49 protein-coding genes and 1 pseudogene (2 of these 50 cut by a window edge) are annotated in these 56,586 nt (G+C 69.1%); 23 read left to right on the top strand and 27 right to left on the bottom strand.

What is annotated here, in order from left to right:
- A protein-coding gene (locus tag IPJ61_RS10145; RefSeq protein WP_459251296.1) for an ATP-dependent DNA helicase crosses the window boundary here: on the top strand, positions 1-1,807 show its 3' portion. The gene continues 110 nt to the left of window position 1, outside the view; the window shows 1,807 of its 1,917 coding nt (coding positions 111-1,917); its start codon lies off the left edge, out of view; it ends in the stop codon at positions 1,805-1,807.
- A 51-nt stretch (positions 1,808-1,858) separates the two neighbouring features.
- Here IPJ61_RS10145 and lexA read toward each other — a convergent pair whose 3' ends face one another.
- Complete coding sequence (gene lexA, locus IPJ61_RS10140; protein WP_297106536.1) at positions 1,859-2,602, bottom strand: transcriptional repressor LexA; 744 nt, start codon at positions 2,600-2,602, stop codon at positions 1,859-1,861.
- A 235-nt stretch (positions 2,603-2,837) separates the two neighbouring features.
- Here lexA and IPJ61_RS10135 point away from each other — a divergent pair, with 235 nt between their 5' ends.
- The 3 genes from IPJ61_RS10135 to IPJ61_RS10125 all read left to right on the top strand — a co-directional run bounded on the left by IPJ61_RS10135 (position 2,838) and on the right by IPJ61_RS10125 (position 6,766).
- Positions 2,838-3,167, top strand: coding sequence for a hypothetical protein (locus IPJ61_RS10135; RefSeq protein WP_297106533.1), 330 nt, complete (start codon positions 2,838-2,840; stop codon positions 3,165-3,167).
- Positions 3,168-3,373: 206 nt separating this feature from the next.
- Complete coding sequence (gene nrdR, locus IPJ61_RS10130; protein ID WP_297106528.1) at positions 3,374-3,886, top strand: transcriptional regulator NrdR; 513 nt, start codon at positions 3,374-3,376, stop codon at positions 3,884-3,886.
- A gap of 42 nt (positions 3,887-3,928) precedes the next feature.
- Positions 3,929-6,766 carry a vitamin B12-dependent ribonucleotide reductase gene (locus tag IPJ61_RS10125; protein WP_297106526.1) on the top strand — a complete coding sequence of 946 codons (2,838 nt, stop codon included), beginning with the start codon at positions 3,929-3,931 and terminating at the stop codon, positions 6,764-6,766.
- A 220-nt stretch (positions 6,767-6,986) separates the two neighbouring features.
- Here IPJ61_RS10125 and IPJ61_RS10120 read toward each other — a convergent pair whose 3' ends face one another.
- Entirely contained in the window at positions 6,987-8,342 is a 1,356-nt protein-coding gene (locus IPJ61_RS10120; protein ID WP_297106523.1) for an acetamidase/formamidase family protein, read from the bottom strand.
- Positions 8,343-8,481: 139 nt separating this feature from the next.
- Here IPJ61_RS10120 and IPJ61_RS10115 point away from each other — a divergent pair, with 139 nt between their 5' ends.
- Both IPJ61_RS10115 and IPJ61_RS10110 read left to right on the top strand, forming a co-directional pair.
- Entirely contained in the window at positions 8,482-9,282 is an 801-nt protein-coding gene (locus IPJ61_RS10115) for a sulfurtransferase (protein WP_297106521.1), read from the top strand.
- A gap of 5 nt (positions 9,283-9,287) precedes the next feature.
- Positions 9,288-9,926, top strand: a complete 639-nt coding sequence (locus IPJ61_RS10110) for an NUDIX hydrolase (RefSeq protein ID WP_297106518.1) — start codon at positions 9,288-9,290, stop codon at positions 9,924-9,926.
- 55 nt (positions 9,927-9,981) lie between these two features.
- On the opposite strand, the gene IPJ61_RS10105 is transcribed toward IPJ61_RS10110, so the two are convergent.
- Genes IPJ61_RS10105 through IPJ61_RS10095 form a run of 3 tightly spaced genes read right to left on the bottom strand, consistent with a single transcriptional unit; the run spans position 9,982 to position 10,914 of the window.
- Positions 9,982-10,659, bottom strand: a complete 678-nt coding sequence (locus IPJ61_RS10105) for an ABC transporter permease (protein ID WP_297106515.1) — start codon at positions 10,657-10,659, stop codon at positions 9,982-9,984.
- Complete coding sequence (locus IPJ61_RS10100; protein ID WP_297106513.1) at positions 10,613-10,786, bottom strand: hypothetical protein; 174 nt, start codon at positions 10,784-10,786, stop codon at positions 10,613-10,615. The genes IPJ61_RS10105 and IPJ61_RS10100 overlap by 47 nt, the downstream gene beginning before the upstream one ends.
- Positions 10,777-10,914: a hypothetical protein gene (locus IPJ61_RS10095; RefSeq protein WP_297106512.1), complete on the bottom strand. Its 138-nt coding sequence runs from the start codon at positions 10,912-10,914 to the stop codon at positions 10,777-10,779. The genes IPJ61_RS10100 and IPJ61_RS10095 overlap by 10 nt, the downstream gene beginning before the upstream one ends.
- Before the next feature lie 22 nt (positions 10,915-10,936).
- On the opposite strand from IPJ61_RS10095, the gene IPJ61_RS10090 reads away from it, so the two are divergent.
- Both IPJ61_RS10090 and ilvD read left to right on the top strand, forming a co-directional pair.
- Positions 10,937-11,155 carry a hypothetical protein gene (locus IPJ61_RS10090; protein ID WP_297106510.1) on the top strand — a complete coding sequence of 73 codons (219 nt, stop codon included), beginning with the start codon at positions 10,937-10,939 and terminating at the stop codon, positions 11,153-11,155.
- 93 nt (positions 11,156-11,248) lie between these two features.
- Positions 11,249-13,090, top strand: a complete 1,842-nt coding sequence (gene ilvD, locus IPJ61_RS10085) for a dihydroxy-acid dehydratase (RefSeq protein WP_297106508.1) — start codon at positions 11,249-11,251, stop codon at positions 13,088-13,090.
- A gap of 10 nt (positions 13,091-13,100) precedes the next feature.
- Here the strand turns inward: ilvD and IPJ61_RS10080 are convergent, their stop codons facing one another.
- A complete protein-coding gene (locus tag IPJ61_RS10080; protein WP_297106504.1) occupies positions 13,101-13,589 on the bottom strand; it encodes a DedA family protein in 489 nt (162 codons plus the stop codon).
- A 66-nt stretch (positions 13,590-13,655) separates the two neighbouring features.
- Positions 13,656-14,525 (bottom strand): ATP-binding protein, encoded by an 870-nt coding sequence (locus tag IPJ61_RS10075; protein WP_297106502.1) that lies wholly within the window; start codon positions 14,523-14,525, stop codon positions 13,656-13,658.
- 259 nt (positions 14,526-14,784) lie between these two features.
- Between IPJ61_RS10075 and IPJ61_RS10070 the strand changes: the two genes are divergently transcribed.
- From IPJ61_RS10070 to hrpA, 4 genes are all read left to right on the top strand, one after another.
- Positions 14,785-15,678 carry a T3SS (YopN, CesT) and YbjN peptide-binding chaperone 1 gene (locus IPJ61_RS10070; RefSeq protein ID WP_297106499.1) on the top strand — a complete coding sequence of 298 codons (894 nt, stop codon included), beginning with the start codon at positions 14,785-14,787 and terminating at the stop codon, positions 15,676-15,678.
- A gap of 72 nt (positions 15,679-15,750) precedes the next feature.
- Positions 15,751-16,164, top strand: coding sequence for a pyridoxamine 5'-phosphate oxidase family protein (locus IPJ61_RS10065; protein ID WP_297106495.1), 414 nt, complete (start codon positions 15,751-15,753; stop codon positions 16,162-16,164).
- Positions 16,157-17,032, top strand: coding sequence for a universal stress protein (locus tag IPJ61_RS10060; protein ID WP_297106493.1), 876 nt, complete (start codon positions 16,157-16,159; stop codon positions 17,030-17,032). Before IPJ61_RS10065 ends, IPJ61_RS10060 begins: the two co-directional genes overlap by 8 nt.
- The gene (hrpA, locus tag IPJ61_RS10055; RefSeq protein ID WP_297106490.1) at positions 17,029-20,847 is read left to right on the top strand and encodes an ATP-dependent RNA helicase HrpA; all 3,819 of its coding nucleotides are present in this window, start codon (positions 17,029-17,031) and stop codon (positions 20,845-20,847) included. The genes IPJ61_RS10060 and hrpA overlap by 4 nt, the downstream gene beginning before the upstream one ends.
- A 7-nt stretch (positions 20,848-20,854) precedes the next feature.
- On the opposite strand, the gene IPJ61_RS10050 is transcribed toward hrpA, so the two are convergent.
- Entirely contained in the window at positions 20,855-21,454 is a 600-nt protein-coding gene (locus IPJ61_RS10050) for a hypothetical protein (RefSeq protein ID WP_297106487.1), read from the bottom strand.
- 304 nt (positions 21,455-21,758) lie between these two features.
- Between IPJ61_RS10050 and IPJ61_RS10045 the strand changes: the two genes are divergently transcribed.
- Entirely contained in the window at positions 21,759-23,336 is a 1,578-nt protein-coding gene (locus tag IPJ61_RS10045) for a leucine-rich repeat domain-containing protein (protein WP_297106484.1), read from the top strand.
- A gap of 27 nt (positions 23,337-23,363) precedes the next feature.
- Here IPJ61_RS10045 and IPJ61_RS10040 read toward each other — a convergent pair whose 3' ends face one another.
- Entirely contained in the window at positions 23,364-24,347 is a 984-nt protein-coding gene (locus IPJ61_RS10040; RefSeq protein WP_297106481.1) for a magnesium transporter CorA family protein, read from the bottom strand.
- 47 nt (positions 24,348-24,394) lie between these two features.
- On the opposite strand from IPJ61_RS10040, the gene IPJ61_RS10035 reads away from it, so the two are divergent.
- On the top strand, positions 24,395-25,240 hold the full coding sequence (locus tag IPJ61_RS10035) for an acyl-CoA thioesterase (protein ID WP_297106478.1): 846 nt from the start codon (positions 24,395-24,397) through the stop codon (positions 25,238-25,240).
- A gap of 37 nt (positions 25,241-25,277) precedes the next feature.
- Here the strand turns inward: IPJ61_RS10035 and IPJ61_RS10030 are convergent, their stop codons facing one another.
- Positions 25,278-26,210: a sigma-70 family RNA polymerase sigma factor gene (locus IPJ61_RS10030; RefSeq protein ID WP_297106475.1), complete on the bottom strand. Its 933-nt coding sequence runs from the start codon at positions 26,208-26,210 to the stop codon at positions 25,278-25,280.
- 241 nt (positions 26,211-26,451) lie between these two features.
- Between IPJ61_RS10030 and IPJ61_RS10025 the strand changes: the two genes are divergently transcribed.
- Complete coding sequence (locus IPJ61_RS10025; RefSeq protein ID WP_459251295.1) at positions 26,452-27,843, top strand: RNA polymerase sigma factor; 1,392 nt, start codon at positions 26,452-26,454, stop codon at positions 27,841-27,843.
- On the opposite strand, the gene IPJ61_RS10020 is transcribed toward IPJ61_RS10025, so the two are convergent.
- Together IPJ61_RS10020 and IPJ61_RS10015 are read right to left on the bottom strand one after the other, a co-directional pair.
- Positions 27,831-28,568 (bottom strand): glutamine amidotransferase, encoded by a 738-nt coding sequence (locus IPJ61_RS10020; protein ID WP_297106469.1) that lies wholly within the window; start codon positions 28,566-28,568, stop codon positions 27,831-27,833. The two genes, IPJ61_RS10025 and IPJ61_RS10020, sit on opposite strands and share 13 nt — an antisense overlap.
- A complete protein-coding gene (locus IPJ61_RS10015) occupies positions 28,565-29,707 on the bottom strand; it encodes a carboxylate-amine ligase (RefSeq protein WP_297106465.1) in 1,143 nt (380 codons plus the stop codon). The genes IPJ61_RS10020 and IPJ61_RS10015 overlap by 4 nt, the downstream gene beginning before the upstream one ends.
- Before the next feature lie 97 nt (positions 29,708-29,804).
- Here IPJ61_RS10015 and IPJ61_RS10010 point away from each other — a divergent pair, with 97 nt between their 5' ends.
- Together IPJ61_RS10010 and IPJ61_RS10005 are read left to right on the top strand one after the other, a co-directional pair.
- Positions 29,805-29,963, top strand: a complete 159-nt coding sequence (locus IPJ61_RS10010; RefSeq protein ID WP_297106462.1) for a hypothetical protein — start codon at positions 29,805-29,807, stop codon at positions 29,961-29,963.
- Positions 29,947-31,002 (top strand): amino acid aminotransferase, encoded by a 1,056-nt coding sequence (locus IPJ61_RS10005; protein ID WP_297106459.1) that lies wholly within the window; start codon positions 29,947-29,949, stop codon positions 31,000-31,002. The genes IPJ61_RS10010 and IPJ61_RS10005 overlap by 17 nt, the downstream gene beginning before the upstream one ends.
- Before the next feature lie 78 nt (positions 31,003-31,080).
- Here IPJ61_RS10005 and IPJ61_RS10000 read toward each other — a convergent pair whose 3' ends face one another.
- Genes IPJ61_RS10000 through IPJ61_RS09990 form a run of 3 tightly spaced genes read right to left on the bottom strand, consistent with a single transcriptional unit; the run spans position 31,081 to position 35,497 of the window.
- The gene (locus IPJ61_RS10000; protein WP_297108125.1) at positions 31,081-32,553 is read right to left on the bottom strand and encodes a glycoside hydrolase family 3 protein; all 1,473 of its coding nucleotides are present in this window, start codon (positions 32,551-32,553) and stop codon (positions 31,081-31,083) included.
- Positions 32,544-34,295: a glycoside hydrolase family 3 C-terminal domain-containing protein gene (locus tag IPJ61_RS09995; RefSeq protein ID WP_297106456.1), complete on the bottom strand. Its 1,752-nt coding sequence runs from the start codon at positions 34,293-34,295 to the stop codon at positions 32,544-32,546. Before IPJ61_RS09995 ends, IPJ61_RS10000 begins: the two co-directional genes overlap by 10 nt.
- Positions 34,292-35,497, bottom strand: coding sequence for a glycoside hydrolase family 3 protein (locus tag IPJ61_RS09990; RefSeq protein WP_297106451.1), 1,206 nt, complete (start codon positions 35,495-35,497; stop codon positions 34,292-34,294). Before IPJ61_RS09990 ends, IPJ61_RS09995 begins: the two co-directional genes overlap by 4 nt.
- A gap of 173 nt (positions 35,498-35,670) precedes the next feature.
- On the opposite strand from IPJ61_RS09990, the gene IPJ61_RS09985 reads away from it, so the two are divergent.
- The 4 genes and pseudogenes from IPJ61_RS09985 (at position 35,671) to IPJ61_RS09970 (ending at position 37,946) form a co-directional block, all read left to right on the top strand.
- The gene (locus IPJ61_RS09985; protein WP_297106448.1) at positions 35,671-36,657 is read left to right on the top strand and encodes a glycoside hydrolase family 3 protein; all 987 of its coding nucleotides are present in this window, start codon (positions 35,671-35,673) and stop codon (positions 36,655-36,657) included.
- The gene (locus IPJ61_RS09980; RefSeq protein WP_297106444.1) at positions 36,654-36,977 is read left to right on the top strand and encodes a glycoside hydrolase family 3 protein; all 324 of its coding nucleotides are present in this window, start codon (positions 36,654-36,656) and stop codon (positions 36,975-36,977) included. Before IPJ61_RS09985 ends, IPJ61_RS09980 begins: the two co-directional genes overlap by 4 nt.
- Positions 36,872-37,662, top strand: a pseudogene (locus IPJ61_RS09975) (glycoside hydrolase family 3 protein). Before IPJ61_RS09980 ends, IPJ61_RS09975 begins: the two are co-directional and overlap by 106 nt.
- Positions 37,608-37,946 (top strand): fibronectin type III-like domain-contianing protein, encoded by a 339-nt coding sequence (locus IPJ61_RS09970; protein ID WP_297106442.1) that lies wholly within the window; start codon positions 37,608-37,610, stop codon positions 37,944-37,946. Before IPJ61_RS09975 ends, IPJ61_RS09970 begins: the two are co-directional and overlap by 55 nt.
- A 3-nt stretch (positions 37,947-37,949) precedes the next feature.
- Here IPJ61_RS09970 and IPJ61_RS09965 read toward each other — a convergent pair whose 3' ends face one another.
- The 3 genes from IPJ61_RS09965 to IPJ61_RS09955 all read right to left on the bottom strand — a co-directional run bounded on the left by IPJ61_RS09965 (position 37,950) and on the right by IPJ61_RS09955 (position 39,806).
- Positions 37,950-38,531 (bottom strand): TetR/AcrR family transcriptional regulator, encoded by a 582-nt coding sequence (locus IPJ61_RS09965; RefSeq protein WP_297106439.1) that lies wholly within the window; start codon positions 38,529-38,531, stop codon positions 37,950-37,952.
- A 96-nt stretch (positions 38,532-38,627) separates the two neighbouring features.
- The gene (locus IPJ61_RS09960; protein ID WP_297108122.1) at positions 38,628-39,521 is read right to left on the bottom strand and encodes an MFS transporter; all 894 of its coding nucleotides are present in this window, start codon (positions 39,519-39,521) and stop codon (positions 38,628-38,630) included.
- Positions 39,522-39,584: 63 nt separating this feature from the next.
- Complete coding sequence (locus IPJ61_RS09955; RefSeq protein ID WP_297106436.1) at positions 39,585-39,806, bottom strand: hypothetical protein; 222 nt, start codon at positions 39,804-39,806, stop codon at positions 39,585-39,587.
- A 205-nt stretch (positions 39,807-40,011) separates the two neighbouring features.
- Here IPJ61_RS09955 and IPJ61_RS09950 point away from each other — a divergent pair, with 205 nt between their 5' ends.
- A complete protein-coding gene (locus IPJ61_RS09950) occupies positions 40,012-42,240 on the top strand; it encodes a beta-glucosidase (protein ID WP_297106433.1) in 2,229 nt (742 codons plus the stop codon).
- Here IPJ61_RS09950 and IPJ61_RS09945 read toward each other — a convergent pair.
- Genes IPJ61_RS09945 through IPJ61_RS09930 form a run of 4 tightly spaced genes read right to left on the bottom strand, consistent with a single transcriptional unit; the run spans position 42,218 to position 50,101 of the window.
- Positions 42,218-42,439 carry an ATP-binding domain-containing protein gene (locus tag IPJ61_RS09945; protein WP_297106429.1) on the bottom strand — a complete coding sequence of 74 codons (222 nt, stop codon included), beginning with the start codon at positions 42,437-42,439 and terminating at the stop codon, positions 42,218-42,220. The genes IPJ61_RS09950 and IPJ61_RS09945 overlap by 23 nt on opposite strands.
- Positions 42,440-42,458: 19 nt before the next feature.
- Positions 42,459-43,931 (bottom strand): AAA family ATPase, encoded by a 1,473-nt coding sequence (locus tag IPJ61_RS09940; RefSeq protein ID WP_297106426.1) that lies wholly within the window; start codon positions 43,929-43,931, stop codon positions 42,459-42,461.
- Positions 43,924-47,118 (bottom strand): UvrD-helicase domain-containing protein, encoded by a 3,195-nt coding sequence (locus IPJ61_RS09935; protein ID WP_297106423.1) that lies wholly within the window; start codon positions 47,116-47,118, stop codon positions 43,924-43,926. Before IPJ61_RS09935 ends, IPJ61_RS09940 begins: the two co-directional genes overlap by 8 nt.
- Positions 47,111-50,101 carry an exodeoxyribonuclease V subunit gamma gene (locus IPJ61_RS09930; protein WP_297106422.1) on the bottom strand — a complete coding sequence of 997 codons (2,991 nt, stop codon included), beginning with the start codon at positions 50,099-50,101 and terminating at the stop codon, positions 47,111-47,113. Before IPJ61_RS09930 ends, IPJ61_RS09935 begins: the two co-directional genes overlap by 8 nt.
- Positions 50,102-50,198: 97 nt before the next feature.
- Between IPJ61_RS09930 and IPJ61_RS09925 the strand changes: the two genes are divergently transcribed.
- A complete protein-coding gene (locus tag IPJ61_RS09925; RefSeq protein ID WP_297108119.1) occupies positions 50,199-52,223 on the top strand; it encodes an ATP-dependent DNA helicase UvrD2 in 2,025 nt (674 codons plus the stop codon).
- Positions 52,224-52,785: 562 nt separating this feature from the next.
- Here IPJ61_RS09925 and IPJ61_RS09920 read toward each other — a convergent pair.
- The 5 genes from IPJ61_RS09920 to IPJ61_RS09900 form a co-directional block, all read right to left on the bottom strand.
- Entirely contained in the window at positions 52,786-53,436 is a 651-nt protein-coding gene (locus tag IPJ61_RS09920) for a hypothetical protein (RefSeq protein ID WP_297106419.1), read from the bottom strand.
- 382 nt (positions 53,437-53,818) lie between these two features.
- Entirely contained in the window at positions 53,819-54,682 is an 864-nt protein-coding gene (locus IPJ61_RS09915; protein ID WP_297106415.1) for a DUF222 domain-containing protein, read from the bottom strand.
- A 329-nt stretch (positions 54,683-55,011) separates the two neighbouring features.
- Complete coding sequence (locus tag IPJ61_RS09910) at positions 55,012-55,512, bottom strand: hypothetical protein (RefSeq protein WP_297106412.1); 501 nt, start codon at positions 55,510-55,512, stop codon at positions 55,012-55,014.
- A gap of 281 nt (positions 55,513-55,793) precedes the next feature.
- A complete protein-coding gene (locus tag IPJ61_RS09905) occupies positions 55,794-55,955 on the bottom strand; it encodes a DUF5679 domain-containing protein (protein WP_297106409.1) in 162 nt (53 codons plus the stop codon).
- A gap of 194 nt (positions 55,956-56,149) precedes the next feature.
- A protein-coding gene (locus tag IPJ61_RS09900) for a zinc-dependent metalloprotease (RefSeq protein WP_297106407.1) crosses the window boundary here: on the bottom strand, positions 56,150-56,586 show its 3' end. 892 nt of this gene lie beyond the right edge of the window; 437 of the gene's 1,329 nt are visible here — the last part of the coding sequence; its start codon lies beyond the right edge, outside the window; it ends in the stop codon at positions 56,150-56,152.

Below are 56,586 nucleotides of genomic sequence, written 5' to 3'. Positions count from 1 at the left end.
CGTCGAGACGGACTCCCGGGTGATCGTGGCGACGGCGACCCTCGCGCTGCAGGCCCAGCTCGCGACGAAGGACATCCCGACGGCGCTCGACGCCGTCGAGGCGGTCACCGGGACCCGCCCCAAGGCGGCCATCCTGAAGGGGCGCACCAACTACGCCTGCCTCTACCGCGCCCGCCAGGGCGAGCGCGCCGACCAGGACTCCCTGATCGGCAGCGCCGCCCTCGCCGGCGCGGCCGCCACGGCGAAGGGCGACGACGTCAGCAAGCTGGGCGCCGAGGTCCTCGCGCTGCGCGAATGGGTCGAGGAGGAGGCCGAACGCCGGGGCCTTGCAGATCGCGATGACGCGCCGTCGCACACGGCCAGAGGATGGGCCCAGGTGTCGATCCCGACGCGCGAATGCCTCGGTGTCACGAGGTGTCCGTTCGGCACCGAGTGCTTCGTCGAGGAGTCGCGCGAACGCGCCAGGGGCGCCCAACTGGTCGTCACCAACCACGCGTTGCTCGCCATCAATACGATGCATGGCGGTACTGCGCTCCCGGAGCATGAGGCGCTGATCGTCGACGAGGCGCACGAGTTGGTCAGCCGGATCACCACGGCCGCCACCGACGAGCTGACCCCAGGGATGGTCGAGCGCACGGCGCGCCGCGTCCTCGACTGGCTCGACGACGACCTCGGCACCGACTTCCTCGGCCAGGCCGACGTGCTCCGCGCGGCGCTGGACGAGTCGGATCTGGCGCGGATCACCCAAGCCTCGGCGCCGCTGCCGTACGCCGCCGCGCAACTGCGCGACGTTGCCCGCCGCGTCGTCAGCGCGCTGGGCACGTCCGCGGATGAACCCGACCGCCAGCAGGCCGCGTCGGCGGTCAAGGAGGTGTTCGACGTGGCTGAGCGGATCGCCAAGCTCGCCGAGGTCGACGTCGTGTGGGTGACCCACTCCGACATCACGGGGCGCGCCGCGTATGTGGCCCCGTTGAACGTGTCCGGGCTGCTGCGCTCCGAGGTTTTCGCGGAGACGCCGACGGTGTTGACCTCGGCGACGCTCACGCTCGGTGGGGAGTTCGAGCCGGCCGCCGCGACCGTCGGACTTGGGCGTGCGGACAAGGTTGAGGGCGAGGACGAGCCGCGCGACGAGTTCTCCTGGCGCGGGCTCGACGTCGGCTCGCCGTTCGACTACCGCAGGCAGGGCATCCTCTACGTGGCGCGTCGACTTCCGCCGCCCGGCAGGGACGGGCTAACCGAGGCGACGCTCGCGGAGATCGCTCAGCTGATGTGGGCCGCCGACGGCCGCACGCTCGGGCTGTTCGCGTCGCGTCGCGCCGCGGAGCAGGCGGCGGAGCACTGCCGCCGCGAGTTGCCGCACCTGACCATCCTGTGCCAGGGCGACGCGCAGCTGAGCGAGCTCACGGCACGGTTCACGGCCAACCCCTCAGCCTCTCTTTTCGGCACCCTCTCGCTGTGGCAGGGCGTCGACGTACCCGGCGAGACCTGCCAGCTCGTGATCGTTGACAAGATTCCCTTTCCGCGGCCCGACGACCCGCTCATGCAGGCGCGCAAGAAGGCCGTCGACGATGCCGGCGGCAACGGGTTCATGACCGTGGCCGCGACGCACGCTGCGCTGCTCCTCGCTCAGGGCGCGGGGCGGCTGATTCGCCGCGCCGAGGACAAGGGCGTCGTCGCGATGCTCGACCCGCGGTTGGCGACCGCCCGCTACGGTTCCTACCTTCGCGCGTCGCTGCCGGATTTCTGGATGACAACCGACGGAGATGTCGCCGTCCAGGCCCTCCGCCGCCTCCGCGGCGCCGAATAGCGTTCCTTGAGCCGCGCTCCCGCCCGAAGGGCCGGGCGCGAGTCGAAAGGGCTACAGCTTGCGCAGCACAGCGACGACCTTGCCCATGATGGAGGCGTAGGTGCCGTCTATGGGCGTGTAGCGCTCGTTGTGGGGGAGCAGCCAGACCTTTCCGTCGTTGCGGCTGAACGTCTTGACCGTTGCCTCGTCATCGAGCAGCGCGGCGACGATGTCGCCGTTGACCGCGTCCGGCTGGCGGCGCACGACCACCCAGTCGCCGTCGCAGATGGCTGCCTCGATCATCGAGTCGCCGCGGACCTCCAGCATGAAGATCTCACCGTCTCCCACGAGCTGGCGGGGGAGCGCGAACACGTCCTCGATTTGCTGGGTGGCGAGGATGGGGCCGCCGGCGGCGATCCGGCCGACGAGCGGTGCGGTGACCGCCTTCGGCGCCGCGTCGTAGCTCTGCTCCGAGTCCATCGACCTCTGTCCCAGCTCCTCGGGCAGCGTCACCACGAGGGCACGCGGGCGGTTCGGGTCGCGTCGGAGGAAACCCTTCTCCTCCAGCACCTTCAGCTGATGGGAGACGGACGACGTCGACGCCAGCCCCGCTCGCTGCGCGATGTCGCGGATGCTCGGCGGGTAGCCATCGGCCTCCATCGCCTCGCGAATCACCAGCAGGATCTTTATCTGGCGCGGAGTGAGGCCTGTGGCCCCCGTTGCGGCGAACTGCGTCACGCTGCCGAGCTCCGCAGCGATGTCCTCGTTGGACGGGCGGCCGCGTCCGCGCCGCTTGATGGGGGTGTCTTCAGCCATACATTGATCCTACCCGAGAGCCGGAACAGGTGTTCGATATGACGGGTGTGTCGCGCGACCGGCGTGAGGCGCATTCGGTGCCCTCGGGAAAATTGTCAGACCCCCCTGGTGGAGTGTGATGTGCGCCGCAGAAAGCGGTGCGAGAAAATGCATCTCGAACAAGCGTTTGATTCGTGGCCCGGATGGGGCTACAGTATGAATCGAACAGGCGTTCTAGGTTACATGGGAGGTTGTCATGACCGTCGCTACTCACTCGGAGGTCGTTCGCTCGGGCGGACGCCGTGTTGCCGTCTCGCCGTCCCGCCGCCCCGCGTCGAAGACTCCGGTCGCTCACCCGCAGCGGAGCGTCGCGGCGGGCCGGGTCGGGAAGGCGTCGTCCTGCGTGGTCGCCCCGTCGCCGCAGCCCGTCCAGTGGGGGCTGCGCCTGAAAGTCGCCGCCGTGGGTGTCATCGCCGTGTTCGGAGTCGCCGTGTGCGTCCCGCAGATCGCCGCGATGGCACACCCGGACCCCGCGCGGGAGTATGTCGCCGGGCACCCTGCGTGGGCCCACGTCGACCACCCCTGAGGTACTGTCGCCGGGCTCCCCGGGAAGGCGTCGGGCGTTCGTGCATTTGAGGTTCCCGTGTCGGCGTGTCGTTTTGGTGTTGTACGCGCCGCATGCGTAATATCCCATATCTAGTAGAGCAGAGGCGCTGCATCCCCAACAGATAGTAATTTCGGGGGTCGACGCCGACGCGACTCGCCCACGGGACCAACGCGACAGGATGCCTCATGCATTGCCCCTTCTGCCGGCACGGCGACACCAAGGTGTCGGACTCGCGTGCCACGGAAGACGGCTCGGCCATTCGCCGCAGGCGACTGTGTCCGGCGTGTGAGCGCAAGTTCACCACTGTCGAGCAGATTGTCCTGACCGTGGTCAAGCGTTCCGGCGTGGTGGAGGCGTTCAGCCGCGAGAAGGTCATTCGAGGCGTCTTCAAGGCATGCAAGGGTCGGCCGGTCACCCCGGCCCAGCTCGCGTCGCTGGCGCAGCGGGTCGAGGACTCCCTCCGGGCGTCCGGGCAGGCGGAGATCCCCGCCGAGCAGATCGGGGTGGCCATCCTCGGTCCGCTCGAGGAACTCGACGCCGTCGCCTATCTGCGGTTCGCCAGCGTCTACAAGAACTACCAGTCGATCGATGACTTCCAGCGGGAGATCGACACCATCCGGATCGAGGTCGGCGCCAGGAGCCGCCGGCCCGTTCCGGAGCCGGAGCTAGGCTCGGCGCAAGAGCCACTCATCGGCTGACACAGCCACAAGATTCCAGGAAACACCGAAGAGGGGATAGTTATGACCGCGACCGCAACTCGTGCGACACGCCGCAAGGCAGGTTCCGACAGCGACGCCCGAGGGCTCGTCATCGACCGCGTCTTCACGAAGAAGGGGGTGCATCCCTACGACGAGGTGGAGTGGGAGCGCCGCGATGTCGTCCAGACCAACTGGAAGACCGGCGAGACCGTCTTCGAGCAGAAGGGCGTCGAGTTCCCCTCCAGCTGGAGCGTCAACGCGTCGACGATCGTCACCACCAAGTACTTCCGCGGAGCTCTGGGTACCGAGCGGCGCGAGAGCAGCCTTCGCACCCTGATCGATCGCGTCGTCAAGACTTATACGGCTGCCGGCAGCGAGTACGGCTACTTCGCCACCGACGACGACGCCGAGATCTTCGAGCACGAGCTCACCTGGATGCTCCTCAACCAGTACTTCTCCTTCAACTCTCCCGTGTGGTTCAACGTCGGCACCCCCTCGCCGCAGCAGGTCAGCGCCTGCTTCATCCTCTCGGTCGATGACTCGATGGACTCGATCCTCAACTGGTACAAGGAGGAGGGCTTCATCTTCAAGGGCGGCTCCGGCGCCGGCCTGAACCTTTCCCGGATCCGTTCCTCGAAGGAACTGCTCAGCTCCGGTGGCACCGCCTCCGGCCCCGTCTCGTTCATGCGTGGCGCCGACGCCTCGGCCGGCACCATCAAGTCGGGTGGGGCGACCCGCCGCGCGGCCAAGATGGTCGTGCTCGATGTCGACCACCCGGACATCGAGGAGTTCGTGGACACCAAGGCGCGCGAGGAGGACAAGATCCGCGCGCTCCGCGACGCCGGCTTCGACATGGACCTGGGCGGCAAGGACATCGTCTCCGTGCAGTACCAGAACGCGAACAACTCGGTCCGGGTCACCGACGAGTTCATGGAGGCTGTGGAGGCAGGTCGCCCCTTCGGCCTGCGCGCCCGCCAGGACGGCTCGGTGATCGAGGAGATCGACGCCCGTTCGCTGTTCACCCGGATCGCGAAGGCCGCGTGGGAGTGCGCGGATCCCGGCATCCAGTACAACGACACCATCAATGACTGGCACACCAACCCGGTGACCGGCCCGATCACGGCGTCGAACCCCTGCTCCGAGTACATGAGTCTCGACAACTCGTCGTGCAACCTGGCCTCGCTTAACCTGCTGAAGTTCCTGCGTCCTGACGGCTCGTTCGACGGCGAGTTGTTCGTCAAGGCTGTCGAGCTGATCATCACCGCGATGGACATCTCGATCTGCTTCGCGGACTTCCCGACCGAGTCGATCGGCGAGACCACGCGCAACTTCCGCCAGCTGGGCATCGGCTACGCCAACCTTGGCGCTCTGCTCATGGCCATGGGCAAGGGGTACGACACGGATGGCGGCCGCTCCACCGCCGCCGCGATCACCGCGATCATGACGGGCGCCTCCTACCGTCGCAGCGCGGAGCTGGCTGCCGTCGTCGGCCCGTACAACGGCTACGCGGTCAACGCCGAGGCCCACCAGCGGGTCATGCGCAAGCACCAGTCGGCCAATGACAACCTCCGCGTTCTCGCCGACGATCGTGCCCTGCACTCCGTCGCCACTCGCGAGTGGGACCGTGTCGTCGCGCTCGGTGCCAAGAACGGCTTCCGCAACGCGCAGGCGTCGGTGCTCGCGCCCACCGGCACCATCGGCTTCATGATGGACTGCGACACCACCGGCGTCGAGCCGGACTTCTCGCTGGTCAAATTCAAGAAGCTGGTCGGTGGTGGCTCGATGCAGATCGTCAACCAGACGATCCCGCGTGCTCTGAAGCGCCTGGGCTACAGCTCGGAGCAGATCGACGCCATCGTGGAGTTCATCAGCACGCACGGCCACGTCGTCGGTGCGCCCGGCCTCGCAGCGGAGCACTACGAGGTCTTCGACACCGCCATGGGCCAGCGCGCCATCAAGCCAATGGGCCACGTCCGGATGATGGCCGCGGTGCAGCCGTTCCTCTCCGGCGCCATCTCGAAGACGGTGAACCTTCCCGAGTCGGCCACCATCGAGGAGATCGAGGACGTCTACCTGCAGGGCTGGAAGCTCGGACTGAAGGCGCTCGCGGTCTACCGCGACAACTGCAAGGTCGGTCAACCGCTGTCCGACGGCAAGAAGAAGGCCGAGAAGGCCGCGCCGGTGGCGACCGAGGTCGTCGAGAAGATCGTCTACCGCCCGAAGCGCGAGCGGCTGCCGAAGTCGCGCATGTCGCGTACCACGAGCTTCGCGGTGAGCGGCGCTGAGGGCTACATGACGTCGGGCGCATACAACGACGGCCGCCTCGGCGAGGTGTTCCTGAAGCTCGGCAAGCAGGGGTCGACCCTCGCCGGCGTGATGGATGCGTTCTCGATCGCGGTGTCGATCGGCCTGCAGTACGGTGTGCCGCTGGAGAGCTTCGTGCAGAAGTTCACCAACCTGAAGTTCGAGCCCGCCGGCATGACCGACGACCCGGACATCCGCATCGCGCAGTCCTTCATGGACTACATCTTCCGCCGTCTCGCGCTGGACTACCTGAGCTTCGACGACCGTGCCGAGCTCGGCATCTACACGGCCGCGGAGCGCGCCCGTTACGTGGAGACCGGCTCCTACCTGTCCGAGGAGGACGAGGCCGCGATGCCGGAGGCGGACCAGCTCCGCAATGACGCCGGGGACGACTTCAAGGTCGACGGCGCCCGTCAGCCCTCGCTGCTTGACGCCCACACCACGGCTGAGCTGATGGAGGCTCTCGGTGTCGCGGAGGTCGACGCGCCGCTCTGCATGACGTGCGGCACGAAGATGCGCCCGTCGGGCAGCTGCTACGTCTGCGAGGGCTGCGGCTCGACCAGCGGCTGCAGCTGATCGTCTGGCCTTTGGCCATGCGCGGACCGCGCTGAGCCTTCTTGACCGCTGGTGATTCCCCCACATCGGGTGGAACCACCAGCGGTTTGGCGTCGTCAGGGCCGCGGCTCGACTCGGATGCCTTCGCGACTCGCCGGCTTACCTCTTGTCGCGGAACGCGAGCAGGAGCATCTCGTCGGGCCGCTGTCGGTTACGTGTCAGGCCAGGTCCCTCTTGTGGATCAGGCCAGGTCCCTCTTGCGGATCAGGCCGTGGACGCCGGTGGTCCGATCGACGACCTGGGTGACGGAGAAGTTGGCCGCGGCCGACAGGTACGCATAGGCAACGGCGCGGTTCAGCCCCTTGTCCTGCTCCAGGAAGTCGAGCGCGTTCACGACGGCCCTTCGCATGGCGATGTTCAGGTCGCTACCTTGGCCGTCGATGCTGCCGTTCGGGTCCGAGAGACCGATCGCGATCCAGTCGGTGGCGGTCTCGGCGAACGGATAGCGGAAGGCAACCTTCGGTGCGTCTCCCGAGCCCTTCTTGCACACCGTCAACCGGAACGTGCCGCGCAGCGAACCCTCCATCGCCGTCAGCGCCACTTCGCCGTCACCCATCGCGTGGTGGGGGTCGCCGACGTAGAACAGCGCGCCGTCGGCGACCACCGGGAGGTAGAAAGTGGAGCCGGCGCCGAGGTGGCGGATGTCGATGTTGCCGCCGCCGAGGGTCGGCGGGATCGAGTTGGCGCTCGGGTCGGTCAGGCCGGGGGCCTCGGAGTATGCGACCCCCATCATCCCGAAGAACGGGTTGACGGGGAAGCGGAGCTTGCGACGACCAGACCTCATCACGCCGTGCTTCCCCTCGACCGAGGTGAACACTGACACGTTGCCGTAGTCGGTAGGGATGCCGGAGGAGCGGTTGTCCGTCGCGTGCGGCGGCATCACCTCGCCCATGCTGATCCCCGCTGGGGCCTCGCCGGCGGGTGTGATCGCGAGCGCACCCTTGCCGTGTCGGCTGGAGACCACGCCGTAGGGTACACGGGCGCGCAGGTCGAGGGTCTCCACCTTGAGGACATCTCCCGGCTTGGCGCCCTTGACCCGGATCGGTCCGGTCACCACGTGCGGGCCGTCGACGTCGAAGCTTCGTGTCGTGCGCCGATAGTTCGCGGCGATATCGATGGCGTCGGTGAGCACGTCGCGCTTCTTGACGCCGTGGCCGCCCAGCCACGAGACCGGGTCGCGGCCCTGATCCTCGAGAATCCCCTCGTGGGAGACCGAGTCGATGGTCACCGTCTGCCCCGAACGCATCGACATCGCCGGCGCGGCGTGCACCGTCGGGACATATCCCCACAGCACGTCGCCGGTGCGGGACGGTAGGTAGTGGTCGCCGCGGATGCGGCCCTTTCCGGGCTGGAGCACGCCCTCGTAAAATGATCCCTTCGATCGGGGATGCGCAGCGGCGGTCGTTGTTGAGGTCGCCGCGATGGTGGAGCCGACACCCATCGCGGCCGCTGCGAGCAGCAGTCCGCGCCGGCCGACGCCGGACTCGATGAGTGCGGACGCCTCCTTGGCGTCGAGGGGCGTGTGGGGATCGGTCATGGCTGGGTCCTTCGCTCGTCGGTGCACCGAAGGTAGCGAAACGACTTGTCAGAGCCATGTCGAGAACGTTGCAGGCGCGTTCCGTCACGTTGCGGGTTCGGGGCGCAGAACGGAAGGCGAGGGGCATAGAGTGGGCGCCGTGATTCCTCCCGTCGTCGACCGCGCCTGGCTGGCGCGGCATCCCAAAGCCGTCCTAGCCGATGCCCGCTACTACCTGGACGGCCGGTCGGCCGCCGACGCCTACGCCGCCGGGCACCTCCCGGGCGCGGTGCGCGTCGACATGGACGCCGTCCTCGCCGGCCCGCCCTCACCGGAGGCTGGGCGACACCCGTTGCCGACGCCGGAGCGGTTCGCCGCCGGGCTGTCCGCCGTCGGGATCGGTGACGGGACGATCGTCGTCGCCTACGACGACGCGGGTGGCGCCATGGCCGGCCGGCTCGTGTGGTTGCTGCGGATGCTCGGCGAGGATGCCGCGCTGCTCGACGGCAGCCTCGGCGCGTGGGACGGGGAGCTCACCGTGGACGTGCTCGTGCCGACGCCGGCCGCCTTCACCGTCCGGCCCTGGCCCGACGACGCGCTCGCCACGATCGACGAGGCCGCGACGGGGAGGTTTGTGATCGACGCCCGCACGGGAGAGCGCTACCGCGGCGAGACAGAGCCCATCGACCCGCGCGCCGGCCACATCCCGGGCGCGCACAGCTTCCCGCTGAGCGGCAACCTCGCACCCGACGGCCGCTTCCTGGCCCCTGCCCAGCTCCGTGCGCGCTTCGCCGCCGTCGACGACGCGGCTGCGGTCATCTCCTACTGCGGCTCGGGTATCACCGCGTGCCACAACCTGATCGCGCTGGAGCATGCCGGCCTCGGGCGGGGACGGCTTTACTCGGGATCCTGGTCGCAGTACAGCAACACCGACCGTCCGGCGGCCGTCGGCGAGGAGTGAGGGCGTTGGACAAGCCGAGCGAGCGGCTGCTGCGCATCGCGAGGGAGCTGACGGCCATCTCGGAGTCAGCTCTTGCCTACTGCCGCGATCCGTTCGACATCGATCGATTCCATCGGGTCGGGGCGTTGGCGCGTGAGCTGATGGCCGAGGTCGCGACGACGGACCTTCCGGCCTACGACCGCGAGGTCGCCTCCGTCGCCGGTTACACCACACCGAAGCTGGATGTGCGCGGTGGCGTCTTCGACGCCGACGGCCGGGTTCTTCTCGTCCGGGAGGTCGCCGACGGCGGGCGATGGACTTTGCCGGGCGGTTGGTGCGACATCCTGGAGGGCCCCCGCGAGGCGATCGAGCGTGAGGTCCGCGAGGAGGCGGGGCTCGCGGTGCGGGCGGCGCACCTGGCCGCCGTCGTCGACCGTGACAAGTGGCCCCACTACCCACCGCACGACTACCACATCTACAAGCTGTTCTTCGTCTGCGAGCCGGTCGGAATGCTCGATCCGGGCTATGCGAGCACCGAGACGAGCGAGGTCGGCTGGTTTGCTCTCGAAGAGCTCCCGGAGCTCTCCACGGGCCGGGTGCTGCCCGAGCAGATCTGGCTGCTGCGCGAGCACTGGCGGAACCCTGGGCCAGCTCATATCGACTGATCGCGTCGGGCCGGTGCTCGTGGGTCGTCGAGCGCTCGTCCTCCGAGGGAGCGGGTCAGCGCTGTCGCGGGAAGCGCCACCCGATGAGTACGGCGGCGATCAACACGATGCCGAGGCACCACAGCAGCGACACCGCGATCTTGACGTCGCCCTGCCCGACCAACAGTGACCGGATCGTCTCGACGAGCGGGTTGATCGGTTGGTGAGTGGCGACCGGCTGCATCCAGGCGGGCATGGTCGCGATCGGAACGAAGGCGCTGGACACGTACGGCAGGAACAGGAGCGCGAAGCCGTAGCCGTTGGCTGCCTCGGGGCTGGAAGCCACGAGGCCGATGAAGGCGAACAGCGCAGTGATCGCGAGAATCCACAGCGCGACCAGGGCGATTGCGACGAGCCACTCGGCGAGTGTCGCGGTGGGGCGGAATCCGATAGCAAGGGCGACGCCGATGACGATCGCCGTCGCGAGCAAGTTGCGCAGAACGCTGGCCGCGACGTGGCCGGCGAGCACCGTCGCCGGTCTGATCGGCAAGGTGCGGAGACGGCGCATGACCCCTTGCCCAGCAAGACGGGCAGTGCGACGGCCATCAAGGTTCCGTCGCCGTCGCGGAGGCTGTGCCGGAGGCTGCGGCCGGCGAAGATCGCACTTGAGCGCCAGGCATCGACGCCGTGGTGGGCGGTGGGGCTGGTCATGCTGCGGTCTCCCCGGGAGTGAGTGGGCTTTCTGTGAGCGCAAGGAAGGCGTCGTCGAGGCGCTCCGTGCCGACGAGCGCGGTCAGCTCGGCGGCCGTACCATCAGCGATGATTCTGCCGCCGCGAAGGACGGCGATCCGGTCCGCGAGGGCCTCGCGCCTCAGGAACACCGTCGTGCCTCGCCGCCCCGCCCCCTCCGTCGTCCCCCACCCGTGACGCTGCCCCTGGTGGGCTCGTCGAGGAAGAGCACGGCGGGTCGAGTGATGAGAGAGGCGGCCAGGTCGAGGCGACGGCGCATCCCGCCGGAGTAGGTAGCGACGATGCGCCCGCTCGGCCTGCCGGACGAAACCGTCGTCGTCGAACGCACACCGGCGCAGGAGCTTGCGTTGGCCGAGGCCGAGCTAGCTTCGACCGTCGCGCTGCGCAAGGCGACTCAGCGCCGCCTCGCTCAACTCGAGAAGACCGAGGCCCGGTTGAGAGCTGCCCGCGACCGGGCAGAGACCTCTGCGAAGGAGGCCGCCCGCCGTCGCTCCGACTGACGCACGCGTCCGGAGAGGATCGAGCCGACAGCCGCACGGGTGCCGCGGGGGTACTGTTGACGCTGGTAACGTCACGTTCTCGGAGGTAGTCAGATGCCGGCGCTCAGGTCACGAACCACAACCCACGGCCGCAACATGGCGGGCGCGCGCGCCCTCTGGCGCGCCACGGGGATCACGGACTCCGACTGGGGCAAGCCGATCGTGGCCGTCGCCAACTCCTTCACGCAGTTCGTGCCCGGCCACGTGCATCTGCGCGATATGGGCAAGCTCGTCTCCGAGTCCATCGCGGAGGCCGGGGGCGTCGGGCGCGAGTTCAACACCATCGCCGTCGACGACGGCATCGCCATGGGGCACGGCGGCATGCTGTATTCGCTGCCCAGCCGCGAGCTGATCGCCGACTCTGTCGAGTACATGGCCAACGCGCACTGCGCCGACGCGCTTGTGTGCATCTCCAACTGCGACAAGATCACGCCCGGCATGTTCCTGGCCGCGCTGCGCCTCAACATCCCCGCGGTGTTCGTCTCCGGCGGCCCGATGGAGGCAGGCAAGGCGATCATCAAGGAAGGCGGCACCGCCGTCACCTCGCTCGACCTGGTCGACGCCATGGTCTCCGCCGTCGACGACTCGGTCTCGGACGACGAGCTTCAGCGGATCGAGGAGAGCGCCTGCCCCACCTGCGGCTCCTGCTCCGGCATGTTCACGGCCAACTCCATGAACTGCCTGCTCGAGGCCATCGGCCTCGCGCTGCCGGGCAATGGCTCGACGCTGGCGACGGCCGCGTCCCGCAAGGGCCTGTTCCAGGAGGCCGGCCGTCTCGTCGTCGAACTGTGCAAGCGCTACTACGACGAGGACGACGAGTCGGTCCTGCCGCTGTCCATCGCCACCAAGGCCGCGTTCGAGAACGCCATGCGCCTCGACGTCGCCATGGGCGGTTCCACCAACACGGTCCTTCACCTGCTGGCCGCGGCGCAGGAGGCGAAGGTCGACTTCACCCTCGACGACATCGACGAGATCTCGCGGCACACTCCGTGTCTGGCGAAGGTCGCGCCCAACTCGAAGAACTACTACATGGAGGACGTGCACCGCGCCGGCGGCATCCCCGCGATCCTGGGTGAGCTGCATCGTGGCGGCAAGCTCGACGACTCGGTCCACTCCGTGCACTCGACGAGCCTGCAGGCCTGGCTCGACGAGTGGGACATCCGCGGGGGGTCGGCCAGCGAGGCGGCCGTCGAGTTGTTCCACGCCGCCCCTGGCGGGGTCCGCACCACGGAGGCGTTCTCGTCGACCAACCGCTGGGAGACCCTCGACACGGACTCCGAGGGCGGCTGCATCCGCTCCACCGATCACCCTTACACGGTCGATGGCGGCCTCGCCGTCCTGAAGGGGAACCTCTCGCCCGACGGCGCCATCGTCAAGACCGCTGGCGTTCCCGAGGAGCAGTGGGAGTTCACCGGCACCGCGGTGGTCACTGAGTCGCAGGAGGCGGCCGTCGAGGCCATCCTCGGCAAGCGCGTCCAGCCCGGCGACGTCGTCATCGTGCGCTACGAGGGCCCCAAGGGCGGCCCCGGCATGCAGGAGATGCTGTATCCGACGTCGTACCTCAAGGGCCTCGGCCTGGGGCCGAAGTGCGCGCTGATCACCGACGGCCGCTTCTCCGGCGGCTCGTCCGGGCTCTCCATTGGGCACGTCTCCCCAGAGGCGGCCTCCGGCGGCACCATCGGCCTCGTCGAGGACGGCGACCGCATCGTGCTCTCCATCCCGGAGCGGAAGATCCACCTCGACGTCGACGACGAGACCCTCGCCGCACGACGGGCGCTGCGCGACGTCGAGGGCTGGCATGCGAAGAACCGGGAGCGCGAGGTGTCGACGGCGCTGAAGATCTTCGGGATGCTGGCGCAGTCCGCCGACAAGGGCGCCGCGCGTAAGCTGCCCTGACGCCGACGGGTCAGGCCGCGGGTGCGTCCTGTGGCTCGGACTTGTCGCGGGCGAGCACGCTCCACGTGATGGTGGCCGCGACGAGCAGGCAGATGGCTACCACGGCCACGGGAGAGCGTATCCAGAGTTCCTGCAGGCCGACCCAGCCCATGAAGCCGACCGTTCCGTAGATGAATGCCCACATCACGCAGCCGACGGTGACCGCAGGAAGGTAGCGCCGCATCGGCATCCTGGCCACGCCGGCCGCGAGGTTGACCATGGTCTGGATCCCGATGGTCAGGAAAGACACGGCGACGGCCGGGGCGCCCCACCGGCCGAGCCAGGTGGTGGCGGTCGCGTAGTGCCTCGACTCCAGCATGCGGGCGAGCCGCGTGCGTTGCGCGCCGGCAGCCAGCCCCCGGCCGAGCCAGTAGGTGGCGTTCGCGCGCAGCATCACGATGACGAAGAGCGCGGCCACGACCACGAGGTAGGGGGCATCCCAGGTCATCGGGTTGAACACGGCGCTCCTCGTCAGGCAGGGGAGCGGCCAGTCTAGTCAGCCCTCAGCGGCGACGCGGTGTCGCGATCAGCGGCCCTGGGAGAACCGCATCGCGGCCCGGAACTGCGCGGCGATGCCTGCCCCCGGCCCCAGCGGCCACCGATGCATCACGTACTCGCTCGCCGCGTCGACGGCGAGCTGCCGCGAGGAGTTGCCCGTGCGCACCCAGAGCTCCGGCGCGGCGTTCTTGTTCGGGCGCAGGAACACCGGGCGAGGCGAGGCGCCCGCGGTGATCCGGCAGACGTCGCGGGCGATGCCGTCGCCGTCGGGAAGAGCCTCGAATTCGACAGTGACCAACGCGGCGCCGTTGGGGCCGAGCGCCGTGGTCAGCAGGTCGCGCAGCCACAGCTGGAAGCGGTCGTGGTCGGGGGCCTTCATGGTGGCGAGGTCCCGGTCAAGGCCGAGCGGCGTGCCGGCGTCATCGACGCCGACGATGAGGGTGCCGCCGTCGGCGTTCAGGAACGCCGCCAGCGTCTTGGCGACCACCTGTTCCATCTTGTCGTCCTTGGCGCCCGTGTGGAGGTTCACCCGCGCGGTGGACTTGAACTCCACCTGGTCCGACTCACCGGCGCGGACGAGCTCCGCGGTAGTGGCCCGTTGCGGGCGCTGAAAGTGGGCGGCGACGCTCGCGTACGCCGCGACGGCGATCACGGAGGCGCCCAGTGCGAGGCTGATCGCCAGCGGGCTGGTGGGCGCGACGGTGGGCCGGATCAGCCACGCGAGCGCGAACCCCACGGCGGAGCCGAGGATCGACATCACCACCGACGCCGTCGTCGACAGTTGGGCCCGGCCGCGCAGCAGCAGCCGCGCGATCCAGCCGAACACGAAGGAGACGACGAGCACGCTGATGAGGGCCAGCGAAAGGACCCAGAGGGGAAGGCCGAGCGAGGGGTTCAACGAAAACTCCAAATCGACGGTGGGCCTAGCTAGGGAAGCACTGATCAATCGGGCACCGGCTGCGGCGCACCAGGCGGGCGATCTGAACTCTCACTATCTTCGGTGTTGTGTCCAATAGCACCCTCAGATATTGAGAGCCCAGCTCATCCCGCCTGGCACGTCCTCACTCGGCACCCCATTGATCAGTACTTCCCTCGAAGTCTAGTGGGGTTCGGCGGGCAGCCTTGCTCTGTGTGTAGGTTGGGGCGCGGAGGTGCCCATGGCCGACTACACGGACTTCGACTTCGATGAGACCCAACGCGCAGCATGGGGCGAGTTCTCAGACCGGCTCGACGAGGTGCTCTCGGTGATGGATGCGACGGCGGACCTCACCATCTCGGTGACGTCGGTCTCCACGGGGCCTCGTCCCGGCATCCGGTTCACGGTGCGGGAGCCGGGAGTCGTGACCGCGCTCGTCAGCGGCTCCGCCAACGGCGCGCCGACGGCGGTCGAGTCTGTCGAGTTGATCCGCCTGGGCTGGTTTCCCCCGTCCGAAAGGGAACCGGGGTTTCACGCCGAGGCCGACCAGGCCGACTCAGCGCGCCTCGCCGCGCTTGCCAGTGACACGCTCAACGCCGTCTTCTCCGTTCCGCACCCCATCTTCCTCGAACCCGATCAGCTGGCCGAGATCCTCCAGGGCCAAGCCGAGTGGACGCCGTTGGAGCCGCGCAAGCTGAAGCGGGAGGAGCAGGCCGTCAAGGCGGGTGGCCAGGCCGAGCTCGACGGGTTGGTGGATGCGGAGCTCCGGCGGCTGTTCGGCCATCCCCCGTTGCGCAACGAGCAGGGCGATGTGGCGATCCGCGTCGGCTCGGCCGTCGTCTTCCTGCGCAGCACCGCCGACTGCCGCGAGCTCGTGCTCTTCTCCCCGCTGGTCCACGACGTGGCCAATCGCTCGCGTGCGTGCGAAGTGTTGAACGACCTCAACGTCGAGTCGCGCTACGGCCGGTTCGCGTTGCACCGTGACCGTGTGTTCGCGCAGATCTCCGTGCCCGCGAAACCGTTCGTTCCCGCGCACCTCCGCCAGGCGCTGCGGGCGCTCAGCCAGATCGCCGACGGCATCGACGAGGAGCTGGCAACCAAGCTCGGCGGCCGTACCACCTTCAGTACCCCCTAGCGCATCCGAACGCGCGGCAAGACCGCCGCGCGGAACCGGACGGCAGGGCGCGGGGGGCGCTAGTGTTGTGTCATGACAAGGGAACCCGTGACCTACTTCTCGCGGTTGGATGCCGACGAGTGCTGGGCGTTGCTGGCGGACGCCGAGGTTGGCAGGATCGCCTGGCTCCGGCCCGACGGCATCAGCATCGTTCCGGTGAACTTTCGCACCAACAGCGGGGCCATCGTCTTCCACACCGCCCCCGGCACGATGCTCGCGGCGCTGACCGAACCCACGGAGGTGTCCTTCCAGGTCGACGAGATCGACAAGGAGACGGCCATCGGGTGGACGGTCCTGGCCCGCGGCACGACGACGCCCGCCGACGCGTCCGTGAAGAGCATCAGCTGGGTCGACGGCGACCGCACGGTCGGCGTCGCGATTGAGGTCTCGACCCTTGCCGGTCGAGTAGTTTCGGGAACCAAGAGTGAGGAGCCCCGCAATGACTGAACGCCAAGTCCCCCTGATCGTGGTAGGTGTCGACGGAAGCGACGATGGTCTCCGTGCCGTCCGCTTCGGGGCCAACGCAGCCAAGGCCATCGACGGCGAGTTGATGCTCGTCAACGCCGTCGACGACACGCTGATGGCAGGCGCGTGGGGTGTCGTGTACGACCCCGAGGTGCTGCAGGCAGCCGGCGTCACCGCCAACGAGCAGGCCAAGGCCGTCGGGGTCGAGCTCGGCCTTCCTGAGGATCGGATCAAGACCGAGGTCGTCATGGGCTCGCCCGGCGGCGTCATGGCCCGGCTGAGCGAGGTGGCTGACCTCGTGGTTGTCGGCCGGCGCGCCGCGTCCGGCCTCGAGCGTATGTTCGTCGGATCGACGTCGGTGGCGGTCGTCGCCAACGCCTCCTGCCCCGTCGTGGTCATCTCGGCTGCGGCGCACCCCGAACCGGTGGGTTCCCGTGGCGTCGTCGGCGTCGGCCTGCAGACCGACCCCGGCTCCGAAGGCACGCTCGAGGCGGGCTTCCAGCAGGCAGAGCGGCTCGGCTCGCGGCTCAAGGTGGTCCATGCCATTCAGCCGCCCGTCGGGATCTTCGCCCGCAAGCTCACCCCGGCACAGCTGGACGAGCAGGCCCGCTTCGCCCAAGGCGGCATCGAGGCCATCGCGGCCGCTGTCGCGGGCCGCCACCCAGGCGTCGAATACGAGGTGCAGGTGACCGTCGGCAGCCCCATCAACGAGCTGGTCAGCCGCAGCGCCGGCTATGACCTGCTGGTGCTGGGCGTGGGCGAGTCGTCGATCCCCGGCTTCGCCCTCGGCGGGCTGATGCGCGGCCTCATGGCGCACGCGCTCTGCCCGCTGTACATCACGCGCGGATGACTGAGGCGGGGCCAACTCCCACCGTCGTCGTCGAACCCGGTCTCCCCATCGCGGGGGAGGCCGAGCGGATCGCCGGGCTGGTCCGCGACCATCAAGTGGTCGTTGTCGCCGGCGAGACCGGGTCTGGAAAGACCACGCAGCTACCCAAGATCTGTCTGCTCGCGGGCAGAAAGCGGATCGCGCACACGCAGCCGCGCCGGATCGCGGCGCGCACCGTGGCGCAACGGATCGCCGTCGAGTGCGGCGTCGAACTGGGAGAGTTCGTCGGCTTTCAGGTGCGGTTTACGCGGCGCGTCACCGCGGCCACACGGATCAAGGTCATGACCGACGGCATCCTCCTCTCGGAGCTGACCCACGACCGGATGCTGTCGAAGTACGACACGATCATCATCGACGAGGCTCACGAACGCAGCCTCAACATCGACTTCCTGCTCGGCTATCTGAAGCAGCTGCTCCCGAAGCGACCGGATCTTCGCGTGATCGTGACCTCGGCGACCATCGACACCGCCCGTTTCTCCGAGCACTTCGACGGCGCCCCCGTCGTCGAGGTATCAGGCCGAACCTTCCCTGTGGAGACCAGATACCGGCCGTTGGAGGATGGCCAGGACGAGATTGACGGCATCGCCGCGGCCGTCGAAGAGATCGTCACGGAGCCTGGCGGGGGAGACATCCTCGTCTTCCTGAGCGGCGAGCGCGAGATCCGCGACGCCGCGGAGGCAGTCGAGGCCCTGGGCGCCGGCGTTGAGGTGCTGCCGCTGTTCGCGCGCCTGTCGTCGGCGGACCAACAGCGTGTGTTCGCGCCCGGCCCGCGGCGCAGGATCGTGCTGGCCACCAACGTGGCGGAGACGTCCATCACGGTGCCGCGGATCCGCTACGTGGTCGACACGGGGACGGCTCGCATCTCCCGTTACTCGGCGCGCACGAAGGTGCAGCGTCTGCCGATCGAGCCCGTCTCTCAGGCCTCGGCCAATCAGCGCGCCGGCCGCTGCGGACGACTCGGCCCGGGCATCGCCATCCGCCTCTACTCGGAGGACGACTTCGCCGCGCGCCCCGAATTCTCCGATCCCGAGATCCTGCGCACGAACCTCGCCACCGTCATTCTGTTGATGGCCCAAGCCGGGCTGGGCGACGTCGAGTCCTTCCCGTTCGTCGAGGCGCCCAACATCTCGCACATCAACGACGGCGTGCGCGTGCTGAGCGAGTTGGGTGCCATCCATCCTCGCGCGCGCAACGAGCAGCTGCGGCTCACCCGCACCGGCCGGATGCTGGCGCGAATGCCCGTCGACCCGCGCCTGGGTCGGATGCTGATCGAGGGGGCGAGGCGCAACAGCCTTGCCACCGTGATGGTGCTCGTCGCGGGCTTGACGGTGCCCGACATCCGCGAGCGCCCCGCCGAGTTCCAGGCCCAGGCCGACCAGCTACATCGCCGCTTCTGGGGAACGTCGCTCCCTGACGAGACGCGGGCGGCCGACGAGAGCCAGCCCGCGCGTCACACCGCGCACACCGGCACGCGCAGGGAGAAGGAAGTCAAGCTGTCGCTGGAGGGTGGTGACTTCGAGGTCCTGCTCAACCTCTGGACCTATCTCCGAGAGAAGCGGCGAGAACTGAGCGGCAACGCGTTTCGTCGGATGTGCCGCGCGGAGTACCTCAACTTCGTGCGCTTCCGCGAGTGGGAGGACCTGGTCTCGCAGCTGCGGGAGGCGTGCAAGGAGCTGGACCTCGACACCTCCGGCCGCGGCGCCATGCCGGACGTCCTCACATCCATCCTCAGCGGTCTGCTCTCCAACGTCGGGCTGGCGCTCGAGCCACCCGCCCCGCGCCCCGGTCAGGGCGGGCAGACCCGCCGTAAGCCTCTGACGGAGTACCAGGGGGCGCGCGGCGCGCGGTTCGCCATCCAGCCGGGCTCCTCGCAGGCCAAGGTAACCCCGCCGCTGGTCATGGCGTTCGAGCTCGTCGAGACGTCGCGGCTGTGGGCGCGCACCGTCGCCCCGATCCGTGAGGAGTGGGTCGAGCAGGTCGGCGGGCACGTCCTAACCCGCACGCTGTCCGAGCCGACGTGGTCGAGCCGCTCGGCCACCGTCGTCGCCAACGAGCGGATCAGCCTGTTCGGCGTGCCGATCGTCGCGGCTCGGCGCACCAACTACGCCGCCGACCACCCGGTCGAGGCGCGCGAGATCTTCCTGCGGACCGCCCTTGTCGAGGGGGAGTGGGAGTCGAGGAACAAGCTCGTCACGGCAAACCGCGCCGTGCTGCGGGAGGCCGAGAAGCTCACCGACCGGATGCGCAGGCCGGACCTGCTGCTCTCGGACGACGCGCTCTACGCCTGGTACGACGCGCGCGTGCCCTCCGAGGTGGTCTCCGGCGCGACCTTCGACAAGTGGCTCCGCGGGCTCCCTAAGGAACAGTGGCCCCTGCTGACCCCGGAGGACGCCGTCGTAGATCCTTCCCAGCTACGCGCCTCCGACTATCCCGACGCGTGGCGGATCGGCCCGCATCGGCTGCCGATCGCCTACGAGTTCAACCCGGGCGCAGGCAGCGACGGCGTCACGATCACCGTCCGCCTTGAGCTGCTGAGCCAGCTCGACGGCGCGCCGTTCAGCTGGCAGGTGCCTGGGCTGCGGCGCGAGCTGGCCACGGAGCTGATCCGGTCGCTGCCCAAGTCTGTGCGGACAAGCTTCGTCCCGGCCCCGGATTTCGCCGCCAAGGCGCTGCTCTGGCTGGAGGAGCGCGGAGTCGACGGGGAAGGCTCCTTCCCAGAGGCGCTCGGTCGCGCGCTCACCGCGCTCACCGGCACGCTGGTGGACCCCGGCGACTGGCATCCGGAAACCCTCGATCCGCATCTCCGTCCGACGTTCGTCGTGGTCGACGGTGGACGTGAGGTGAGCCGCGGCGACGACCTCGCCGCGCTGCAGCAGCGCCTCGCGCCCAAGGTGGCGGCCAAGCTCACCAGGTCCGCCGGCGATCGCACGGCCACCGGCCAGCGATCCTGGACGTTCGGCGACATCCCGCGGGAGACGCGCCTCGGCAGGGGAGCGGTGGGTTACCCCGCGCTCGCCGATGAGGGCACGACGGTGGGCCTCACGGTCCTCGACACGCGCGCCAAGGCGGACCGCTCGCATGCCGCGGGTATCCGGCGGCTTCTGACCTGCACCAATCCGGAGCCGACGAGGTGGGTCGTGTCCCACCTGGGCCGCGACGCAAAGCTCGCCCTAGCCGACTCGGCATATCCAACGGTGCCGGACCTCCTGGCCGACGCGTGGCTCAAGGCGGGCGAGCAGCTCGCGACCGCCGTCGGGCCCTTGGCGGATGTGCGCTCGCCGGCCGCGTACGAGCGAGTCGCGCTCGCAGTGCGTCAGGAGTGCCCGGGGCGGACGCTTGAGGTGGTGAACACGGCGTCGCAGGCGTTGGCCAACGCGACGCGGGCGAGGCTGCTGATCTCGCTCCACCCGGCCGCACCGGCCAGCCGGGACGTCGCCTCCCAGCTGGACAACCTTTTCTTCGCCCGCTTCATCTCCGCGACGCCCGACCCGTGGTTCGGCCACCTGCCGCGCTATGCGGCGTCCGCCGTCGCACGCCTGGAGGTCGCCGCCCAGCAGCCCGCCCGGGACGCGAAGCTCCAAACGGAGGTCGACGAGATGGAGGACCTCTACGCAGCCCTCACCGATGCCCAGCCACCGGGCCCGCTGCGTCCAGAGGTCGAGGAGATCGCGTTCCTGATCGAGGAGTTCCGCGTGAGCCTCTTTGCGCAGCAGCTCCGCACGAGCATCCCCGTCTCGGCCAAACGCATCCGCCAGGCCATCCGCGCCGCGGGCTGAGGTGCAGCTACTCCTCGGCGCCCATGGGGCGAGGCGCCTGGTCGGCGGGCTCGAACTCGACGGTGATCCGCGGCCCGTCCCCCTTTGCGTTGAGTTCGTCCACCCTCTGCCGGATAGACGCGGGGTCGTTGGTCCACGCCGTCACCCTGACGCTGTTCGTGTCCGGCGTATATGCCGCCCCGAGCCCTGCCGCACCCAGGTCTTGGAGCGCCTTGAGGACGGCCAACTCCACCGTGCTTCGTTGGTCGTAGGGCAGGGCCTCCTCGGTGGCGCGGACGACTTCGACGGCTACCCTGCTCTCGGCGGCGAGACGCTCCATGATCTCCACCGCGTCATCCTTGACCTTGATCTCCCCGCGGCGTGCTATCGCGTCCCAGCGATAGTCGACGATGCTGTCGGGCGCGCGCTGGATGGCCGCCTCCAGGAAGTCGCTGAAGTCGTTCTGCGTCTGGCCGTCGGCCTCACCATGGGGCGCCGTGCTGGAGGGAGTACCTTCGGCCGCGGGTGCGCACGAGGCGAAGGCGAAGAGGAACAGCAATGCCGTCGGCAACGACGTGCTCATCCGCATCACGGCGCTGTACCGGCCGGCGCGCGCTGCTCGTGCCATTGCCGCTCCCGTCCCGTGCCACGTTGCTGTCAGATAGGTCTCTTGGCTCGTCAGCGTACGCGTTTCCTGGATGAGCGGCGGAGATATGCAGCCGCCAAGTCGGGGCCCGCTGGGTAGTCGAGTCCACTCCGCGGGTACCCGAGTACCCTCTTTATCTGCCCCGCGAGGAGCGTGGATATGCGCTGATAGCCTCTTGTCCGGGACTCGGCAATGGCTGCCGATATCCCGAAGTATTTCAGGGGGAAATGCTGTGATGTCAGGCTCGTCTGATCGCCGTCCATCGCTCGCGCTGAGGCGCGTCGTCGTGGCTGCGTTGCTGATCGCATTGGCGTTCGTGGGCTTCGCTCCGGCATCTGCCGATGCCGCGCCGAGGGTGACGCCCACACCGACCATCTCTGGAACGGCGCGGGTCGGCAAGACCCTCAGAGTCAAGGTGGGAACGTGGCGTCCGAGCGTCTCGGCCCATCCGCAGTGGCTGCGAGACGGCAAAAAGATCAAGGGTGCGAAGGGTTTCTCATACACGCTCACAGGCGCCGATGCGGGCGCGAGGATCTCAGTTCAGATCACCGGAACTCAGTGGAAACTGCGCCCGGTTACGAGGACGTCGAAGAAGACCAAGAAGGTTGCCCTCGGCGTCATCACGTCGAAGAAAGTCACGCTGAGCAATGATCCCCAGGTCGACGGCACCATCACCGCCAAGACCGGGTACTGGAAGCCGGCGGAGTCTGTGAGGCTGAGCTATCAGTGGCTGCGCGACGGTAAGAAGATCGCGGGGGCGACCAAGCAGGTTTATGCCCCGGTCGTTGCGGATGCGGGCAAGAGGCTTTCGGTCACGGTCACCGGCAAGGCGAAGGGCTATACCTCGGTTGCGGTCACCTCGAAACGCTCGGCCGCGGTCGCACGCGGTACGTTTTGGGTCAACGTGGGTGGCATCTACATACTTTCGCAGAACCAGCCCCGCGCAGGGAGCACCCTGTCGGTTGCGACGGGTCTGTGGCGGCCGAAGGCCACCCTCGCGTACCAGTGGCTGCGTAATGGCGATCCCATCACGGGAGCGACCGACAACACGTATACGGTCCGGCCGGCCGACGGAGGCACGGAAGTCATGGTGCGGGTCACGGGCAGCCGCCCCGGGTACATCTCGCGCACCTTCGTAAGCGAGAGCGTGTACGTCCTCGGACCCGACGACTACGACCTCGAGAAGATCAAGAGCCGCGCGCTTCGGGAGTGCATCGACCGGGCGACGCCCAACACCGTGACCGGCTGGCTCATGCGGGCGGAGGCGGAGAGGATCACCTCGTTGGAGTGCCCGTACGGGGGCGTCGAGACGCTCGAGGGCTTCCCGGCTCTGCCGAACCTGACCAAACTCGATCTGGTCAACAGCCTTATCCCTGGCCTTGCTGGTCTCCCGGCGAAGACGCCGTCGCTCGAGTGGCTCCGCTTCGGCACGGCCGACGGGGTGACCGACTTCACCGCGCTTCGAGACGTCGCCGAGTGGTCAGACCTCTCCTATCTGGGGATAGTCAAGGGCGATCTTGAAACACTTCACGGAATTCCTCCTATGCCGTCGCTTGAGATGTTCGTCGTCGGCCGGACGAAGCTCCGCGACGTCAAGGGGCTCCCCGACCTGCCGAACCTCCGGCTGCTCTCCGTGGTGTACAACGAGGTGACGTCGTTGGATGACCTTCCTGATCTTCCTGCGTTGCGCACGTTGTATGTCCACGCCAACAAGCTGACCTCGGTCGGAGGCCTCGCCGACCGAGTGGGTCTCAAGGAGCTATGGGTATACGACAACCCGCTGGCCGATCCGGCCGCGGACAAGGAGGCGCTCCAACCTCTGGTCGACGCGGGGTGCCTGATTCTCTGGGAGCCGCGCGCGTAGTCTGAGTCGCGCCCGCGTGGCGGTGTCCTAGAGCCAGTCGACCCTGCGGAACAGCAGGTACAGGCCGGCGACACCGGCCACGATGAGGACGATGCTGAGCAGCAGCCCGGAGCCGCTGGCGTAGCCGGGATACGGGAGGTTCTGGCCGAACCAGCCCGTGACAGCCGTCGGGACCGCGATGATGGCCGCCCAGGCCGCGAGCTTCTTCATGATGTCGTTCAACCGGGCGTCCTGCAGCGAGAGGCTGGTCTCGAACGCGTTGCCGACGACCTCCCGAAGCGACTCGCTCCAATCGGCGGCACGGATGACATGGTCGTAGAGGTCGTCGAAGTCGCCGTCCAGCTCTCGGGAGACCGGCAGCGTCTCCGAGGTTCGGAACCTGATCACGGCAGAGACGACCTCCCGCATCGGCAGCACCTTGCGGCGCAACTGCGCCAGAACCTTGCGGACCGCGAACACCCGCTGCTGGAACGCGCGCGGCCGGACGCGGTCGCCGAAGAGCATGTCCTCCAGCGCCTCGTCATCCAATGCCTGGATCGCGTCGAAATGGCCGTCCACGACGGTGTCGAGCATTCCGTGGACGAGCGCGCCTACGCCCTGCTCGAGCTGCGCCTCGTCCGCCCAGCGCTGCAGCACCTCGTCGAAGTCGAATGCGCCGGTTCGCACGGTGATCAGGCCGTTGGGCAGCACGAAGGCCGAGATCCGCGGGGTGACCAGCTGCGGCCCCTCGGCGGCGTCGACGGTCAGGGTGGTCGCATAACAGGTGAGGAACACATGCCCGGCGTGCCGGGTCGCCTTGGGGCGCTCGAAGGGCGCGGCCGCGTCCTCGACGGCGTGTCTGTCGAGCGTGAGCTCTTCGGCGAGTGTTGCCAGCAACTCCGGTTCGGGATCGACGAGGTCCAGCCATACCAACAGGTGCGGATCGGCGAGGAACTCGCTCAACTCGGCCATCGGAACGTCGCTCCGCTGCTGCACCCCGTCGCGCCAGGTCCGACCTTGCACCATGCTCATGAGCACAGCATCCCACCGGAAAGCTCGCCTGGTGGCAGCATAGGCGTGTGCCCAAGGATGTTGCCGAGCTCTGCGCGCTGTTCGATCTCACCGCCACGGGGCGGCTCACGTTTCGCGGCCCCCAACCGCAGACGCTGCTCCAGCGGCTGTTCGGCGGGCAGGTGCTCGGCCAGACGCTCGTCGCCGCGGCGCAGACCGTGCCCCGTGACCGTCTCGTCCACTCGCTGAACGCCTACTTCCTCCGCCCCGGAGCCATCGACGTCCCGCTCGACTTCGACGTCGAGGTGTTGCGGGACGGGCACACGTTCAGCAACCGCCGCGTCGTGACCAGGCAGGGCGACACGGTGATCTTCCAGATGACCGCGTCGTTCCAGGAGCCGGAGCCGGGCCTCGACCACACCGCGGCCCCGCCATCGGGGACGGCCGTGCCGGACGCGTGCCCCTCGCTGGCGGAGGTGCTCGAGCGGAGGTTCGGCCGGCAGATCACGATGATCTCCGAGTGGGACGCGCTCGACGTGCGGCTCGCGGCCCAGCCAAGGGAGGACCGGCAAGGCGGCAGCATGCGCGCCTGGGTGAGGACGAAACAGCCCATGCCCGACGACCCGCTGCTGCACGCCGCGGTGCTCGCCTACTTGAGCGACATCACCCTGCTCAGCGTCACCGCCATCCCGCATGAGGTGGAGTTCCTGTCGCCCCGGATGCAGGCGGCGTCCATTGACCACGCAATGTGGTTCCACCGACCCGTCCGCGTCGACGAGTGGCTGCTTTACGACATGATCTCGCCGTCGGCGTCCAGCGCCCGCGGCTTCGCCATGGGGCGGCTGTTCCAGGACGGCGCCGCCGTCGCATCCTGTGCCCAGGAAGGACTCATCCGGGTGGTCGGCGACCGCTGACCACCCGGATGAGGACCGAGACGCCTATCTGCAACCGTTAGGCCGCGACCCCCTGACGCTCTCGCATGGTGGCGAGCGCCTGCCGCTCGATCTGGCGGACGCGCTCCGCGGTGATGCCCCAGTGGGTGCCGATGTCGGCGAGCTTGGCCTGGCGCCCGTCGAGAAGGCCGTACCGGCGGCGGACGACGTCGCGGGAGCGCTCGTCGAGCTCCGACAGCATGCCTTCGAGGCGGGCGCGCTCCTCGGCGTCCAGCACGACCTCGTCCGGGCCGGGCGCGGTCTCGCGGGCGATCAGGTCGCCGAGCGAGGTGTCGCCGTCGGCCTCGACGGGGGCGTCGAGCGAGACGTGGTCGCGGGCGTAGCGGAGCAGGTCGACGACCTTCTCCTCCTCGAGCCCGAGCTCGTCGGCGATCTCGATCAGTTCCGGCTCGCGGCCGAGCTGACGCTCGAGGTTGCGGCGGACGGCAGAAACCTGGTTGACCTGCTCGGCGACGTGCACGGGAAGCCGGACGATGCGGCCCTGTTGCGCGATGCCGCGGGAGATGGCCTGGCGCACCCACCACGTCGCGTAGGTCGAGAACTTGAAGCCCTTGGTGTAGTCGAACTTCTCGACGGCGCGGATGAGGCCGGTGTTGCCCTCCTGCACGAGGTCGAGCAGCGGCATCTGCGCGCGCCCGTACTTGCGGGCCACGGAGACGACGAGACGGAGGTTGGCCTGGACGAAGCGCTGCATGGCCCTGCGACCCTCGGCGACGATCTCGCGCAGTTCCTCATCGCTGGCGTCGACCGAGCTGGACTCGCGACCGTCGAGCACGTGCTCCGCGAAGAGCCCGGCCTCGATGGTGCGGGCCAGTTCGACCTCTTCGAGCGCGGACAACAGTGCCGTTTTGGCGATGGCGTCGAGGTAGAGCCCCACCGCGTCCTTGCCGTCGATGCCTTCGGTGCTTCGCATACGTGCAGTAGTGTTCATCGTTCGAGTCCTTTCAGGAGTCGTCACCTAGTTCAACGCATTGACCGGCGCTCCGGTTCCACAAGAGGCACTCGCCAGGGGCGAAATCATCCGAAAGTACGAGTGCCTCTCACCCTCCCCCCTACCCAGGTAGGGGGAGACCCTGACACCAGCGTTTGAGTACCGGTGGATCGCGTGCCAGAATGGACGCTGCGTCACCCTTGACTATGGCGGGGCGACGCACGCGCTAAAACCAGTAGGCCTGGAGAGGATTCCTGTGACCCAGAACGCCGAAGCGACCGGCAAGGCCCCGAGGGCTCGCCGGACCACCGCGACCGCACCCGCCGACGATGCCGCACCCAAGAAGCGGGCGACGACGCGGGCTGCCAAGCCGGCCCCCGACGAGGCGAAGGTCCCCGCAGCGGGCCGCTCCCGCAAGGCCCCGGCTCGCACGACGCGCGCGAAGGCGGAGGCGGAGCCCACGATTCAAGACGTGGCCAGCGGCGAGGTCGAGCTCGATGTGGAGGTCAAGCTCGACGGCGACGATGTCGTCCTGACCGTCGGCGGCAAGAACCGCACCATGGACGAGAAGAAGCGCTCGCTCGACGAAGTGGACGACTCCGAGTTCAACGAGGCCAAGGAGGCCCCGCTGGAGAAGGAGCTGGTCTCCGAGGAAGAGGGCTTCGCGCTCTCGGACTCCGACGACGCCGACGAGCCGGAGCAGCAGGTCGTCTCCGCCGGCGCCACCGCCGACCCGGTCAAGGACTATCTGAAGCAGATCGGCAAGGTCGCGCTGCTGAACGCGGTCCAGGAGGTCGAACTCGCCAAGCGGATCGAGGCCGGCCTGTTCGCCGAGGAGCGGTTGACCTCCACGGAGGTCGTCGTCAGCGACGAGGATCTCGAGGACTTCGAGTGGATCACCGAGGACGGCCGCCGCGCGAAGAATCACCTGCTCGAGGCGAACCTGCGTCTCGTCGTCTCCCTCGCCAAGCGCTACACCGGCCGCGGCATGCTCTTCCTTGACCTGATCCAAGAGGGCAACCTGGGCCTGATCCGCGCCGTCGAGAAGTTCGACTACACCAAGGGCTACAAGTTCTCCACGTACGCGACGTGGTGGATCAAGCAGGCGATCACCCGCGCCATGGCCGACCAGGCCCGCACCATCCGCATCCCCGTGCACATGGTCGAGGTCATCAACAAGCTGGCCCGCGTGCAGCGCCAGATGCTCCAGGACCTGGGCCGCGAACCCACGCCCGAGGAACTGGCGATCGAGCTGGACATGACGCCCGAGAAGGTCGTCGAGGTGCAGAAGTACGGCCGCGAGCCCATCTCGCTGCACACGCCGCTGGGCGAGGACGGCGACTCCGAGTTCGGCGACCTGATCGAAGACTCCGAGGCCGTCGTTCCAGCTGATGCCGTGAACTTCACACTCCTGCAGGAGCAGCTGAACGACGTGCTCGACACGCTGAGCGAGCGTGAGGCGGGCGTCGTGTCGATGCGCTTCGGCCTGACCGACGGCCAGCCGAAGACCCTCGACGAGATCGGCAAGGTCTACGGTGTCACGCGCGAGCGCATCCGCCAGATCGAGTCCAAGACCATGTCGAAGCTGCGCCACCCGTCGCGGTCCCAGGTGCTGCGCGACTATCTCGACTGACGCGCCAACCGCACGAAGTTCGACAAGATGGCGTGCACTTCGTCGGTGATGTCGGCATCGAGGGCGAAGGCCGAGAGCTCCTCGGTCTCGTCCGGAGCGAAGTAGCCGGCCTCGCGGTAGATCAAGATCCGCTCCGCCATGCCGCGCGGGTCCAGGTCCGGATGGAACTGGGTGGCGTACGCCCACGGGCCCACCCGGTACGCCTGCACGGGGCAGGCCTCGCCGGTGGCCAGCAGCGTCGCGCCGGGTGGCAGCTCCCGGCAGGCCTCCTTGTGTCCGACGAAGGCACGCATGATGGTCGGGATGCCGTCGAAGAGCGGGTCGTCGCGACCCTCCTCCGTCAGGGTCACGTCGACGACACCCACGGGCTCGCCGTACGTGCGGTCGACGACGCCGCCCAGCGTCGAGGTGAGCGCGCCGATTCCGTAGCAGAGGCCCAGGAGCGGGACCTCGCGTTCGACCGCCTGGACGACCACCTGCGCGATGTCGGCCTCGACGCGCAGCTGCAACTCGGACTTGTCCTCGTCGCTGGCGTTGAACGGCCCGCCGCCGAGCAGGACGCCGGAGAAGTCGTCGAGGTTCAGCTCAGGGAGCGGAAAGCGCTCGACGCGGTGCTGCACGAGCTCGGCCTCCTCCAGTCCCGCCTTCGAGAGGATGGCTTCACGCTCGCCGGCGACGGCGTCATCCTCAGGGCGGGTGCTGAGCAGCAGGAAGGGCCTTGTCACAGTGATGTCTCCTCATAGGATGGGACGCCCGCGCGCAACTCGTCGGCAAGCGAACGGGCGACGTCTTTCGGTGTTCCGCCCGCGGCGACGATGCGCCGTTGGCGAAGATAGCTGGGGCCGTGCCGGACGAGTTCGGCGACGTGCCCGAGTTCCTCGACGCAGTCGAGTTGCTCCGCGATCGGGGCGAGGTGCTCGACCCACTGGAGGATGCCGTCGGAGACGTGGAGGAGGTACTGGTCCTTGCGGGGCGTGATCACGTCGGCGGCCAGGCCGTAGCGCGCGGCGCGCCACTTGTTCTCGCGCATGAACCAGTAGGGGAGTCTGTCGATCGGCTCCTCCTCGGCGATCGCGCGCGACATGCGCTCGACGAGGCATTGGCTCAGCGCGGCAAGGGCGCCCACCTCGCGCAACGTGGGGACCGAGTCCATGGTCCGGTTCTCGACCGTCCCCCAGCTCGACGGGCGCACGTCCCAGCGGATCTCGGACGGGTTCTGGATCATGCCGACGCCCTCGAGCTGCGACGCGAACGACTCGAGCTCGGTCCAGTCGGTCATGTGGAACGGCAGGCCGTTGGTGGGGAGTTGCTGGAAGATCATGGTCCGCTGGGAGGCGAAGCCCGTGTCCTGACCCATCCAGTACGGCGAGGAGCCGGACAGCGCGATGAAGTACGGCGCGAACCTGGCGAGCCCGTAGACGATCGGCAGCGCCTTCGCGCGGGCGTCGATGCCCGTGTGGATGTGGAGCCCGTTGATCGCCATCTGGGTACCCCAGTAGCCGTTACGCTCAGTGACCCGTCGGTACTGAGGCTTGTCGCCCGGCTTCTGCGCTGCCGGGTCCCCGAAGGGATGCGCACCGGCGCCGAGCAGGGTGAGGCCCCGCGGCTCGAGCAGGTCGAGCGCCCACTCCAAGTGCTGCTGCAGGTCTGCAACGGCGGCCGCCGGGGTGTCGTGCACACCGGAGACGATCTCTATCATCGACGTCAGATACTCACGCCGGATGGGGCCGTCGACAGGGTCCTCCACCTGACCGAGGACCACCTCGGCCTCGGGAACCTGCTCAAGGGTCGCGCCGTCGACGACGGCCAGCTCCCACTCGATGCCGATGGTGGACTGGCGCGATTGCCCGAACGGTATCTTCATCGTTCCTCCCAGCGTTGGGGGAACAGTAATGCACGAGCAACGGCCTCCGGGGCGCTTTGTATTAGGCTTTCCGCGGAAAGAGGAAGTAACCACCACCATGTCGCTGTTCGCACGCGCTCACCTGGCCCCCGCAGACCCGATCCTCGGCCTCACCGAGGCCTTCACCGCAGACAAGCGCGCGGAGAAGGTCAACCTGGGCGTCGGCGTCTACCTGGGCGACGACGGCACGTTGCCCCCTCATGGCCTCGGTGCGTGAGGCGCAGGAGCGCCTGACCTCCGAGCACAAGCCCCGCGGCTACCTCGGCATCGACGGCATGCCCGCCTACCGCGAGGCCGCGCGCGCCCTCATCTTCGGCGCCGACTCCGAGGCGACCGCCTCCGGACGCGTCGCCACCGTGCAGACCCTCGGTGGAACGGGCGCCCTCAAGGTCGGCGCCGACCTGCTCGCCGAGCTCTCCGCAGGCCCGACGGTGCTCGTTTCCAACCCGAGCTGGGAGAACCACCGTGCGTTGTTCATGCGGGCCGGGTTCCGTGTCGAGACGTACCGCTACTACGACGCGGGCCTGAAGGGCGTCGACTTCGAGGGCATGCTCGCCGACATCGACCAGGCGGCCCCGGGCACGATCGTCGTGCTGCACGCCTGCTGCCACAACCCCACCGGCTACGACCTGACGGCCGAGCAGTGGGACCGCGTGATCTCCGTCCTGCAGCGTCGCCAGCTGGTCCCGTTCCTCGACATGGCCTACCAGGGCTTCGGCTTTGGCATCGAGGAGGACGGCCGCGTCGTCGCGAAGTTCGTCGACGCCGGGCTGTTCTTCCTCCTGGCGACTTCGTACTCGAAGTCGTTCAGCCTCTACGGCGAGCGCGTCGGCACCCTCTCCGTCATCGCGGAGGACGCCGACGTGGCGAAGCGGGTGCTCAGCCAGCTGAAGATCGTGATCCGGACCAACTACTCGAACCCGCCCACCACCGGCGCCGCGCTCGTGGCGACGGTGCTGGCCGACGACGAACTGCGCGCCTCCTGGGCCGACGAACTCGGCGAGATGCGCGAGCGAATCAAGCGGATGCGCCACGGCCTCGTCGGTGGGCTGATTGCCCGCGGCATCGACGACATGGGCTTCATCGCCGACCAGCTCGGCATGTTCAGCTACTCGGGCCTGACGAAGACCCAGATGATCGCCCTACGCTCCGACTTCGGCGTCTACGGCCTTGACTCCGGTCGCATGTGCGTCGCCGCGCTGAACTCCGGCAACCTGGATTACGTCGTCGACGCGATCGCCTCTGTCCACGGCTGAACACACACGAGTAAGGGCCCGGCGTCTGCCGGGCCCCTACTCGTTTCTCACGGCCGATCCTGGGCCGTGCCGCATCGGTCAGACGTAGTCGACCAGGCCGTGTCCGAAGCGGAACAGCGGGTCGGCCGTATCGAAGGGCACGTCGGGGCGCGAAGCCTCGACGGCCGGCATCGAGCGGGGCAGGTCGAAGGGCAGGCGACCCTGCGGGCGCGCCACCCCGGTGAGCACATCCAGCAGCGCGGGCGCGCTCGCCCCCCAGTTCACCGTGACCGCAGCAGCCGCATCGACGATCGGAGCGAGGATGGCGGGCCGGTCGGCGAAGACATCGACAACGGTCGGAACTGCCGCGGCAACCGCGCGCACATGCGCAAGCACATCCTCCGGGAAGTCCAGCGAACCGGAGTGGAAGAAGTTCTCGAACGCGGTCGAGCGTTGCTCGTACGGCGCCTTCAGCCGGATCACGGCCGCGTCCGCATCCTCGGGGCGGTCCACCAGCGAAGCCGTAGGCAGCGGCCTCCTCAGGGTCGATTCCCCTCGACATAGAGGCGCAGCCCCCGCTGCAACGGAGCAGCGGAGCGCCGCCCGCGTCGTTGGTAAGGAGCGTGATCGAGGCACGCTGGGCTGCGTCTCCGCGGCGCGGAACTCGGGGTTGCCCGCGATCTGTCCGGCGGCGTCCTCGTCCACAAACGGGTTGTCGAAGAGGCCGAGCGCGAACTTCTCACGAAGCAGGCGCCGGGCCGAGACGTCGAGGCGCTCCTCGGGGATCCGGCCTGACTCGACGAGCTCAATGATCAGCTCCGGGCAGGCCTCGCCGCCGAACTGGTCGGCTCCGGCGTCCAGCACCATCGCCACGCGCTCCAGCGGGGTCAGGTGCTCGACCCCCCAGGCGCGTGCCGGGAACGGGTCACCGAAGAGCTCAGCGGGCAGGATGAGGCCCCAGTCGGTGCATACGACGCCCTCGAAGCCGAGCCTCTCGCGGAGGAGGCCGGTGATCACCGACTTGTTGAACGCGAACGCGACCTCCGGGTGCTCAGTTCCGATCGGGATGCCGTAGTACGGCATCATCTGGCGCGTCCCGGCCGCGATGAGCGCTTCGAACGGCCTCATGTGCAGCTCGAACTGTCCGCCGGGGTAGACCTGCTCGCGGCCGTGGGCGAAGTGTGGATCCTCGCCGTCCTTCTGTGGGCCTCCACCGGGGAAGTGCTTGGTGATCGTCGACACCGAGGTGTGGCCGAACTCCGCGCCCTGGAAGCCGCGCACGTAGGCGACGCCGAGGCGGGCGGTGAGTTCCGCATCCTCGCCGAAGGTGGCGAGCTGCCGCGACCAGCGCGGCTCCGTCGCCAGATCGATCTGAGGGGAGAGCGCCACGCGGATACCCACCGCGAGATACTCCCGGCGCGCGATGTCGCCGAAGAGCTCGACCGTCGCCTCGTCTCGGATGGCCGCGAGACCCAGCGACTCCGGCCATTGGGAGAACGGCCCCGCGAGCATCCCTGTGCCCGGGTTGTCGGTGAAGGAGTGGCGAGGATCCGTCGACAGCGTCACCGGGATGCCGAGACGGGTCGAGCGGGCGAGGCGCTGGAGCTCGTTGTGCCAGGCGGCGATCTCCCGCGCGGTGTCGGCCCTCCCACGAGGTTGAAGTGCGTGAGCTGCCGTCCCCGCACGAGCTCCACCGCCGACGGCGCGGAGATCAGCGGGTTCGGCTCTGTGAGGTCACTCAGGCCGATCATCGTGTGGAACAGGAGGCCGGCCTTCTCGGCGAGCGTCATTTCCGCGAGGAGGGCCAGCCGCTCGTCCGCGGAGATCGTGGTATCGAACCAGGGACGAGCAGCTGTGGCGTCGGTCGTCATCGACGCTCCTGGGAGACCGCGACGCCGCCGGAGAGGCGGATATCGTTCGACGACGCGCCGACGAGCAGGGGTGACCTCGCCGGAGGCGGAGGCCCAGTCGTGGGCGTCGGCGTCGAAGTAGGACACTGCCCGGAGCGGCACCGCGATCTCGACGCGCTGCGAGGCGCCCGGGGCAAGCCGGACCTTCGAGAAGCCCGCGAGCTGGCGCTCCGGAGTCTTGACCGGGACCGGCAGTTCGCCGACGTAGACCTGGACGACCTCGGAGCCCTCCCGCTCTCCGGTGTTGGTCACCGTGACGGCGACGGTGGCGACGTCGTCGCCCTCGCCCTCGCTTACCTCGAGGTCCGCGTAACCGAACGTGGTGTAGCCCAGGCCGTGGCCGAAGTGATAGGCCGGGGCGGGGCCGTCCGCGGAGACCGCGCGATAGCCGACGAAGACGCCCTCGTCGTAGTACACGCTGCCGTCGACGCCCGGGTAGGTGCGCTTGTCTGCGGCGGGCGTGTCGTCGATGGAGGCGGGGATGGTTACCGGTAGGCGGCCGCCGGGCTCGGCGGCGCCGATCAGCACGCGGGCGAGCGCGTCGCCCTGGGCCTGGCCGGGGAACCACGCCTGTAGCAGCGCCGCCGGCTGACCATCCCACTTTGTGGTGTCGATGGGGCTGCCGGTCATCAGCACGAGCACCGTCGGCGTGCCGGTGGCGAGCACGGCCTTGACCATGTCGTCCTGGCCGCTCGGCAGGCCCATGTGCGGGCGGTCGTCGGCCTCGGCCTCGTAGGTGCGCACGACGACGACGGCGACGTCTGCGTCGCGCGCGAGCGCCGCGGCCTCCTCGACCTCGGGCGCGAACACGCCCTGCGGCGGGACCCAGCCCAGGCGGACGCGGGGGCCCAGCAGGAAGCCCTGCGACGGATCATCGGCCGCGTAGTCGAACTGGAAGTCATAGGCGTGGCCGGCCTCGAGCGTCAGGCTGATCCACTCCGTGGTCGTGGCGCCGTCGCCCCCGCCGCCGTTGAGGCCGCCGCTGCCCGCGAACCCGCTGCCCGCCATAGGTGCGACGGGGGCCGCGCCCTCCGGCTCGCGCTCGGTCTTCTCGGCGGCATAGGAGACGCCGTCGAGCGAGAACGAGTAGCTGCCCAGGTGGGTGATCGCGAAGTCGTAGACCCCGGTCACCGGAACCGTCAGCGTGCCGGTGAAGCGCATCGAGCACTGGCCGTTCAGCTCCCCGGGCAGGCGCTCGTAGCGCGGCGAGCTCGCGTTGAAGCCGGGGAAGTTGTGGAAGCCGAGGTTGAATTCGACCGGCGCCTCGTTGCGGACGAGGAACGGGTCGCCGTCGAGCGTGGTGTTGGTCCAAAACTCGCCGCGGAGCCCGCGCTCGCCGTCCGGGGTGCGGAAGAAGCTTGAGGGGATGGCGTCGGGGCCCGGGAGCAGGGCGCCGGGCGTCACCGGGTCGGAGCCGTACGCGAGGGCGATCTCGACGTCGTTGCCGAGCGCGTTGCGGAGGCCCTCGACGGGGAGACGCCCTTGGTGCCGCGGACCATCGAGCTGCCGCCGCCCTGGGCGCCGACGCCGTCGACGTCGGGGCCGATCAGCGCGACCTTCCGAACGCCGGAGAGCGGGAGCACGCCGTCGTTGCGCAGCAGCACCATTCCCTCCTCGGCGATCCGCTGGGCGACGTCGTGGTGGCCGTCGACGTCGAACTCCTCAATGACGGCGAGGTTCTCGATCTGCCCCATGCCGACCAGAGGGCGCAGGATGTTGCGGACCTTCTCGTCGAGAACCGCCTCGGAGACCTCGCCGTTGTTCCAGGCGTGCCAGAGCTGTCCGCCCCAGTGGCCCTCGCCGGGCTGCTCCTGGTCGAGGCCCGCGTTCGCAGCCGTCGCGGTGGAATGGTTGGCACCGTAGTCGCTCATGATCCAGCCGCGGAAGCCGAAGCGGTCGCGCAGGATGTCGCGCAGCAGTGTGGCGTTGTCGCAGGCGAACTCGCCGTTGATGCGGTTGAAGGACGCCATCATGGAGGCGACCTCGCCCTCCTGGATCAGGGCCTCGAACGACGGCAGATATAGCTCGTGCATCGTGCGCTCGTCGATGACGGCGTTGACGCTGGAGCGGTGATCCTCCTGGTTGTTGATGGCGTAGTGCTTGGCGCAGGCCTGCACGCCGTGGGACTGGACGCCCTGGACGAAGGCGACGCCGATGCGCGAGGTCAGGACGGGATCCTCGCCGTAGGACTCGAAGGTGCGGCCGCCCACGGGCACGCGCGCGATGTCGACGGCGGGGCCGAGCGAGACGTTGTGGTCGGTGGCGTGGCACTCGGCGCCGATGATGCTGCCGTACTCATGCGCATTCTCGGGGTCCCACGTCGCGGCGAGCGCGATGGGGGCCGGGAGCATTGTCGCGGTGCCGGCATGGACGTCGCCCTTGTTGATCCGCACGCCCGCGGGGCCGTCTGCCATCTGGATGGCGGGCAGGCCGAGACGCTCGAGCGCGCGGGCGTAGAAGCCGTAGTTCCAGTTGACCTCACCGGTGACGTAAGCGATCTTCTCGTCGATGGTCATCTGGCCGAGCAGGGCCTCCACGCGCTCCTCGGTCTCGGGGCCGGCCCATGAGGGAACGTGAGTGGAGTCGGGGGCTGCGGTGTCCGTCATGTGCACTCCAATGTGGCAGCAGGGGCGCGGATCGTCTTCGGCCGCGCGGGGTCGTGTCGGAGTATGCCTGAAAACCATAGGCCGTCAAAGTTTCGGCCCGGACGTCTCAGCGGGCGCGACAGAAAACCGAAGCACCTCAGGTTTTAGCGGTCCGGGTGTGCGAGGATGGAACTATGACCGCGCCCTACCAGGACTCCAGCCTGCCCGTCGCCCGACGCGTCGCCGACCTGCTTGGTCGGATGACCGTCGAGGAGAAGGTCGGGCAGATGATGCAGCTCGACGCACGGGAGAATCTGGACGATCAGGTTCTGCGCGTGCACGTCGGCTCCATTCTGCACACGTCGCCGGAGCGCGTGCTGCGGGCCCACGACCTGACCGAGCAGACGCGTCTGCGCATCCCCCTGATCGTGGGCGAGGACTGCATTCACGGCCACTCCTTCTGGGAGGGCGCCACGATCTTTCCGACGCAGCTCGGCATGGCCGCGTCGTGGGACGCGAAGCTCCTTCAGCGTGTCGCAAGGGCGACCGCCGTCGAGGCCGCGGCCACCGGCATTCACTGGACCTTCTCGCCCGTGCTCTGCATCGCGCGGGACCTCCGGTGGGGTCGTGTCGGCGAGACCTTCGGCGAGGATCCCATGCTGATCGGCGAACTCGCCTCCGCGATGGTCAAGGGCTACCAAGGCAAGGGCCTGACCGACGAGACGGCCATCCTCGCCACCGCGAAGCACTTCGCCGGTTACTCCGAGACCCAGGGCGGGCGCGACGCCAGCGAGGCCGACATCTCGCACCGCAAGCTCCGTTCCTGGTTCCTGCCGCCCTTCGAGCGCGTCGCTCGCGAGGGCTGCCGTACGTTCATGCTGGGCTATCAGACGATCGACGGCGTGCCGGTGACCATCAACGAATGGCTGCTCTCCGACGTCCCGCGCGGGGAGTGGGGTTACACCGGAACCTTGATCACCGACTGGGACAACGTCGGCCGCATGGTCTGGGAGCAGCAGGTGCAGCCCGACTATGCGCACGCCGCCGCCGCGGCCGTCAAGGCCGGCAACGACATGGTCATGACCACGCCTGGCTTCTTCCAGGGGCGCTCGACGCGATCCTCGACGGGCTGCTGGAGGAGACGGACCTCGACGCCGCGGTCTCGCGAATCCTCACGGTGAAGTTCGAGCTCGGCCTGTTCGAGAACCCCCGCCGCCCCAATCAGGAACGCATCGAGACGGCCATCGGCTCGGCCGCGCACGCCCGGCTCAACATGGAGGCCGCGCGCCGTTCGCTGGTACTGCTCCGCAACGAGGAAGGGCTGCTGCCGCTGGCCGGCGGATACACGGCCGACCGCTCCGCCGCGCGGCCGAAGGCGACCGGGCTCCGCGCCGCATCGCGGTCGTCGGCCCGCTCGCCGACGATGCCCAGACCCAGCTGGGCGACTGGGCCGGAGGCTCCGGTCAGGCCGGCTGGCTCGACGGCCAACCCCGCGACATGATCACCACCGTGCTCAACGGGATCCGCGCTCAGGTGCCCGCGAACTGGTCGGTGACCCACGCTCCCGGAGCCGAGATCCTCACGCATGGCGCGCACCCCGACGGCGACTACTTCCCCGACGGCCAGCCGCGACCGCCGCTGGTCGTGCCGAGTGAACCGGACGCCGCCCTCATCGCCGATGCCGTGGCGGACGCGGAGCGAGCCGACTACGTCGTCGCGGTGGTAGGCGACCGCATCGAACTCGTCGGAGAGGGCCGCTCCACTGCGACGCTCGACCTGATCGGCGGCCAGGTCGCGTTGTTGGACGCGCTTGCCGCAACCGGCACGCCGCTCATCGTGGTGCTGCTGGCGTCCAGCCGCTCGTGCTTCCGCAATCGGCGCTCGAAGCCGGAGCGATCATCTGGGCGGCCAACCCGGGCATGCAGGGCGGCCGCGCGCTCGCCGAGCTGCTGCTGGGCCTGATCGAGCCGTCGGGGCGGCTGCCGATCTCCTTCGCGCGCCACGCCGGGCAGCAGCCCACCTACTACAACCAGATCCGCGGCCAGCACGGCGACCGCTATGCCGACCTCACGCAGGCGCCGGCGTTCGCCTTCGGCGAGGGTCTCTCCTCACCTGGGTCGAGTACTCGGACGTGCGCCTGGCCGAGGAGAGCGTCGCCGTCGACGGCGTGCTGCGCGCGAAGCTGACGCTGCACAACGTCGGGGAGCGCCCGGTGAGGGAGACCGTGCAGGCCTACGTCAGCGACCGGGTCACCTCGGTCAGCTGGGCGGACCAGGAGCTCAAGGGCTACCTGCAGGTCGACCTGGCTGCGGGGGAAGAGAAGCGCGTCGCGCTGGAGATTCCGGTGAGGGATCTCGCCATCGTGGACGCGAAGGGGGAGCGGGTCGTCGAGCCCGGCGCGTTCGAGCTGCGCCTCGGAAGGTCCAGCCGAGACCCGTGGACGCAACGCGTCGCATTCACGGTGAGGTGAGCGCTACCCGGTGCGAATGCGCGACGATGCCGTCCCAGAGGCGGCGTAGCTGCCCCGCCATGTCGATCGAGCGGTCGAGCAGCCACTGCTGCTGAAGGCCGTCGGCGGCCGCGACCAGGAGCGCACCCACCTCGTCGGGATCGGCGCCAGGGCCGACGACCCCGTAGCTTGCGCGTCGCGCACCGCCTGAGCGATGTTGCGTCGGACCCAGTCATAGCGCTCAGTGAAGAATCCGTGAGCGGGGTGCAGCCCGATGCTGGCCTCTGCCGAGAACTCGATGTAGAGCTGCACAAGCCCCGGAACCTGCGTGTTGTGGTCGATCAGGGCAAGGAACCCCTCGATGTTGGGCTGCGGGTTCCAGAACTCGGCGGTGTCCCGTTCGTCTCGCGACCGCAAGAGCGCCATGTACAACTCCTCGCGGGAGCCGAAATAGTGCGCGAGCCCGGCCTGACTGAGCCCGGAACGGCGCGCGATCTCCCGGTTCGAGGCGCTGCGACACCCCATCTCCGCGACGACCTCAAGGGCGACGCGGAGGATCTCCTTCCGCTTCGCCTCCCCCTTGGCATACGGGCCGCGCGCACTCATGGTGATCACCCTACCCAAACCGCGAAACCGGACCGGAACTTGAGGAAACCACTGATCAGTGCTTGCCTAGAGTTCCAGCCCGGTCTCGCGACGGACTTACTTAACTTTTTTGATGGGTATGACTACCACTGCGCCGATCAGACATGCGACGGCACAGATCGTGAACCACACCGTGTAGTCGCCGCCGTCCGCTCCGCCGGTCGCAGCCAGCACGATGCCGCCGATCATCGGGGCAAAGGTCTGCGGGAGGGCGTTGGCGATGTTGAACACGCCTAGGTCCTTACCGGCGTCGTCGGGGTTCGGGAGGACATCGACGACCAGCGCCAGGTCGACGCCGATGTAGACGCCCCAGGCCGCGCCCAGGAGGATCTCGAGGAGATAGTAGTGCGTCACGCTCTCGATGTGGATCAGCATGTAGGTGCCCAGAGCGAAGACGGCCGTCGAGATCCAGACGAAGACCTTGCGTCGGCCGAGGCGGTCCGACAACATGCCCGCGATCCACGCTGTGATCATCAACGCGGCGGTGTAGACCAGCGTCGTGTTGGCGATGAGGGCCGGGATCTCCGCGGTGGGGACGTTGAGATGGTGGCCCATGTACGCGAAGCGGAAGGTGGTGAACCCGAAGCTCGCGAAGGTGATCAGGAAGCGCGACCACCAGGCCATCGAGAAGTCGGGGTGCTTCGCCGGGTTCACCCAGAAGGTCTCCGCCCAGTCGCGCAGCGTCATGGCCGGCGGCTTCGCGGGCAGCACCTTGTCGGGCAGCACGAGGCAGAACACGATCGCGACCACGATGGCGATGACCGCGGGCAGGACGAACATCAGAATCAGGCTCGAGCCGAACCAGCTGGCGACGTAGACGCCGCCGACGATGCCAGCGTTCTGAGCGATGCCCAGCAGAGCCGTGACCTTGCCGCGCTGGAACCTCGGCACCTGGTCGGCGATGGTGGCGATGAAGGGCGCCAGCGCCATGTTCGCGCCGAGCTGTGCGATCGACCAGCCTCGCCATGGTCAAGGTCGCTCCGGCGGCCATGACGGCGAGACCGACCGTCATGATCACGGTGCCGACGAGGATCCAGGGACGACGGCGACGATCGCGCCTGCCTCCTGCAGCGCGGTGACCTTCACGCCGATGCCGACGATTGCCGGTCCCAGCAGGGCGATGAAGAAGAAGAACTGGAAGATGATGAGCCAGAGGGAATACTTCTTGTCCGCTGCCTCGGTCGGTTCTGGGAACGCGTGATCCGCCGCGGCCGCGCCCGCTGAGATGTGCGCCATGGTCGGGTGACTCCTTCGTCTGTTGAAGGGTGTCGCGCTGACGCCGTACTCGAGCGATGAGCCGGAGCGTCCGACAACCCCTAGTTCGCTGGAAACCCAGACCCGCTCAGGTTTCCTGAGGTGAAAACCTAGACTGCTATGGTTTCTCGCACAAGCGTTCTCACGAAAAAGTTGAGGGCGTGTCGCGCGACGAAGGAGTCCCACTGTGACCGATCCCCGTTCCTCGGACCGAATGCTCGCAGAGAGGGCATCGCTCACTCTCGAGGAGAAGGCGTCGCTGACGAGCGGCGCCGATTTCTGGACCACGAAGGCGGTCGACCGCGTCGGCATCTCTTCGATGATGTTGACCGACGGCCCGCACGGGCTCCGCAAGCAGGGCGGTGCGACCGACCACCTGGGGCTCGCCGAGAGTGTCCCCGCCACCTGCTTCCCACCCGCCGTCGGGCTCAGCGCCAGCTGGGATCCCGAGCTCGCGGAGCGCGTCGGCGAGGCCCTCGGCGTCGAGTCGGCCATCGAGGACGTCGCGGTGATCCTCGGCCCCGGCATCAACATCAAGCGCTCGCCGCTGTGCGGACGCAACTTCGAGTACATGTCCGAGGATCCGATCGTCTCAGGAGCGATGGGCACCGGCCTGGTCCGCGGCATCGAGTCGAAGGGCGTCGGCTCGTCGCTGAAGCACTACGCCGCCAACAATCAGGAGACCGATCGCCTCCGGGTGTCCAGCGACGTCGACCCCCGCACCCTGCGCGAGATCTACCTGCGCGGGTTCCAGCGGGTGATCACCGACGCGCAGCCGTGGACCGTGATGTGCTCATACAACCGGCTCAACGGCGTGTACACCTCCGAGGATCCGTGGTTGCTCACCGACGTGCTGCGCGGGGAGTGGGGGTACGAGGGCCTCGTCGTGTCGGACTGGGGCGCCGTCAATGATCGCGTCGAGGGCGTGAAGGCAGGCATGGACCTCGAGATGCCGGGCAGCGGCGGTCGGACAGACACACAGGTCGTCGCTGCGGTGCGCGAGGGAAGGCTGGACGAGTCCGCGCTGGACACCGTCGTCGACCGCTTCCTCGACCTGGTGGCGAAGGCCAAGGCCCGCCCGAAGATCGACGGCCCGCTCGACGTCGACACGCACCACGCGCTCGCCCGCGAGGCGGCGGGGCGCTCCATCGTCCTGTTGAAGAACGACGACGCCATCCTGCCGCTCGCGCGGGACGCGCGCGTCGCCGTGATCGGCGAGTTCGCCGAGGTCCCGCGGTTCCAGGGTGCAGGGTCGTCGAAGATCAACCCGACCCGGGTGGACACGGCGCTGGGCGAGATCCGCGCGCTCGCGGCGACCGACGTCGCCTATGCCGCAGGATTCTCGATCGACGGCGTGGGCGATGCGGCCGCGCTGCGCGACGAGGCCGTCACCGTCGCGGGCTCCGCTGACGTGGTCGTGGTCTTCCTCGGCGTGCCGGCCGTGGAGGAGTCCGAAGGCTTCGACCGCACCCACATCGACCTGCCCGCGGCGCAGCTGGAGCTACTCGACGCGGTCGTCGCCGCGAACGCCAACGTCGTGGTGGTGCTGTCCAACGGCGGTGTCGTCGCGCTGCCGTTCGTCGAGAAGGTGCCCGCGATCCTCGAGGCATGGCTGCTCGGTCAAGCCGGGGGCGGCGGCACGGCCGACGTACTGTACGGCGTCGTCAACCCATCGGGTCGCCTCGCGGAGACCATCCCGCAGCGCCTCGAGGACACCCCGGCCTACGGCAACTTCCCGGGCGAGCACGGCCACGTGCGCTACGGCGAGGGCCTGCTCGTCGGCTACCGCTGGTACGACGAGCGAGGCCTCGATGTCACCTATCCCTTCGGTCACGGCCTCTCCTACACGACGTTTGCGTATGGCGACGCCTCGGCCGAGGTCGCCGAGAACGGCGACGTCGTCGTGACGGTTCCTGTGACGAACACGGGATCGGTCGCGGGCCGCGAGGTCGTGCAGGCCTACACATCGCTGCCGGAATCCTCGGTGCAGCGGCCGCCGCGCGAGCTGAAGGCGTTCGCGAGCGTTCCATTGGAGGCCGGAGAGACCAAGGACGTCGTCCTGACGCTCCGCCGCTCCGAGCTGACCTACTGGGACGTGCGGGTCGACCGCTGGATCCTCGAGGGCGGCGAGTACGTCGTCGAGGTGGGCGCATCCAGCCGCGACCTGCGCGCCCGGACGACAGTGACCCTCGGGGGCGATGCCGTGGTGCTGCCGGTCTCGATGAACTCCTCGTTCGAGGAGCTGCTGAAGGACCCCGTCGTCGGCGCGGATCTCCAGGCGGCGATCGACGCGAAGTTCGGCGGGGACACCACCCTCATCACCGTTCTCGGCAACTTCCCCGTCGGCCGCCTGGATGGCTTCCCGCTGCCGCGGGCAGAAATTGAGGAGCTGGTCACCAGGGCGCAGCAGGGCTGAGCCCCAAACCGCTGGCGCGACGAGCCGGAGTGCGGATCGCCGCGGCCAGCGCCTCCCACGAACCATAGAGGCGCACGCCCTCGTGGGCGCGCGTCACGGCCGTGTACAGCAGCTCGCGGGTCAGTAGCGGCGACCCGGGCGGCGGAAGAACGACGGACACGCGGTCGAACTGGCTTCCCTGCGACTTGTGGATCGTCATCGCATGCAGATCCGCGGCGTCATCGAGCAGCGCGGGAGAGACCGTGAGGAGGCCGTCGGGACGGTCGACGGCCGCCAGCGGCGCGCCCTCCGGGTCCGGCGACGACCACGGCGGTGTCACCGTTGCTGAACAGGTCGCTGTTGTGCTGGATGAGCAGCGGCTGACCGATGTAGGCGCGGCCATCGAAGCCGTAGGCGGGGAGCCTGCCCGCCAGCCAGCCGCGCACGGAGCGCGCCCAGTGTGCGACGCCGAACGGTCCCTCGCGATGGCCGCACAGGATGCGGTGCCGGCCCAACCAGGCGTTTGCGCGCACACCGTCGCCGGCGAGCGCGTAGGCACGGACGCCCTCGGCGATGTCGAGCGCGTCAGCCTGGACCGTGGCGAGCTGCGCGGGGTCCGTTTCGCCGTCGAAGCTGATCAGCTCGATCGCCGGACCCGTGTCGACGGCGGCGCGCGCCGCGGCCTCGTCGCCGGCGAGGATGGCGGACGCGAAGGCGTTGATCTGGGGGTTGGAGCGGTAGTTGTGCACCAGGCGGGCGATGGCGCCGCCCGGCGCGTGGACGAGGTCGTCGGCGGCCTCGATGTCGGCGAGGACCGCTCCGGCCTCGACAGACCTCAGCTGGTGCGGGTCTCCCAGCAGGATCAGGCGCGTCTCAGGGGAAAGGGCGCCGAGCAGCAGCGCCATCAGCTCCAGGGACACCATCGACGTTTCGTCGACAACCACGACGTCGAACGGCAGCGGATTGTCCGGCCCGAACTCCGTCTCCGCGGAGCGAGGCCGAAGCCCCAGCAGCTTGTGCAGGGTGCCTCCCCACGTCGCGCCGCCAGCGCCCCTGACAGTGGTGAGCAGCCGAGCGGCTGCCTTGCCTGTCGGCGCGCACAGCGCCACGCGCGGTGAAGACGGGGCAAGCGCGGTCAGGAGCTCGGTGACGATGGTGGTCTTGCCGGTGCCCGGGCCGCCGGTGATGACCGTGGTCGTGTGTGCGAGGGCCGCGGTGACCGCCGCGCGCTGGTGGTCGTCGAACTGCGTGGGCAGCTCGGGGAGAGGGAGGGGTTCACCGGGCGCCGCGTCGCTGCGGACGCGAAGCAGGTGGGCAAGCCGACGCTCCTGCCTCCAGTACCGGTCGAGATACAGCAGCGATCCGTCCAGCCGAAAGGCACGCCCCTCCCCGTCGGGTCCCGCGACCGCGGGAGACGCCGCCACAGCCGCGAGCCACGCCGACGGTTCCGGCCAGGGGAGGGCGGCGACGTCCACGTCGTCCTCGCCGTCGACCTCGGGGCGGAGCTCGGCGGCGGCGGTCGCGAGGTCGACGCAGACAGATCCCAGCCGCAGCTCGCGCACCGCGAGCGCGAACGCGAGATGGACGGTGGGGTTCGCCTCGCCCGCGAGGTCACCAACGCGGCGCGCGAGGTGGAAGTCGACGAGGCTCAGCAGGTTCGCGTCGCAGAACGCGGCGAGGACGCCAGTGGCGGCGATGGGGCGCTCACGCACGACGGCCTCCCAGGAGCTCGGATGCGGCGACAGTGAGGCCTGCGGGCGGGAACCAGCCGAAGATGCCGCAGCTGGTGCCGTCGACGATCGGGGTGGCCGCCCCTGCCATACCGCGGACGAACAGGTAGCCGACACCGCCCAGGTGCCGCGCCGGATCGTAGCCGAGGAGTCGGCTGCCGAGGAAGCGGTGCAGTGCCACGCAGTACAGCATCGCCTGCAGCGGATAGTGCGCTGCCATCATGGCCTCGGCCATCGGAGACGGCGCGTAGTGGGCGAGCGTCAGGTCGTCGGCCGCGCTGGGGGCCAGGCGGTTGGTCTTGTAGTCCACGACGACGTAGCGCTCGTCCGGTAGCCGGAGGACCGCATCGATCGAGCCGGTCAAGAAGCCGTTGAGGACGGCGTCGGCGGCCTCCGACGCGCGCAGCCTCGCCGGGTAGGGCGCGAGCAGGTCGTCGGCGGGCAGCCAGGCGGCCATCAGGTCGGCGAGGTCGGTGAGTGTCGCCGGGGCACCGGCGTCGGCGAGGGGGAGGTCGAAGTCGAGTTCCGGGAGCCGGTCGGTCACAGGCAGGTCGGTCAGGGCGAGGTCGGAGACCGGGAGCAGCGGCGTGCGGCAGACGTCGACGAGTGCGGCGGCGAGTTGAGCGGCCTCGGACTTCGTGAGACCGAGCTCAGGCGCAAGCTCGGCGACCAGCACGGGTGCCTGCGCCTCCACGGCGTCCGGCGCCCAGTCGAGACGTTCGAGCACGGCGTGGACGAGGGTGCCAAAGCCCGCGCCCGCAGGGAGATCCGCCATCGGGGAGCTGCGGTCGAGTCCAGAAATACGCGCCGGACCTTTCGACATGGACCCGGGCGCTTCGCGCCGGGAGTCTCGGGTTCCAAGGACCGACACCGGATCGACCAGCGGCGTGTCGAAACCGAGGGACTCCGGCTCGTCGGCGACCGTTCCCGCGGGGGCGTCGTGGAGCCCGGCGGTCAGGCCCGAGTAGGAGGTTCGGCGCCACGTCTGGTCGATGATGCGGTCGAACGCCTCGGCCCTCATCTCCGGAGGCGCCTGCCCCGCGGGGCCGGCCCACGGGGCAGGCGGGGGCGCGTCGGCGAACCGCGAGTCCCACACAAGGCCTGACGGCCAGGTCAGCGTCGAGTAGGGCCGCTTCGGCTTCCAGCCGCGGCGAGCAAGCAGGTGCGTGAGTGGGCTGCGCGTCGTGGTGCTGTTGGCGCGGTCGACGTGCCAGGCGATGGCTAGGTGCTTCGCCCGGGTGAAGCCGACATAGAGCAGCCGCAGCTCCTCGGCGAGCGACTGCTGATTCAGGTCCTTCGTCACGTCGTCGCGCCAGTCCGGCGGGGGGCCGATGTAGAGGTGGCGGCGACCCTCCTCAATCAGGGTGAATGGCCGCGACCGCCGCGGCGCGGTGCCGTCGGTCTCGGGCAACAGCACGATGGGGAACTCCAAGCCCTTCGCGGCGTGCATGGTCATCACGCGGATGGATGGCGCGTCCGTCGCCACGCGGATGGCATCGTCGTCGTCCGGGCCGGAGGCGCGCTCCGTGAGCAGCGCCGTCAACGCGCTGAGGGAGCCGCCTCGGGCGTCGAGGAGCTCGGCCAGGTGCGCGGTGTCTGCGAGGAGGCGGTCGCCGTCGGGCTCGCTCAGCAGCCGCTCCTCAAGGCGCTCGGCGGCGCGGAGATGGGTGAGCACCGCCCCGGCGCCGCCCTTGCCGAAGGCTACGGCGAGCTCCCGGAGCAGGGTGCTGACGCGCGCAGGCTCGGGGCCGCCGTCGTGCAGGAGCGTGGCGAACTCCGAGCCGATCAGCGGTGTCAGCGAGGCCAGGCGGATGTTCGCCTGGCGGGGGTCGGCCAGCGCTGTCAACAGCGTCAGCCAGTGCGTGGCCGCCGGCTGTCGCCAGACGGCCTGGCTGCCGGTCAGCACCGCCGGCAGGCCGGCCTCGGTGAGAGCAGCGCGCAACTGCTGGGCCCGGCGCCCCGTGCGCATGAGGACCGCGATATCGCTGAGCTTCACTTCGTGGGCGAGCAGCAGCTGGATCTGCAGGATGACGTCCTTCGCTATGGCCTCATCTGCCGACCCGCTGAGGCCGCTTGCGCGCCGCAGCCACACACGGGCGCTTCCGGGCACGTCCAGCCGTGCGGTCTCGTGCTTCGCCCCGACAGGCCCGACGACCACCTCGTCCGCACCCATGGTCACGCCCGAGAACAGATCGACGATGCCCTGCACCAGCGGGCCGTCCGAGCGATGGTTGGTGCCGAGCGTCGACACGGTCGCCGCGCGCCGCGCTGCCAGATAGCTGTTCAGGTCCGCGCCGCGGAAGCCGTAAATGGACTGCTTCGGATCGCCGATCAGGACCGTGGGACGGCCGGGCGCGACGAATGCGTTCTCGATGATCTCCCATTGGTCCGGATCGGTGTCCTGGAACTCGTCCACGAGGACAACGGGGAAACGCTCGCGCAGCCGGGAGCGGACCAGGTCGCGGATGGACTTGTCGGCGAGCGCGCGGCGCAGGCGCGTGGTGATGTCGTCGAACGTGCAGAGCCCTTCCGTGCGCTTCCTGCGCTCGTACACGTCGCGCACTGAGGCGGCGAACTCGTGATGGGGGCCGTCGTGCGGCAGGAGCGGCAACGTGGTGGTGGCTGCGGCGATGCCGATGTGAAGGCCCTGCCGCGGGGAAAGCGGCGGATCGGCCTGGGCACGGAACAGACGAAGGTACGTGTCTGCGGCGCACTCGCGGGCCAGGCACTCCGGGTCCGGCCCGACGGTCTCTGTGGGGTCCCAGTCGCCGAGGACGCCGAGCTCGCGCAGCATCGTCTGGCAGAACCCGTGTGTGGTGTCGATGGTCGCCTCGGTGAAGCGGGCGATGGCGTCGGCGAGTCGGGCGCGGGCGCCGTCGACGCCGGATAGCAGGTCGACGATGGGGTCCGGCTCGGGGAGGGGCTCGCCGGCGGCGACGAGATCGAGGCCGCGCAGCGTCTCGCGGAGGCGGCCGAACACGCGGCTGCGTAGCTCGCCCGCGGCGTGGTTTCCGAAGGTGATCAGGAGGAGATCCGAGACGTCGAACGCAGCCTCCGCGAGGTAACGCGTGGTCAGCGCGGCGATCGCGTAGGTCTTGCCGGTGCCTGCGCTGGCCTCAAGCAGCGTCGTCTCCGTCGGCAGCGGACCCGCAAGGTCGAAATCACTCATCGGCGACCCCCTGCATGTTCCCGTACAGCGCGAGCGCCCAGGCCTCGAAGGCCGACGTGCCCTGTGGGTCCTCGGCGAGCGGGGCATCGACGAAGAGTTCGTTCAGGTCGTCGTCGAAGAACAGGCGCCACGAGTCCTCCATGCCGGGCCACACCCTGGTCGTCCAGTCGGTGGGTCCGGTCCAGTCTGCCTGCCGGAAGGTCCCGGCGGCCTGGGCATCGGCGTAGGCGATCGCGGGTGTGAGGGGCACGGGCAGCAGGCGGTGCTGCCCGAGCGCGTAGGCGCGCATGACCGCCGACAGCCGTGCCCGTGCCGCCTCACGGTCCGGCTCGCCGACGCCGGTGGCCAATACCTGGTCTTCATAGGTGTTGGGGAGCCTCCCGAAGCGCACCGCGCGCCCGGTGGTGGGCAGGCCCAACGCGGTTAGCGCCAGCGCCTCAAGCCAGGGCCGCACGAGTCTGCTCGCTCCCTTGCTCGCGGTGACGGTCAAGGCTTCGCCGCCGCGGCAGCGCACGGAGTCGACGACGCGTACCCGGCCGAGGGGCGGGATGTCCACCTCGATGTCGACGGCGTGGTCCGTGATCGGACGCTGCCACCGCGGCCCCGCCTCGTTCCACAGGCGGACGGCGTCGGCCTTCGCCTCGTCGAACGCGACCTTGCCGAGGAGCCCGGGCGGTAGTTCCTCGCGACTCTGGAAGCGGTCGATCACCGACTGCAGCGTCGCACCCGACTGCAGCGAGCCCACCAGCGCCGTGACCACCTTCCATTTCTCCAGTCCGACCAGGTCGAGCGGTAGCTCGTCCTGCACAGCCGCCGACTGGTAGAGCGGGATACCGGCCACCGAGCGGAGAAACGCCTTGGCAGGGTCGGCGAGGAAGCGCTCCAGCTGCGTAAGGGTCACCTGCGCCGGGATCGCACCGACGGGGCGGCGCCTTGCCTGGTCGCGCCGCCGGGCGATTCTGCCGACCGTGCCGCCGGCGCCGCGCCGAGCCCGCGCGCCACGGAGCGCCCGCGTGTCGAAGCTTGCGGGCTTGATGAAGTTGGCGTCTGCCGTCGCCGTCGACGGATGCGTCCGCACGTCGGCCTCGACGCCTAGCCGTTCAACCAGCCAGTCGATGGCCGCGGGCGGCGCGACCTCGTCGTTGGTATGCGAGCTGAACCGCTGCCGCACCACGAGCAGCTTCTCCGCGGCGGAGGCGTGGGCGAATAGCTGGGCCTGGCGCCGCGCGCGCTCGTCCGGTGCGGCCTCCCCCAGGTCGACGGCGTCGGCGACGGAGCCGCCGCGGCCGGGGACCGCGTCGTCGGTGACGCCGAGCAAGGCGACGAGGCGGAACCCCACGTGCGACAGCTCGCCGAGCCGGGCCACCATCAGCGACCCGTTACCTGCGGCGACCCGCGAGCCGAGGCGGCGCCCCGCGTCGGCGAGGAGGTGCGCGAACTCGTGCCGCGTGAGGGTCGTCTCGCCGCCTAGGTGGTCGCGCTGCAGCCCGGCCAGCAACCGCGTCAGGCCGAACAGCTGCCACTGGTCGTCCCAGCCCACCCCGACGAGGTCGGTCAGCAGCCCGCGGGTGCGCGCCGCCCACTCGGGCACGGTCGCGGGTGCCGCGGTGGTCGCGACCAGCCGACGGATTCGGCTCAGTACCTCGCTGAGTGCGCCCACGGTCGAGAGATCGGACGAGCCGACGGCGTCGGTTCCCGTCAGGCCGAGGCCAGAATCGGTGGTTGGCGAGACGGCCAGGCCGACCAGCAGCCGGTCGAGCCCGCGCATCCACGTGTTCTGTGCGACGTCGCCCAGATCGAAGGAGGCGCGGTGCTGGGCGTCAAGCCCCCATCGGATGCCCGCGGCGGCGATGAGCTCGGTCACCGTCTCGCGGTCCGCGAAGCCCCACCGATGCGCGAGCGGTGGGCTGAGGAGGAGTTCGAGCAGCCCGCTGGAGGTGGCGCGCCCGTCGCCGAGCCGCAGAAGCGCCACCACGGCGTCGAGGACGTCGTTCGTGTCCTGGCCTCCGACCGGCTGCACGCGGAGCGTCCGGCCCGGGTGTGCGCCGCCGGGAGCGAACGCGGCGTCCAGGAGGTGGGCGTAGCGCTCCGGCCGTGGGCACACGATCAGGACGTCGCGCGGCTCCAAGGTCTCGTCCGCGACGAAGGCCCGGGTCAGCTCGTCGCGGAGCACCTCGACCTGTCGCGCGGGGCCATGCGAGTCGTGGATCGCGACCGTCGGCGGGGGAGAGGGGAGGTCAAGGGCGTCGTGGACGCTACCCCCCAGCGGTTCTACCCAACCGGCGTGCCGGGCGCCGACCGGTTGCAGCGCCACGAGGCCGACACCCTCGGCCAGGGCCTGCAGCAGCGTCCGGTCGCCCGCGGTCACCTCGTCCACCGCGAACACCAAAGTGGGCGTCGTGTCGCGCCGAGCGGCGTCGGCGAGGGCGGCGAGCGTCTCCGTGGGGTCGACCTCGAGCGCGAGCGCCGTGGCCCTGACCAGTTCCGGCTGCCAGGCGAGGTGCTCGGGCAGGTCGACGCCGCCAGGTCCGTCGTCCGCGCCATCGAGCCAGGTCTGGAGCAGGTCCGGTGCGTGGTCGAGATACCAGCGCTGGAGGCGCGCGAGACGGGTGGAGACGGCGCGGCGCCCACCCGGGCGCTCGGGGTTGGCCGCATGCGCCAGCGCGGGGAACTCCTCAGCGAGCGCGCCGACCGCTTCCCAGGTGGCGAGATCGAGCGGGGTGCCCCGCCAGCGGGAGAGGTCGCGTCCGACGCCCGCGCCGTCGGCAAGCTCCCTGGCGAGGTCGCGCAGCGTCACGTAGGAGATGCCCGCCGAGATGCCCAGCCGCTGGGCGACCTCCTGGCTGACGACGCGGCCGGTGGCACGCGAGGACACGATCACCCGGCCGCGCGTGAACGGGTCGGTGTGCAGCGTGCGGAGGCGGTCGGCGAGTTCGTCGAGCAGGGTCGACCAGTGGTGGGCGAGTATCACATCAAGCGCCATGTCCGATCACCTCCTCCGACGTCGGGGCAACCCTATCTGCCCCTTCAGACAAAACTTCCCGGCCGGTGGTTCGGGTTTGTCGGTGGCGCCCGCCACAATGGCGGGCGTGAGTGAGTTGATCCTTGATGCGCTGGACCCCGAGCAGCGGGAGGTCGCGACGTTGTTGGATGCGCCCGTCGTCGTGCTCGCGGGCGCGGGCACGGGCAAGACGAGGGCGATCACGCACCGGGTGGCCTACGCGGTGGCCACCGGGCGTTATCAAGCCTCCGCGACTCTCGCCGTCACGTTCACCACCCGCGCTGCAGGAGAGATGCGCAGCCGGCTCGCGGGCCTCGGCGTTCGGGCGGCGCAGGCGCGGACCATTCATTCCGCGGCGCTGCGGCAGTGTCAGTTCTTCTGGCCACAGGCTTACGGCGTCGAGTTCCCCCGGGTCGCGGAGAACACGTTCGGGCTCGTCGCGCGCGCCACCCACCAGGTCCTGGCGAGTTCGGATCAGGCCCTTATCCGGGATCTCGGTTCCGAGATCTCGTGGGCGAAGACCAGCAACGTGTCGGCCGCCCGCTATCCAGAGGTTGCCGGCGCCCGCTCCGTCGCAGGGGCGACGCCCTCGCAGGTGGCGGCCGTGATGGCGCAGTACGAGAAGTTGAAGCTGACCGAGGGCAGCGTCGACTTCACCGACATCCTCATGTGCAACGCGGTGCTGCTGGCCGAGCATCCCGAGATCGCGGATACCATCCGCGGCACCTACCGCCACTTCGTCGTCGACGAGTACCAGGACGTCTCCGCGCTGCAGCACAAGCTCATCTCGCTCTGGGTCGACGGTCGCGACGACGTGTGCGTCGTCGGCGACCCGAACCAGGCCATCCATTCGTTCGCGGGCGCCGACGCCGCGTATTTGCGCGGCTTCGCGGGCGAGCACCGGGATGCCCGCACCGTGCGGCTGGTGCGCAACTACCGATCGACCCCGGAGGTGCTCGCGTCGGCGAACAAGGTGCTGCGCGTGCGACCCGGCGGGCTGGGCGCGCTCAGACCGACGCGATCCTCCGGCCCCGCGCCGACCTTCCACGGGGCTGCGGACGAGGCGACGGAGGCGGCCGACGTCGCTGTCTGGCTGCGCGCGCAGCACGCGGCGGGAACGCCGTGGAAGGAGTTGGCGGTGCTGTACCGGATCAACGCGCAGTCGCCGGCACTCGAGGCCGCACTGACCGAGGCGGGCGTGCCCTACACGGTGCGCGGGACCGAGCGGTTCTACGACCGGGCAGAGGTGCGCCAGGCCATCCTCGAGCTGGGTCGGCTGGCGGAGCGTGCGCCGGAGACACCCGCCGACGAGGCGGTCGACGGCGTGCTGCAGGGCCTCGGCTGGCGGGCGGAGGCGCCGTCGGGCCAGGGGCGGCAGCGGGAGCGGTGGGAGTCCCTGACCGCGCTGCGCACGATGGTGCTGGACGAGGAGGACCGTCGAGAGGACTGGTCGGTGCCGGAGGCGTCGGCCTGGCTGCAGGAGCGTGCCTCCTGGCAGGCAAGCCCCGTCGCCTCCGCGGTCACGCTCGCGACCCTCCACGCAGCCAAGGGCCTGGAGTGGGACGGCGTGGCGATCGTCGGCGTCCGCGAGGGCATGATCCCGTTCGTGCTGAGCCAGGAGGAACCGGCGCTTTCCGAGGAGCGTCGGCTGCTCTACGTCGGCTTCACCCGGGCCAAGCGTGCGCTGCGGGTCAGTTGGTCGGCGTCGAGGGGGTCGGCGACGCGCTCGCGTTTCATCGCCGACCAGGTCACCGGCCCGGCGACGGTCGGCAAGCCGCCGGCGCCCCGCACGTCGTCCCGGTCGCGTGCGTGCCGGGTGTGCGGAAATCGGTTGGAGTCGGCGGCCGAGCGGAAGCTGAGCCGTCACCTCGACTGCGAGGTCGACTACGACGAGGCGCTCTTCGAGCGCCTCCGGGCATGGCGGAAGGCAACCGCCGACGAGGCGAAGGTGCCCGCCTTCGTGGTCTTCACGGACGCGACGCTGCAAGCCATCGCGGAGTCGGCCCCGCGCGATGAGGCCGCGCTGCTCCGCCTTCCCGGGATCGGCCCCTCCAAGGTGGCCAAGTACGGTGCCGGAGTGCTCGCGGTCCTCGCGGCCGACTAATGCAGAATGGCCAGGTGTATGCCGACACGTGGACCTACGTCGTAACGGACATCGAGACCGACGGCCCCTGCCCCGGAGTGAACTCCATGCGCTCGTCTGCCTCTGTCGCGGTTGATGCCCGAGGGACCGAGATCGGTATCTTTGAGGCGGTCTTTGAGCCGCTGCCTGGGGCTGCACCTAACGAGTTGACATTGGCTTGGTTCACTTCTGAGCACCCCGCTGCGTGGGCCGCAGCTACGACAGATCCCCTGCCGGCGCCCGTAGTTATGGCCGACTTCGCGCAGTGGGTCGCATCGCTGCCTGGGCCGCGCGCGTTCGCGGCGTGTCCGGTGACTTTCGACGGCCTCTGGATCGACTACTACCTACGTCGGTTCACCTGCTTCTCGTTGCAGCCGGGGCCATACGAGACTGACCGGATCTTCGACGGTCCCGGTCTGTGCTTGCGTAGCTATGCAGCCGCTGTCACTGGCTTGCCCGTGGCGGTGGCTGGGCCCTCGTTGCGGTGGAGTGTGGCTCCAGCAGTGGTCTGAGACGTGCTTTCGCGGGTAGCGCCCGGCCCGGGTCAGGCGACAGCGGCGCTGGTGTGGTCGTTGAGGTCGATGTGGATCGGTTGGCAGCGTTCGGTGCCGAAGGGGGTGACGTCGTAGCGGTAGCCGAGTGGGGAGCGCCATTCGATCCTGCCGGGTTCTGGTTGGTGCATCACCCAATACCCGGCGGTCTTGGCCCTGTGCACCTTCCGACTGAGTGGTGCGAGGTTCTCCACTGCTGTCTGGCCGGGCTTCCCGGGCTGATAGGCGATGGTGTGATGCAGGTCCAGGCCGTGGGAGTCTCGTTGGGAGAACGGGAAGGGTTCTGTCGGGAACGCGAGGATCAGGCCGCGGCGTATGGTCTGGGATGGAACATACCCGTCGGCGGGTGTGAGGTTCGGGAGATCGATCACGGGCTGCGCCTTGATGTCGATGTCGTGGCCTTCGCGGAGTAGGTGTGCGAGGAGGGTGGTGGTGAGGGTGCCGGCTTTCTCCACTCTGGCGGCGGGATCCAATTGTCCGAGGGTGTCGGTGTTGATGTGGACCGCGATCCCCAGGGTGGGGCGGAGCTTCGCTACGGGTACGTGGATGGTGCCGCAGTGGTGTCCGGCGCATTCGTGGGGGTCGAGTCGTTGGGTCCGGGGCTGGTCTGGGCAGTCACAGTCGGGCCCGTGGGCATACTCCATCCCTCGAGCCTGATCGCGTGCGGAGTCCTCTCCGAGACCGTGGACACGCTCGTGGCTGCCACTACGCGGCATGACCCCCGCAGACGTCGACGTTGTCGATGCGGGTGCGTGGGGACAGGCAAGGAGTCCTGTGCAGGGGGTGCCGTCGGGATGGGCCCGGCCCCGCTCAACGTTTCCGGGCCGCCCGCGTAGATGCTCGGGTAGCGGTTGTCCGATGTAGCGGGGTTGGACGTCTCGGTCGGTGAGTTGCCACTGCCCACTGTCAGGATCGCCGCTCGTAGCCGGCGGCGCGGCGCCAGCCAGCAACGCGGTGTCGGCCTGCGACGCGGTGCTGGTTGGTGTCACGGTGCTGCTTGGCGTCGTAGAGGAGCCCATCGACGTCTCACAAGCTGTGCCGCCGGCCGGCGTTGCTGTGGTGGCTGCGCGGACCCAGTCGCAACTGTTGACGATCTTCCCGAGTAGGTCGATCGTGTTCTGGTCCAGCAACTCGGGCTGCGCGGCCTCCTGAAGGAGAGCGAGCGCGTAGGCGGGGTTCGCGAGGACACCAGCGGCTTTCGCCCGACGCTGATCGATAGTGAGTCCCGGGTAGTGGGGCTCGATCAGCCCGGCCAGCTCGGTGAGCCGGGCGTCCAGGAAGCGGGCGTCGAGGACGTCGAGGACGCCGGTGAGGTTGCATCACGCCTTCGTTCAGACCCCATACCCAGACCCCGCGCCGTGACCGGGCATCCGTCTCCTTCTTCGCGGCAAGCGGGGGGTCGGCCTGGATCACGAGCCGGTCGATGAGTTTCTTGGCCTGCGTCCAGGTCAACTTGTGCTGTTGGCGGAGCCAGGCGTCGGTGATCTCGTCCAACAGGATCGGGTGAAGGTCCCGGCAGCGGGTGGTCATCATCACCGCCCGATCCACCTCTACCTCGAGGTTGATCACTGCTTCGTACAGCCGAGGGTGCCGGTACTTCAGATCCAGCGCGGACGACAGCTCCGTGGCGGCGTGTATGGCGGGGATACCGAGAAGGGCGGCGATCTCCAGCGACACCATCTCTGAGACCAGCGGCGTGCCGGTACCGCCGATCTGGATCCGCTGGTCGACAAGGATGTCGATGAACAACTCCTCATCGTCCAGGTTGTACGCGACGGCCAGATCACACAGGGCTTCGACCTTCCCGGCCTCACACCGTCGACGACCGTGCTCGGCAGCGGAGAGCCGCTGCGCGGCTTCCCTCGCGGTGGTGAGTGCGGTGTCCTTCATGAACACCACGCTAGAGAACGGGTCAGACATTTTTTCGCTTGCGCTCCCCATTCCGATCCCTTGTCAGGTAACGATTTAATAACGGTCTGGTTAGGGTTTGAGTGTTGTGGCCGGGTCCTCGAACCGGGCGCGGGTTCATTGGTTTCGACGCGGACGCCGCGCTTCGCTTGCGGCCCGGCTCAGTACGGGCGCGACACGAGTCGCGGTCGGCTTCGCCGCCGTCCGGCTCGGCCAGTCGGACGCGCCCACGTCCGGCTCAACCAGCGCGGGGTGCCTCCGCCGGCTCAACCAGCAGTGGCGGTCTCCGTCCGGGCCGGCGGCGGATGGCCTCAGGTGCAGCCAGCCGCGGCGCAGTCGTCGCGACGTTGCCAGACGTGGGCGGTGATGCCCGGCCGTCTCGTGTCCCAGGTGAGGCTCGCACCGGTCAGGGTCGTGCGTCCCAGCGTGAGCAGACCGTGGACGGTGAGCGTCACCGTGGCGGCGACCCAGGCGGCGAGGGCTGGGTCGTGTCCAGGTTGGGGGAGCGGACCTCGCGCGCCGAGGCATAAGGGGCAGGGACCCACACCCGGTGTGACGAACGGTCCGACCTCCGCGAAGGAGCCGTCCCACCAGGCGTGGAGAGCGCCGGAGCCGCCCGCATGATGCTCGGCCTCGACGGCGGGGTGAATGCCAGGAGGCCAGAGCATGATCGCCAGCGCGTCAGCCGTGTGCCCAGGGGAGCGGTGTGCGAGCTCCGGCGAGAGACAGCGGGCGGAATAGCCTGCGCGACTGAGGGCGGCCGTGATGAGGCCCGCGCGGAGCTCGGACCCGAGCACGACGATAGATGCCATGGCGGGAGCATTGCCGGAGCGGCGTCCGTCGCGCGACAACTACGCGGCGTCGGACAACACCTTCGTCGGTTCGGACAACACCTATGGGCCGGGTTCATCGATTTCACTTCGACACGACGGCGCGCTTCGGCTCAGTATGGCGCGGATACGGGCGCTCGTGCCTCGCGGCCCGGAACAATCAGTGGCAACAGGCTCGAGGGGAGTGCACGGCCGGATGGGTCAGGGGCAACAAACGGGGCGGCGAGCCAAAGCTCTCCGCCCCGTTTTCAGGATCTTTTCGATCAGGCCTTGCCGAGGATTCGGTTGAGGTTGGTGCCGCACACAGGGCACTTGCCCTTAGCCATCTTGGTGCCCTTGGCGTTGACGACCACGTCGCCCTTGGCGTCGCGCTTTTCCTTGCACTTGACGCAGTAGAACGAGCCCTCGAAGGTCTCTTCAGCCATATTTCCTCCTTGTTCGGGTTGCCTGAGTGCGCTCAGGCGACCTGTTCACTGTAGTGGCCGACCGCTCACGAACGCGCCGACACACCGTTACAGGACGGAGTCCCGGCGTTTCGGTCCGCCTTCCCCTGCGAACCGACCCGACCGGGACTCTCGGCACACAGTCTGGCCGCCGGACGGGTAGCGCGTCAAGGATGTTACCCGCCCAGAAGCTTGCGCAGCTCGGCGTCAAGGTCGTCCTCAGGGGCATCGGCCGCGGCGAGCTGGCCCGCCGCGAAGGGAAGCGGGTCGGCCAGTTGGGCCGCGGTCGGCAGCATGTCGGGGTGGCCCCAAACGGCGTCGCGGCCCTCGGCACCGCGGTGGTGCAGCAGCGCGGCCCACAGATTCTTCGCGTCCCTGACCAGCCGGGGATGGAGGTCGAGCCCGAGAAGCTCGGTGAACACGCTTGTGACGGCCGTGCCTGAGGCACGACGGCGATGCACGATCTCCTCCAGCTGCGGGGCGTTCGGCATCCATTGCGCGGTGGCCTGGGCGACGACGTGGTCAACCCAGCCCTCGACGAGCGCGAGCAGCACCTGGAGCCGTTCCAGGATCTCTACCTGGGTGGGCGTCCGGGTGGGGCGGAAGAAGGATC

The organism is Tessaracoccus sp. (assembly GCF_016714275.1).
Taxonomy (GTDB): domain Bacteria; phylum Actinomycetota; class Actinomycetes; order Propionibacteriales; family Propionibacteriaceae; genus Arachnia.
The sequence above is the reverse complement of the archived record's forward strand: the minus strand, read 5'-3'. Positions and strand labels throughout refer to the sequence as shown.

What these genes read in the sequence shown, in the direction of transcription:
- IPJ61_RS09910 (WP_297106412.1), bottom strand. Translation starts at nt 55,512, where the DNA reads ATGGCATCTATCGTCGTGCTCGGGTCCGAGCTCCGCGCGGGCCTCATC.
- IPJ61_RS10090 (WP_297106510.1), top strand. Translation starts at nt 10,937, where the DNA reads ATGCGCCCGCTCGGCCTGCCGGACGAAACCGTCGTCGTCGAACGCACA.
- IPJ61_RS10040 (WP_297106481.1), bottom strand. Translation starts at nt 24,347, where the DNA reads ATGAGCATGGTGCAAGGTCGGACCTGGCGCGACGGGGTGCAGCAGCGG.
- IPJ61_RS09955 (WP_297106436.1), bottom strand. Translation starts at nt 39,806, where the DNA reads ATGGCGCACATCTCAGCGGGCGCGGCCGCGGCGGATCACGCGTTCCCA.
- IPJ61_RS09945 (WP_297106429.1), bottom strand. Translation starts at nt 42,439, where the DNA reads ATGACGATCCACAAGTCGCAGGGAAGCCAGTTCGACCGCGTGTCCGTC.
- IPJ61_RS10125 (WP_297106526.1), top strand. Translation starts at nt 3,929, where the DNA reads ATGACCGCGACCGCAACTCGTGCGACACGCCGCAAGGCAGGTTCCGAC.
- IPJ61_RS09965 (WP_297106439.1), bottom strand. Translation starts at nt 38,531, where the DNA reads ATGAGTGCGCGCGGCCCGTATGCCAAGGGGGAGGCGAAGCGGAAGGAG.
- IPJ61_RS09935 (WP_297106423.1), bottom strand. Translation starts at nt 47,118, where the DNA reads ATGAGTGATTTCGACCTTGCGGGTCCGCTGCCGACGGAGACGACGCTG.
- IPJ61_RS09930 (WP_297106422.1), bottom strand. Translation starts at nt 50,101, where the DNA reads ATGGCGCTTGATGTGATACTCGCCCACCACTGGTCGACCCTGCTCGAC.
- IPJ61_RS09920 (WP_297106419.1), bottom strand. Translation starts at nt 53,436, where the DNA reads ATGGAGTATGCCCACGGGCCCGACTGTGACTGCCCAGACCAGCCCCGG.
- lexA (WP_297106536.1), bottom strand. Translation starts at nt 2,602, where the DNA reads ATGGCTGAAGACACCCCCATCAAGCGGCGCGGACGCGGCCGCCCGTCC.
- hrpA (WP_297106490.1), top strand. Translation starts at nt 17,029, where the DNA reads ATGACTGAGGCGGGGCCAACTCCCACCGTCGTCGTCGAACCCGGTCTC.
- IPJ61_RS09905 (WP_297106409.1), bottom strand. Translation starts at nt 55,955, where the DNA reads ATGGCTGAAGAGACCTTCGAGGGCTCGTTCTACTGCGTCAAGTGCAAG.
- IPJ61_RS10060 (WP_297106493.1), top strand. Translation starts at nt 16,157, where the DNA reads ATGACTGAACGCCAAGTCCCCCTGATCGTGGTAGGTGTCGACGGAAGC.
- IPJ61_RS09925 (WP_297108119.1), top strand. Translation starts at nt 50,199, where the DNA reads ATGGCGGGCGTGAGTGAGTTGATCCTTGATGCGCTGGACCCCGAGCAG.
- ilvD (WP_297106508.1), top strand. Translation starts at nt 11,249, where the DNA reads ATGCCGGCGCTCAGGTCACGAACCACAACCCACGGCCGCAACATGGCG.
- IPJ61_RS10050 (WP_297106487.1), bottom strand. Translation starts at nt 21,454, where the DNA reads ATGGCACGAGCAGCGCGCGCCGGCCGGTACAGCGCCGTGATGCGGATG.
- IPJ61_RS10120 (WP_297106523.1), bottom strand. Translation starts at nt 8,342, where the DNA reads ATGACCGATCCCCACACGCCCCTCGACGCCAAGGAGGCGTCCGCACTC.
- IPJ61_RS09990 (WP_297106451.1), bottom strand. Translation starts at nt 35,497, where the DNA reads ATGACGGACACCGCAGCCCCCGACTCCACTCACGTTCCCTCATGGGCC.
- nrdR (WP_297106528.1), top strand. Translation starts at nt 3,374, where the DNA reads ATGCATTGCCCCTTCTGCCGGCACGGCGACACCAAGGTGTCGGACTCG.
- IPJ61_RS10030 (WP_297106475.1), bottom strand. Translation starts at nt 26,210, where the DNA reads ATGAACACTACTGCACGTATGCGAAGCACCGAAGGCATCGACGGCAAG.
- IPJ61_RS10070 (WP_297106499.1), top strand. Translation starts at nt 14,785, where the DNA reads ATGGCCGACTACACGGACTTCGACTTCGATGAGACCCAACGCGCAGCA.
- IPJ61_RS09915 (WP_297106415.1), bottom strand. Translation starts at nt 54,682, where the DNA reads ATGAAGGACACCGCACTCACCACCGCGAGGGAAGCCGCGCAGCGGCTC.
- IPJ61_RS10005 (WP_297106459.1), top strand. Translation starts at nt 29,947, where the DNA reads ATGGCCTCGGTGCGTGAGGCGCAGGAGCGCCTGACCTCCGAGCACAAG.
- IPJ61_RS10135 (WP_297106533.1), top strand. Translation starts at nt 2,838, where the DNA reads ATGACCGTCGCTACTCACTCGGAGGTCGTTCGCTCGGGCGGACGCCGT.
- IPJ61_RS10095 (WP_297106512.1), bottom strand. Translation starts at nt 10,914, where the DNA reads ATGCGCCGTCGCCTCGACCTGGCCGCCTCTCTCATCACTCGACCCGCC.
- IPJ61_RS10065 (WP_297106495.1), top strand. Translation starts at nt 15,751, where the DNA reads ATGACAAGGGAACCCGTGACCTACTTCTCGCGGTTGGATGCCGACGAG.
- IPJ61_RS09985 (WP_297106448.1), top strand. Translation starts at nt 35,671, where the DNA reads ATGACCGCGCCCTACCAGGACTCCAGCCTGCCCGTCGCCCGACGCGTC.
- IPJ61_RS10015 (WP_297106465.1), bottom strand. Translation starts at nt 29,707, where the DNA reads ATGAAGATACCGTTCGGGCAATCGCGCCAGTCCACCATCGGCATCGAG.
- IPJ61_RS10010 (WP_297106462.1), top strand. Translation starts at nt 29,805, where the DNA reads ATGTCGCTGTTCGCACGCGCTCACCTGGCCCCCGCAGACCCGATCCTC.